The 57671-nt window shown below is 71.0% G+C and carries 51 protein-coding genes (2 of these 51 only partly in view); 21 read left to right on the top strand and 30 right to left on the bottom strand.

The annotated features are described in order from the left end of the window. Positions 1-844, top strand: the 3' portion of a protein-coding gene (locus tag F603_RS0125345; protein ID WP_019548747.1) for a 4-hydroxybenzoate 3-monooxygenase. The gene continues 416 nt to the left of window position 1, outside the view; 844 of the gene's 1260 nt are visible here — the last part of the coding sequence; the start codon falls outside the window, past its left edge; the stop codon is at positions 842-844. 110 nt (positions 845-954) lie between these two features. Further along, positions 955-1653 carry a GntR family transcriptional regulator gene (locus F603_RS0125340; RefSeq protein ID WP_019548746.1) on the top strand — a complete coding sequence of 233 codons (699 nt, stop codon included), beginning with the start codon at positions 955-957 and terminating at the stop codon, positions 1651-1653. Between the two features lie 170 nt (positions 1654-1823). On the opposite strand, the gene F603_RS0125335 is transcribed toward F603_RS0125340, so the two are convergent. After that, positions 1824-3428, bottom strand: coding sequence for a family 20 glycosylhydrolase (locus tag F603_RS0125335; RefSeq protein ID WP_019548745.1), 1605 nt, complete (start codon positions 3426-3428; stop codon positions 1824-1826). Positions 3429-3678: 250 nt separating this feature from the next. Between F603_RS0125335 and F603_RS0125330 the strand changes: the two genes are divergently transcribed. From F603_RS0125330 to F603_RS0125300, 6 genes are all read left to right on the top strand, one after another. Beyond that, positions 3679-4257 (top strand): 2-oxo-4-hydroxy-4-carboxy-5-ureidoimidazoline decarboxylase, encoded by a 579-nt coding sequence (locus tag F603_RS0125330; RefSeq protein WP_019548744.1) that lies wholly within the window; start codon positions 3679-3681, stop codon positions 4255-4257. A 241-nt stretch (positions 4258-4498) separates the two neighbouring features. Further along, on the top strand, positions 4499-4879 hold the full coding sequence (gene sdhC, locus F603_RS0125325) for a succinate dehydrogenase, cytochrome b556 subunit (RefSeq protein ID WP_037956919.1): 381 nt from the start codon (positions 4499-4501) through the stop codon (positions 4877-4879). A gap of 6 nt (positions 4880-4885) precedes the next feature. Further along, complete coding sequence (locus F603_RS0125320) at positions 4886-5362, top strand: succinate dehydrogenase hydrophobic membrane anchor subunit (protein ID WP_019548742.1); 477 nt, start codon at positions 4886-4888, stop codon at positions 5360-5362. 38 nt (positions 5363-5400) lie between these two features. Then, the gene (sdhA, locus tag F603_RS0125315) at positions 5401-7155 is read left to right on the top strand and encodes a succinate dehydrogenase flavoprotein subunit (protein WP_026328701.1); all 1755 of its coding nucleotides are present in this window, start codon (positions 5401-5403) and stop codon (positions 7153-7155) included. Beyond that, positions 7155-7919 carry a succinate dehydrogenase iron-sulfur subunit gene (locus tag F603_RS0125310; protein WP_019548740.1) on the top strand — a complete coding sequence of 255 codons (765 nt, stop codon included), beginning with the start codon at positions 7155-7157 and terminating at the stop codon, positions 7917-7919. Before sdhA ends, F603_RS0125310 begins: the two co-directional genes overlap by 1 nt. A 772-nt stretch (positions 7920-8691) precedes the next feature. After that, positions 8692-9987, top strand: a complete 1296-nt coding sequence (locus F603_RS0125300; protein ID WP_245600898.1) for an acyl-CoA thioesterase/bile acid-CoA:amino acid N-acyltransferase family protein — start codon at positions 8692-8694, stop codon at positions 9985-9987. Between the two features lie 319 nt (positions 9988-10306). On the opposite strand, the gene F603_RS0125295 is transcribed toward F603_RS0125300, so the two are convergent. The 13 genes from F603_RS0125295 to F603_RS36090 form a co-directional block, all read right to left on the bottom strand. Further along, the gene (locus tag F603_RS0125295) at positions 10307-11728 is read right to left on the bottom strand and encodes an aspartate ammonia-lyase (RefSeq protein ID WP_019548737.1); all 1422 of its coding nucleotides are present in this window, start codon (positions 11726-11728) and stop codon (positions 10307-10309) included. Then, entirely contained in the window at positions 11725-13041 is a 1317-nt protein-coding gene (locus F603_RS32895; RefSeq protein WP_037957003.1) for a dihydroorotase, read from the bottom strand. The genes F603_RS0125295 and F603_RS32895 overlap by 4 nt, the downstream gene beginning before the upstream one ends. Positions 13042-13082: 41 nt before the next feature. Beyond that, a complete protein-coding gene (locus F603_RS0125285; protein ID WP_019548735.1) occupies positions 13083-13943 on the bottom strand; it encodes an iron-sulfur cluster-binding protein in 861 nt (286 codons plus the stop codon). A gap of 38 nt (positions 13944-13981) precedes the next feature. After that, on the bottom strand, positions 13982-15274 hold the full coding sequence (locus F603_RS0125280; protein WP_019548734.1) for a Zn-dependent hydrolase: 1293 nt from the start codon (positions 15272-15274) through the stop codon (positions 13982-13984). Next, complete coding sequence (locus F603_RS0125275; RefSeq protein ID WP_019548733.1) at positions 15271-15741, bottom strand: hypothetical protein; 471 nt, start codon at positions 15739-15741, stop codon at positions 15271-15273. The genes F603_RS0125280 and F603_RS0125275 overlap by 4 nt, the downstream gene beginning before the upstream one ends. Positions 15742-15758: 17 nt before the next feature. Then, positions 15759-16328, bottom strand: a complete 570-nt coding sequence (locus tag F603_RS32890; RefSeq protein ID WP_019548732.1) for a hypothetical protein — start codon at positions 16326-16328, stop codon at positions 15759-15761. Further along, the gene (locus F603_RS32885) at positions 16325-17176 is read right to left on the bottom strand and encodes an IclR family transcriptional regulator (RefSeq protein ID WP_019548731.1); all 852 of its coding nucleotides are present in this window, start codon (positions 17174-17176) and stop codon (positions 16325-16327) included. The genes F603_RS32890 and F603_RS32885 overlap by 4 nt, the downstream gene beginning before the upstream one ends. A 38-nt stretch (positions 17177-17214) precedes the next feature. After that, entirely contained in the window at positions 17215-18492 is a 1278-nt protein-coding gene (locus tag F603_RS0125260) for an MFS transporter (protein WP_078503742.1), read from the bottom strand. Beyond that, on the bottom strand, positions 18465-19487 hold the full coding sequence (locus F603_RS32880; RefSeq protein WP_245600897.1) for a dihydroorotate dehydrogenase: 1023 nt from the start codon (positions 19485-19487) through the stop codon (positions 18465-18467). The genes F603_RS0125260 and F603_RS32880 overlap by 28 nt, the downstream gene beginning before the upstream one ends. A gap of 501 nt (positions 19488-19988) precedes the next feature. Further along, positions 19989-20285: a hypothetical protein gene (locus F603_RS35235; protein WP_158678688.1), complete on the bottom strand. Its 297-nt coding sequence runs from the start codon at positions 20283-20285 to the stop codon at positions 19989-19991. A gap of 75 nt (positions 20286-20360) precedes the next feature. Next, positions 20361-21851 carry a hypothetical protein gene (locus F603_RS0125250; RefSeq protein ID WP_019548728.1) on the bottom strand — a complete coding sequence of 497 codons (1491 nt, stop codon included), beginning with the start codon at positions 21849-21851 and terminating at the stop codon, positions 20361-20363. Positions 21852-22054: 203 nt separating this feature from the next. Then, the gene (locus tag F603_RS0125245; protein WP_019548727.1) at positions 22055-23356 is read right to left on the bottom strand and encodes a metallophosphoesterase; all 1302 of its coding nucleotides are present in this window, start codon (positions 23354-23356) and stop codon (positions 22055-22057) included. A gap of 378 nt (positions 23357-23734) precedes the next feature. Continuing rightward, positions 23735-23977, bottom strand: a complete 243-nt coding sequence (locus tag F603_RS36090) for an SCO4848 family membrane protein (RefSeq protein ID WP_016908834.1) — start codon at positions 23975-23977, stop codon at positions 23735-23737. Positions 23978-24144: 167 nt separating this feature from the next. On the opposite strand from F603_RS36090, the gene F603_RS0125235 reads away from it, so the two are divergent. Further along, the gene (locus tag F603_RS0125235) at positions 24145-25521 is read left to right on the top strand and encodes a D-alanyl-D-alanine carboxypeptidase family protein (protein WP_019548726.1); all 1377 of its coding nucleotides are present in this window, start codon (positions 24145-24147) and stop codon (positions 25519-25521) included. A 30-nt stretch (positions 25522-25551) separates the two neighbouring features. Here F603_RS0125235 and F603_RS0125230 read toward each other — a convergent pair whose 3' ends face one another. The 3 genes from F603_RS0125230 to trpS form a co-directional block, all read right to left on the bottom strand. Continuing rightward, on the bottom strand, positions 25552-26499 hold the full coding sequence (locus F603_RS0125230; protein ID WP_019548725.1) for a YihY/virulence factor BrkB family protein: 948 nt from the start codon (positions 26497-26499) through the stop codon (positions 25552-25554). A 126-nt stretch (positions 26500-26625) separates the two neighbouring features. Further along, positions 26626-27330, bottom strand: a complete 705-nt coding sequence (locus F603_RS32875) for a 2'-5' RNA ligase family protein (protein WP_019548724.1) — start codon at positions 27328-27330, stop codon at positions 26626-26628. A 52-nt stretch (positions 27331-27382) separates the two neighbouring features. Continuing rightward, positions 27383-28393 (bottom strand): tryptophan--tRNA ligase, encoded by a 1011-nt coding sequence (gene trpS, locus F603_RS0125220; RefSeq protein ID WP_019548723.1) that lies wholly within the window; start codon positions 28391-28393, stop codon positions 27383-27385. Between the two features lie 323 nt (positions 28394-28716). Here trpS and rocD point away from each other — a divergent pair, with 323 nt between their 5' ends. Beyond that, positions 28717-29934, top strand: a complete 1218-nt coding sequence (rocD, locus tag F603_RS0125215) for an ornithine--oxo-acid transaminase (RefSeq protein WP_019548722.1) — start codon at positions 28717-28719, stop codon at positions 29932-29934. Positions 29935-29992: 58 nt separating this feature from the next. On the opposite strand, the gene F603_RS0125210 is transcribed toward rocD, so the two are convergent. Next, a complete protein-coding gene (locus F603_RS0125210; RefSeq protein ID WP_245600895.1) occupies positions 29993-31474 on the bottom strand; it encodes a SulP family inorganic anion transporter in 1482 nt (493 codons plus the stop codon). A gap of 269 nt (positions 31475-31743) precedes the next feature. Here F603_RS0125210 and F603_RS0125205 point away from each other — a divergent pair, with 269 nt between their 5' ends. Continuing rightward, positions 31744-32178 (top strand): MerR family transcriptional regulator, encoded by a 435-nt coding sequence (locus F603_RS0125205; protein ID WP_019548720.1) that lies wholly within the window; start codon positions 31744-31746, stop codon positions 32176-32178. Between the two features lie 42 nt (positions 32179-32220). After that, on the top strand, positions 32221-32697 hold the full coding sequence (locus tag F603_RS0125200) for a carboxymuconolactone decarboxylase family protein (RefSeq protein WP_019548719.1): 477 nt from the start codon (positions 32221-32223) through the stop codon (positions 32695-32697). A gap of 137 nt (positions 32698-32834) precedes the next feature. Here F603_RS0125200 and F603_RS0125195 read toward each other — a convergent pair whose 3' ends face one another. The 5 genes from F603_RS0125195 to F603_RS0125175 all read right to left on the bottom strand — a co-directional run bounded on the left by F603_RS0125195 (position 32835) and on the right by F603_RS0125175 (position 40246). Beyond that, entirely contained in the window at positions 32835-33794 is a 960-nt protein-coding gene (locus F603_RS0125195; protein WP_019548718.1) for a glycine betaine ABC transporter substrate-binding protein, read from the bottom strand. Positions 33795-33909: 115 nt separating this feature from the next. After that, positions 33910-35961: an ABC transporter permease gene (locus F603_RS0125190; protein ID WP_019548717.1), complete on the bottom strand. Its 2052-nt coding sequence runs from the start codon at positions 35959-35961 to the stop codon at positions 33910-33912. After that, on the bottom strand, positions 35958-37049 hold the full coding sequence (locus F603_RS0125185; protein WP_019548716.1) for a quaternary amine ABC transporter ATP-binding protein: 1092 nt from the start codon (positions 37047-37049) through the stop codon (positions 35958-35960). Before F603_RS0125185 ends, F603_RS0125190 begins: the two co-directional genes overlap by 4 nt. Then, entirely contained in the window at positions 37049-38605 is a 1557-nt protein-coding gene (locus F603_RS0125180) for a GMC family oxidoreductase (RefSeq protein ID WP_019548715.1), read from the bottom strand. The genes F603_RS0125185 and F603_RS0125180 overlap by 1 nt, the downstream gene beginning before the upstream one ends. Before the next feature lie 138 nt (positions 38606-38743). Next, positions 38744-40246: an aldehyde dehydrogenase family protein gene (locus F603_RS0125175; RefSeq protein ID WP_026328697.1), complete on the bottom strand. Its 1503-nt coding sequence runs from the start codon at positions 40244-40246 to the stop codon at positions 38744-38746. Positions 40247-40662: 416 nt separating this feature from the next. On the opposite strand from F603_RS0125175, the gene F603_RS0125170 reads away from it, so the two are divergent. From F603_RS0125170 to F603_RS0125145, 6 genes are all read left to right on the top strand, one after another. Next, entirely contained in the window at positions 40663-41457 is a 795-nt protein-coding gene (locus F603_RS0125170) for a hypothetical protein (protein ID WP_019548713.1), read from the top strand. Between the two features lie 163 nt (positions 41458-41620). Continuing rightward, positions 41621-43033, top strand: coding sequence for a D-glucuronyl C5-epimerase family protein (locus F603_RS0125165; protein WP_037956914.1), 1413 nt, complete (start codon positions 41621-41623; stop codon positions 43031-43033). A gap of 276 nt (positions 43034-43309) precedes the next feature. After that, positions 43310-43948, top strand: coding sequence for a hypothetical protein (locus F603_RS0125160; protein ID WP_019548711.1), 639 nt, complete (start codon positions 43310-43312; stop codon positions 43946-43948). A 37-nt stretch (positions 43949-43985) separates the two neighbouring features. Then, positions 43986-44945: a transporter substrate-binding domain-containing protein gene (locus tag F603_RS0125155; protein WP_019548710.1), complete on the top strand. Its 960-nt coding sequence runs from the start codon at positions 43986-43988 to the stop codon at positions 44943-44945. A 378-nt stretch (positions 44946-45323) separates the two neighbouring features. Beyond that, the gene (locus F603_RS0125150) at positions 45324-46025 is read left to right on the top strand and encodes a hypothetical protein (protein ID WP_019548709.1); all 702 of its coding nucleotides are present in this window, start codon (positions 45324-45326) and stop codon (positions 46023-46025) included. Positions 46026-46063: 38 nt separating this feature from the next. Further along, complete coding sequence (locus F603_RS0125145) at positions 46064-47020, top strand: transporter substrate-binding domain-containing protein (RefSeq protein ID WP_019548708.1); 957 nt, start codon at positions 46064-46066, stop codon at positions 47018-47020. A 57-nt stretch (positions 47021-47077) separates the two neighbouring features. Here the strand turns inward: F603_RS0125145 and F603_RS0125140 are convergent, their stop codons facing one another. The 4 genes from F603_RS0125140 to F603_RS0125125 form a co-directional block, all read right to left on the bottom strand. Further along, entirely contained in the window at positions 47078-48067 is a 990-nt protein-coding gene (locus F603_RS0125140) for a malate dehydrogenase (RefSeq protein WP_019548707.1), read from the bottom strand. 381 nt (positions 48068-48448) lie between these two features. After that, on the bottom strand, positions 48449-49696 hold the full coding sequence (locus F603_RS0125135; protein ID WP_019548706.1) for a helix-turn-helix domain-containing protein: 1248 nt from the start codon (positions 49694-49696) through the stop codon (positions 48449-48451). Between the two features lie 478 nt (positions 49697-50174). Next, positions 50175-50696, bottom strand: coding sequence for a DUF3017 domain-containing protein (locus F603_RS0125130; protein WP_019548705.1), 522 nt, complete (start codon positions 50694-50696; stop codon positions 50175-50177). A gap of 30 nt (positions 50697-50726) precedes the next feature. Then, positions 50727-51581 (bottom strand): bifunctional methylenetetrahydrofolate dehydrogenase/methenyltetrahydrofolate cyclohydrolase, encoded by an 855-nt coding sequence (locus tag F603_RS0125125; RefSeq protein ID WP_019548704.1) that lies wholly within the window; start codon positions 51579-51581, stop codon positions 50727-50729. 349 nt (positions 51582-51930) lie between these two features. Here F603_RS0125125 and F603_RS0125120 point away from each other — a divergent pair, with 349 nt between their 5' ends. Continuing rightward, the gene (locus F603_RS0125120; protein ID WP_019548703.1) at positions 51931-52560 is read left to right on the top strand and encodes a hypothetical protein; all 630 of its coding nucleotides are present in this window, start codon (positions 51931-51933) and stop codon (positions 52558-52560) included. Between the two features lie 76 nt (positions 52561-52636). Here the strand turns inward: F603_RS0125120 and purH are convergent, their stop codons facing one another. Together purH and purN are read right to left on the bottom strand one after the other, a co-directional pair. Beyond that, on the bottom strand, positions 52637-54220 hold the full coding sequence (gene purH, locus F603_RS0125115) for a bifunctional phosphoribosylaminoimidazolecarboxamide formyltransferase/IMP cyclohydrolase (RefSeq protein ID WP_019548702.1): 1584 nt from the start codon (positions 54218-54220) through the stop codon (positions 52637-52639). 7 nt (positions 54221-54227) lie between these two features. Beyond that, the gene (gene purN / locus F603_RS0125110) at positions 54228-54839 is read right to left on the bottom strand and encodes a phosphoribosylglycinamide formyltransferase (protein ID WP_019548701.1); all 612 of its coding nucleotides are present in this window, start codon (positions 54837-54839) and stop codon (positions 54228-54230) included. Between the two features lie 299 nt (positions 54840-55138). Here purN and F603_RS0125105 point away from each other — a divergent pair, with 299 nt between their 5' ends. Then, positions 55139-55960 carry a hypothetical protein gene (locus tag F603_RS0125105; protein ID WP_019548700.1) on the top strand — a complete coding sequence of 274 codons (822 nt, stop codon included), beginning with the start codon at positions 55139-55141 and terminating at the stop codon, positions 55958-55960. 42 nt (positions 55961-56002) lie between these two features. On the opposite strand, the gene F603_RS32870 is transcribed toward F603_RS0125105, so the two are convergent. Continuing rightward, a complete protein-coding gene (locus F603_RS32870) occupies positions 56003-57496 on the bottom strand; it encodes a cell division protein PerM (RefSeq protein WP_245600894.1) in 1494 nt (497 codons plus the stop codon). A 148-nt stretch (positions 57497-57644) separates the two neighbouring features. Here F603_RS32870 and F603_RS0125095 point away from each other — a divergent pair, with 148 nt between their 5' ends. Then, a protein-coding gene (locus F603_RS0125095) for an RNA polymerase sigma factor (protein ID WP_019548698.1) crosses the window boundary here: on the top strand, positions 57645-57671 show its 5' portion. The gene runs 1152 nt beyond the window's last position; only the first 27 of its 1179 coding nucleotides appear in the window; its start codon is at positions 57645-57647; the stop codon falls past the right edge of the window.

Below are 57671 nucleotides of genomic sequence, written 5' to 3'. Positions count from 1 at the left end.
CCCGCGCGTGGAGTGCGAAAACGGCCTGGTGGTCACTGCCGACGCGGTGGCGGGTGCGGACGGTCAACACGGTGCCGCCCGCGCCTCGATCCCCGGAGAGGCGTTCACCGAGTACACCATGCAGCACGAGTTCCGCTGGCTCACCCTGCTCGCGCGCACCCGGCCGTCGGCGGAGTGGACCGTCTACGCACAGCATCCGCGGGGCTTCGCAGGGCACCTCCTCCGCTCGGACGACGTCACGCGCTTCCACCTCCAAGTCCCCTTCGAGGACAGCGTGGAGGACTGGCCCGACGAGCGGATCTGGCACGAGCTGCGGCACCGGCTGGCCAAACCGGGATGGACGCTGCACGAAGGTCCGGTCTTCAGCAAGAACATGCTGGAGATGAAGAGCAGCGTGCTGGAGCCGATGCAGTACGGGCGGCTCTTCCTGCTCGGCGACGCGGCGCACATCATCACCCCGTCCGGCGGCAAGGGTATGAATCTGGCCATCGCCGACGCGGCCGAACTCGACGGCGTACTCGCCGGGTTCCTGGACGGCGGGGAGGAGCAGGCGCTCGCCCGGTACTCCGCGAGGCGGCTGCCCGACATCTGGAAGGCGCAGGAGTTCAGCCACGCCCTGATACACATGATGCACACCTACCCCGCCGACGGACCCGACGCGGCGTTCCGCCAGCGCCTCCAGCAGTCCAGGCTCTGGCAGCTACGCCACTCGACGGCGTACGCACGCAACTTCGCCGAGAGCTACATCGGGCCGCCGCTGGGCTGGCCTTTCGAGCCCGGTGAGGAGCCGGGGACACCGCAGTCGGGCCGGCAGACGCGCGGCAGCGTCACCGCCGCCCCATGACGTCGGGGCGGTGCTGTCCGGCGGGTGCAACGCCCACCGGACAGCTCTGCCCCAAGCCGTGGCAAACTGTCGCCGACAGCACCAACACCATGCGGGAAAGTCACACGCCAGTGAAAGACGCCCAAACGACGGCCGGATTCGGCCCGCCGCACGGTACACTCACCGACTTTGCAGCGGACCAGCTCCGCCAGCGCATCGTGCTCGGCACTCTTTCTCCGGGCACAAGGCTTCGCGTCGAGGAGCTCTCCGCCGAACTCGGAATCAGCCGGGTGCCGTTGCGCGAAGCCTTCCGCGAACTCCTCTCCGAGGGCCTGCTGGAGATGTATCCGCGGCGCGGCGCCGTCGTCTCCGAGATACGGCGGCAGGACGTCGACGACTCCTACCGGATGCTGGAGCTGATGGAGGTGATGGCGACCGAACGAGCCGCCGCCACCTACCCCGAGGAGACGGCGACCGCCATGGAAGCGGCCCTGGAGCGCATGCGGCGCACGGAGGACGCCGACGACCCGGCTGCGATGCTCTTCGCGCACCGCGAGTTCCACGCCGCGGTCTTCGCGCGGCTGGGCCCCGGGGCGCTCCAACGGCACGTCCGAGTCCTGTGGTACTCCTGCGAGCGGTACATCAACGCCTCGCTCCGCGGCGAGCGCGCCCGGCAGGCGCACCGCGAACACGAGGAACTCGTCCGGTGCTTCTCCACCGGCGACGCCATCGGGGCGACCGCGGTCGCCCGGATGCACGTCCAGCACGGTCGCCTCGCCGCCCTGCAGGGCCTTGGCACGACCGACCGGACGACTCCCGCGGAGGAGTAGCACCCGCGGCGGCCGGCTCGCCGCTCGGCAACGTGCAGCCCGGCCCACCCCGCCGAGCGGCTGTACCTCCGCACGAGCTGCGTTCCTTGCCGGTCGTCGTACCTCCGGGCGGCCGTACCCGCCGCTTCGCCGACGGCTGCGCCGCCACGTCGCGCAGAGCCGGGAGCCGCTCACTGCTGCTCGGGCACCGCCTCGCTGAACTCCTTCCAGGAAAGCCGCGGTTCACGGGGGTCCCAGACCTTCTGCGCGGTGGCCGCGAGCGGGAGCCGGATGCCGTCCGCCACCTGCTGGGTGGTCTGCGCGTTGGAGATGTCGCCCCAGACGGCGAAACGGGCGCCGAGGATGCGGTCGCGGCCCGCCCACCTGTCGGGGACGGCCTTGTCGTGCCGCACGACGGCCGGTGTCCACTCGCGGTAGATGCGTTCGCCGGTCGGGTAGGTGAAGTCGTTCGGCTCGCCCAGGACGTAGTAGAGGAACTCGTCGTTGAGGTTGACGATCTTCCACTTCTCCTTGAAGTAGTCGGCCGGCTCGCGCGCACCCATCTCCTTGCCCGTCCAGTAGTTGACGGTGCGCGGACGGTTGGGCTTGACGACGCCGCCCGCGTGCATGCCGTCGTTCCACACCTGGGGCATCCGCTTGAGCTTGCGCACGGTGTCGGCCCGGTGGTTGATCCAGGCCGTGGCGAGATCCTGGATCTTCGCGCCGTCGCCGTAGCGGTCGCGGGCGACCGAGGCGAGCCCGGGGTAGGAGGACTCGGGGTCGTCGGAGAGCAGCGGCGGGTACTCGTCGCCGCCGAGGTGCCACTGCTTGGAGGGGAAGAGGTCGTCGATCTCGCGCAGCAGATCGTCGACGAGCTTGCCGGCCTTCGGCTTGCCGATGTCGATGGCGCCGCGCGCCACCTCGCCCGAGGCGCTGCGCACCGCGAGGTCCGGATGCTCGTCGATCACCGTTCCGAGGTGCCCCGGCGAGTCGATCTCGGGGACCACCTCGATGTGCCGCGAGGCCGCGACGTCGACGAGGTGGCGCACCTGCTTCTTCGTCAGGTGCGGGTCGGAGACGATCTCCGGGTGGCTGTCGCTGGCGATGCGGTACGCCTGGTCGTCGGAGAAGTGGAGCTGGAGCTGGTTGAGCTTGAGGTCGCCCATCTCCTTGATGCGGGACTCGATCCAGTCGGCGCTGTAGTCCTTGCGCGCGATGTCGAGGAGGAAGCCGCGCTGCGGCCGGTCCGGGCGGTCGCGGACCTCGCCGTCCGCGATGAGCTCCTGGTTCCGTACGGCCTGCAGAAGGGTACGGGTGCCGTAGAAGACGCCGGCCTGCTTGGCGCCCGTGATGCGCACGCGGCCGTCGGCGGTGCGCAGGCGGTAGCCCTCGGCTCCGGTCTTCGCCTTGGGTGTGAGCCGGAGTTCGACGTCGCCGGCGCGCGGCTTGCCGCCCGCGGTGTCCAGCTCCAACTCCTCGGCGAGCAGGTCCGCTTCGTCGGCGAGCGGCCCCTTGCGGTCGGTGACGACGCGAGCTCCGGGCTGCGGTTTCCATCCCGTGCCGCGCTGCGCTTTCCAGTCGCGTACGGCGGGCACCGTGCGCGGCTCGGGTCCCGTACGCTCGGGGCCTGCGGGTGGCGGGGTGCTGCCCGCGTCTGAGGGTTCGGATTGGGTGTTGTCGCTGCTCGTCCGCGAACTTCCGGTTCCTGGAAGGCCGTTGACGGCGAGCGTGGTCACGAGGCCGACCGCGATAACGGCGGCCGTTACGACAAGCGTCCAGCGCCACTTTCGTCCCATGGGAGTACGGTATTTTCCCTTTCGTCGCGTTCCGGGCACGTATGACCTTTCGAAGTGTCACGTGCGGGTGAATCACCCGAGGACGCCCGGAGCCTCTCCAGGCATGTCGCTAAGGTGGCGGCGTCGGACGGTAGGGGGCTGTATCCGATCTCACACCGGCCGGAATCCCTTGCTCGACGGCGTCGTTCGCCGCCCCGCGAGGGATCTCGGCGGGCCCTCGCCGCACTCAACCGAGGACCCAGAGGAGCCTATGCGCCCCAGCAGCCGGCGGACCGAGCAGCAGACGGCGCTCTGCCGACTCAACACCGCCTCCCGCGCCTCGGCCGAAGCCGCATTCCTGGAGAGCTGCGCCAGCCGCCGCTGGGCCGCACTCCTCACCACCCACCGCCCGTACCCCGACCTCGAAGCCCTCCTCGCCGCGGCCGACGAGGCCGCGTACGACCTTACGCCCGAGGACCTCGCCGAGGCGCTCGCGGGCGAGGCGGCCCGACACCCGCTCGACGCCGTCTACCAGCCGACGCACTCCGCCGACCGCCCCGGCGTCCTCGCCGCCCACACCGCGCTGCGCGCCGCCCTCGCCGCGTACGAGAGCCGGTTCGGCCACACCTTCCTGCTCTGCCTCGACGACCGCTCCCCCGCCGAGCGCCTCGACGCGACGCTCACCGCCCTCCACAGCCGCCTCGCCAACGAGCCCGAGGAGGAGCGCACGGTCACGGCCGAGGAGCTGCGCCGCATCGTCCGCGGCCGGCTCAGCCGCCACAGCTTCCAGGACGCGCTCGCCGTCCCGGTCCCCCGCAGCCAACAACCGCACCACAGCGGGCGGTTCTGAGCCGGACGGGCGCCGCAGCGGGCCGCCACGTCGGGCCTCGTCCCCGGTCGGCCCCTGTGTAGGGCCTCTCGGCGCTCCTGCGGTCCTCCGTACGTGGCTGATTGATCGGACCTGCACACCCGCCACCGGCGTCCCGACACCGCGTCGCTACGATGGCCCGCGGCCGGTGGACCGTACCCGGCCGGGCCCGACCGACACGAAGCCGGCTGGCCCCGATATCCGCTCCCGGAGGGTTTTTTCCGTGCCGGCTGGAACGCTGTACCGCGGCCGGGAAGGAATGTGGTCCTGGGTGGCTCACCGAGTCACCGGCGTCCTCATCTTCTTCTTCCTGTTCGTGCACGTCCTGGACACCGCGCTCGTCCGCGTCTCCCCCGAGGCGTACGACGACACCGTCGCGATCTACAAGACTCCGTTCGTCAACCTGATGGAGTACGGCCTCGTGGCCGCAGTCCTCTTCCACGCGCTCAACGGCCTGCGGGTCATCGCGGTGGACTTCTGGTCGAAGGGTGCCAGGTACCAGAAGCAGATGCTGTGGACGGCGATGGTCATCTGGCTCGTCCTGATGATCGGTGCCTTCTACCCGGTGCTTCAGCACACCCTGCGTTCGCTGTTCGGAGGCTGATAAGCGATGGCGACCGAAACCACGAAGCCGGCCGACGAGGCCGCGGGGGCGCGCGAGTTCGACGTGGACAACCCCGCGCCGGTCATCGAACCGCCCCGGACCCGCACCGCGAAGACCCCCCGGGCGACCAGGACCAACTTCGAGCTCTACGGCTGGCTGTTCATGCGGCTGTCGGGCATCGTCCTCGTCGTCCTCGTCCTCGGGCACCTGCTGATCCAGCTCGTGCTCGACGGGGGCGTGAGCAAGATCGGGTTCGCGTTCGTCGCGGGCCGCTGGGCCTCGCCGTTCTGGCAGACCTGGGACCTGCTGATGCTGTGGCTCGCCATGCTGCACGGCGCCAACGGCCTCCGCACCGTCATCAACGACTACGCGGAGCGGGCGAACACCCGCTTCTGGCTGAAGATGCTGCTCTACGCGGCCACTGTTTTCACGGTCCTGCTGGGAACGCTGGTGATCTTCACCTTCGACCCGAACATCCGCTGACGTACCGGGGCTGAGGCTGAGGTAACCCGATGAACAACGTGAAGTTCCACAAGTACGACACCGTGATCGTGGGCGCCGGCGGCGCCGGGATGCGCGCGGCGATCGAGTCGACGAAGCGCAGCCGCACCGCGGTGCTGACGAAGCTGTACCCCACCCGCTCCCACACCGGCGCGGCGCAGGGCGGCATGGCCGCCGCCCTCGCCAACGTCGAGGAGGACAACTGGGAGTGGCACACCTTCGACACGATCAAGGGCGGCGACTACCTCGTCGACCAGGACGCCGCCGAGATCCTGGCGAAGGAGGCGATCGACTCCGTCCTCGACCTGGAGAAGATGGGCCTCCCCTTCAACCGGACGCCGCAGGGGAAGATCGACCAGCGCCGCTTCGGCGGCCACTCGCGCAACCACGGCGAGGCCCCGGTCCGCCGCTCGTGCTACGCGGCCGACCGCACGGGCCACATGATCCTCCAGACGCTCTACCAGAACTGCGTCAAGGAGGGCGTGGAGTTCTTCAACGAGTTCTACGTCCTCGACCTGCTCCTCAACGAGGTCGAGGGAGTCACGCGGACGGCGGGCGTCGTCGCCTACGAGCTCGCCACCGGTGACGTCCACGTCTTCCAGGCGAAGGCCGTCGTCTTCGCGTCGGGCGGCAACGGCAAGTTCTTCAAGGTGACGTCGAACGCGCACACGCTCACCGGCGACGGCCAGGCGTCGGCGTTCCGGCGCGGACTGCCGCTGGAGGACATGGAGTTCTTCCAGTTCCACCCGACCGGCATCTGGAAGATGGGCATCCTCCTCACCGAGGGTGCCCGCGGTGAGGGCGGCATCCTCCGCAACAAGGACGGCGAGCGCTTCATGGAGAAGTACGCGCCCGTCATGAAGGACCTCGCCTCGCGCGACGTCGTCTCCCGCGCGATCTACACCGAGATCCGCGAGGGCCGCGGCTGCGGCCCCGAGGGCGACCACGTCTACCTCGACCTCACCCACCTCCCGCCGGAGCAGCTCGACGCGAAGCTCCCCGACATCACCGAGTTCGCGCGGACGTACCTCGGCATCGAGCCGTACACCGACCCGGTGCCGATCCAGCCGACGGCGCACTACGCGATGGGCGGCATCCCGACCAACGTCCGCGGCGAGGCGCTCGCCGACAACGACACCCCGGTCCCCGGGCTGTACGCGGCCGGAGAGGTCGCCTGCGTCTCTGTGCACGGCGCCAACCGTCTCGGCACCAACTCGCTGCTCGACATCAACGTCTTCGGCCGTCGCGCCGGCATCGCGGCCGCGGAGTACGCCGACACGGCGGAGTACGTCGAACTCCCCGACGAGCCGGCGAAGTTCGTGCTCGACGAGATCGAGAACCTCAGGGACGCCACGGGCAACGAGCGCGTGGTGGAGATTCGCAGGGCGCTCCAGGAGACGATGGACAAGAACGTCATGGTCTTCCGGACGGAGCAGACGCTCAAGGAGGCCGTCGAGGAGATCGGCCAACTCCGCAGGCGCTACCGGAACATCAGCGTCCAGGACAAGGGCAAGCGGTTCAACACCGACCTCCTGGAGGCCATCGAGCTCGGCAACCTGCTCGACCTGGCCGAGGTGACGGCGGTCTCCGCGCTCGCCCGCAAGGAGTCCCGCGGCGGCCACTACCGCGAGGACTTCCCCAACCGCGACGACGTCAACTTCATGCGTCACACGATGGCGTACCGCGAGGTGGGCGACGACGGGGCAGAGTCGATCCGGCTGGACTACAAGCCGGTCGTCCAGACCCGCTACCAGCCGATGGAGCGTAAGTACTGATGAGCACCGCAGTCATGGACAAGGCAGAGGCCGAGGCGAAGGGCCCCGCCTCGCACCTGATCACCGTCACCCTCCGCATCCGCCGCTACAACAGCGAGGTCTCGGACGAGCCGTGGTGGGACGACTTCCAGGTCGACGTCGACCCGAAGGACCGCGTGCTCGACGTGCTCCACACGATCAAGTGGGAGCACGACGGCACCCTCACCTTCCGACGCTCCTGCGCCCACGGCATCTGCGGCTCGGACGCGATGCGCATCAACGGCCGCAACCGGCTCGCCTGCAAGACCCTGATCAAGGACATCGGCCCGGAGAAGCCCATCTCCGTCGAGCCGATAAAGGGCCTCGCCGTGCTGAAGGACCTCGTCGTCGACATGGAGCCCTTCTTCCAGGCGTACCGCGACGTGATGCCGTTCCTCGTCACCTCGGGCAACGAGCCGACGCGTGAGCGGCTCCAGTCGGCCGAGGACCGCGAGCGGTTCGACGACACCACCAAGTGCATCCTGTGCGCCGCGTGCACCAGCTCGTGCCCGGTGTTCTGGAACGACGGGCAGTACTTCGGCCCGGCGGCGATCGTCAACGCGCACCGGTTCATCTTCGACAGCCGCGACGAGGCGGGCGAGCAGCGCCTGGAGATCCTCAACGACAAGGACGGCGTGTGGCGTTGCCGCACCGTCTTCAACTGCACGGACGCCTGCCCGCGCGGTATCCAGGTCACCAAGGCGATCCAGGAGGTCAAGCGCGCGCTGATCACCCGCCGCTTCTGAGGCTCCAACCTCCGCCTCGCGGGCCCCGCCCGGTACGTAGGTACCGGGCGGGGCCCGCTGTTGTGCGCGGGTGTGATGCATCTGTGCCGCATCCGTGCGGAGGCAGCGGTTTTCCCGCTCAACTCGCCCGGCAGACACGTGCGCTGGCACACGCATGGGCACGCTCTCCCGTACCCGCACCACTCGTCTGCGCGGGGCACGCCCCGCAACCCACCGCCCGCAGCCGCAGCCGCCTGCGGGGCAGGGTTGCTGCTCGCGGGCACGCCGTTCTGTCCCGCGGCACGCAGCCCGCGCTCCAGGGCGGGACCGTACGCACCGGGTCCGCCGTCAACACCCCCGCTTCGATGCCCCCTGTTGGACGAGTTCTGGACGGCCGAGCAGATGCGCGGCGCCGTCCCGCTCGACCTCGCCGCGGCCCGCTCGGACGACCGGTACGGGAAGCCCGTGCCCCAAGGCGAGCCGCGTACGGTCAGGCCCCACGCCGGGCCGGCCGAGTTCCCCGAGCCGGGCGGCGAGTGGACGGGCGAAGGCGCCGTCACCGAGACCACGGGCCGCAGGCGAGGGCCTGCTCTCCTCGGTGAACAGCTTCGTATACGTCTTCCTCCCGGAGACCATGTTCGGGCCGTACTTCGGCGCCGAGGCCGAGGCGCTCTACGACAAGGCGCAGGCGACCGAGGCCGGTTGACGCCGGCATGGCATGACGCTGCCCGGGGCGCGGAGTGGGGTGACGCACACCGGGCAGCGGTCCATGCCGACGTCGAGTCTGCGTATCGTGCCCAGCGTGATAGGCAAGCGGACAGCCCGAACAGCAGTGGCCGCACTCGCCCTGGTGCTGGCGGCCACCGGCTGCTCGGCGACGGACAGCGCGGGCTCCGGCGACAGCGGAGCCGGCGACGGCGGCCCGAGCGCGGAGATCCGAACCGACAGACCGTCCGCGCTCGCCGACCAGCAGGTGGGCATCGAGGCCACCGGACTGCCCGAGAACTCCCGGGTGCAGATCGTGGCCAAGGCCGAGGACTGGCTCCACCAACCGTGGTCGTCCGCCGGCACCTACACGACGGGGGACGACGGCGCCGTCGACCTCGCCGAGCAGGCGCCGCTGGGCGGCAAGCCGTACCCGAAGGCCGACAGCACCGGACTCCTCGGCGCGATGCTCCCCGAGAAGGGCACCAAGGGCGCCGAGACGATCGGCACGGGCAAGGCGTTCTCCTTCCACCCCGAGGCCCCCGAGGAGCAGCGCGCCTACAAGGTCCGCCTCTCCGTACGCAGCCAGGGCGGCAAGGAGTTGGCGCACCGGGAGCTGAAGCGGCAGTGGCTCGCGCCCGGCACCGGCCACCGCAGGCTGAGCGAGACCAAGGACGGCCTCAACGGTGAGCTGTACCTGCCGAAGCGGGGCGGCGGCGACAAGGCACCCGTCCTGCTCTTCGGCGGCTCCGAGGGCGGCAACGCGGGCACCTACGCGGCGGCGCTCCTCGCCTCGCACGGCCATCCGACGCTGGCGCTCTGCTACTTCCAGTGCGGCAAGGGCTCCGAGCGCCCCGACGGCATCGAAAAGATCGACCTCGCCTACTTCGAGCGGGCGGCGAAGCTCCTCGGCAGGCAGGAGGGCGCGGACGGTTCGAAGCTCGCCGTCGTCGGCAACTCGCGCGGCAGCGAGGTCGCCCAACTCCTCGGCCAGCGCAAACCGGAGCTCGTACGCGACGTCGTGGTCTATGCTCCCTCGGCCGTCGTCAACGGCCCCTTCCGCGGCCAGGGCGCCGCCTGGGCCGACGGCGGCAAGCCGATCCCGACGGGCCCGATCTCCCTCGACCGGGTACGCGGCCAGGTCCTCGCCGTCGGCGGCGGCAACGACAAGATGTGGGACTCCGACCGCGCCACCCGCGCCATCCGCAGCCAGAACCAGAACGGCATGGTCTTCCCCGGTGCCGGCCACCACGTCAACTGGTTCCCCTACGGCCAGCCCGGCCAGGAGGGCGGCCGGAACGGTCAGATCGTCTCCACCGCCGAGGCCGATCAGCAGGCGCGCGCCGAGAGTTGGCCGAAGGTGCTGAAGCTCCTGGACCGGTGAGCCGTTCGCCCTTTCACCGGTAGATCTGCCGCCGGCAGAACGTGCAGTACGTACCGTCCTCCTGCTTGACGAGACGTGGGTGGGGGCAGCGGGAGCTGTCAACCGGCTGCGTTTGCGGGCGCGTTGGCGGCGGCGATGCGCAGGGCGCGTACGGGCAGTCGCGGCACGGTGGCACGGTCACGGCTGCCCTCCGCGCTGCACGGCGGCCGCCGGCGCCCGCGCCACGGTGGGGGTGCAGCGGCCCAGGTCCATGAGCGGGCGGGGTGGTGGGTCGGCCGGTCGGGGCGACCTGACAGCCGGTCGCTGTCGGGTCAGGCTGCTACTGCGGGGTCGTGAGCCGGGCCGGCGAGAGCAGGTCGTCGATCTGGGCGGGGCTGAGGCGGTCGTTTTCGAGCAGGAGATCGCGCACGCTGCGACGGGTGGCCATGGCCCGGTGGGCGAGGGCGGTGGCGGCCTCGTAGCCGATGACGTTGTTGAGGGCGGTCACGACGCCCACCGATTCCTCGGCCTGCTGGATGAGGCGGGCGTCGTTGACGGTGATGCCGTTGACGCAGCGGCGGGCCAGCGTATGGCAGCCCGCGGTGAGCCGGTCGATGGACTTCAGCAGCGAGTGGGCGATGACGGGTTCGAAGGCGTTGAGTTGGAGCTGTCCGCCCTCGGCGGCCACGGTGACCGTGGCGTCGTTGCCGATGACCTCGAACGCGATCTGGTTGACGACTTCAGGGATGACCGGGTTGACCTTGCCCGGCATGATGCTGGAACCGGCTTGCATGCGGGGCAGGTTGAGCTCGCCGAAACCGGCCTGTGGACCGGAGGAGAGCAGGCGCAGGTCGTTGCAGATCTTGGAGAGCTTCACCGCGACGCTCTTCAGCGCGCCGGACAGTTGCACGAACGCGCCGGTGTCCGAGGAGGCCTCGATGAGGTCACGTGCTGTGGTCAGGGGCAGGCCGGTGAGGTGGCTGAGGTGTCGGCAGACGGTCTGAGGACAGGACGGGTCCGCGTTGAGGCCGGTACCGATAGCCGTGCCGCCCAGGTTGATCTCGTGCAGCCGTCGGGCGGTTTCGACCAGGCCGTTCTCGTCCTTGCCGAGGGTGGTCGCAAACGCGGCGAACTCCTGCCCGACGGTCATGGGCACGGCGTCCTGCAGCTGGGTGCGGCCGACCTTCAGGACGTCCGTGAATTCGCCGGCCTTGTCCGCGAATTCCGCACAGAGCTCGCTGAGGGCGCCTGCCAGTCTCTGAACGCCCGCGATCAGGGCGATCCTGATGGCGGTGGGGTAGACGTCGTTGGTGCTCTGACCACGGTTCACGTGCTCGATCGGATGGAGGTGTCGGTAGGAACCCTTGGTGTGGCCCAGGAACTCCAGGCCGCGGTTGGCGATGACCTCGTTGGCGTTCATGTTGGACGACGTTCCGGCGCCGCCCTGGATGACGTCGACGGTGAACTGCTCGTGCAGCTCGCCGGAGGCGATCTCCTCGCACGCGGCAGTGATGGCACTGGCCAGGTCGGGGTGGAGCAACTGGAGGTCGGCGTTGGCGAGGGCGGCGGCCTGCTTGACCCGGGCCAGCGCCACGACCAGGTCGGGGTGGTGGGACAGCGGTGTGCCGGTGATGGGGAAGTTCTCCATGGCCCGCAGGGTGTGGACGCCGAAGTAGGCGCCGTCCGGCAGGGTGCGCTCACCCAGGAGGTCGTGCTCCACGCGGTCGGACGCGGCCTTCTGAGGTGTGTCGGTGGAGGTCAACGGGGGGACTCCTCGTCGGTCGTGGTGCGCAGGAGGCCGGCGGCGTCGTGCGTGACGTGGCCGTCGACCACGGTGGCCTTCACCCGGTTGTGGAACACCCTGGCGGTGAAGGGGGTGTTGTGGGACAGGCTGTGCAGGTCGAGCGGATCGACCTGCCAGTCGGCCTGCGGGTCGACGAGAGTGAACGTGGCGGGTTCGTGCGCGGTCAGGGGGCGTCCTGCCGTGTCGAGCGAACCGATGCGCGCAGGTTGGTGGGACATCACCTGCGCGATGCGCGGCCAGTCGGGAGCCCCGTCGCGGCGGAGGACCTCGGCGACCACGGACAGGGCGGCCTCCAGACCGAGCATGCCGAACGGGGCGTGGCACCAGTCGGCGGCCTTGCTGCGAGAGGTGTGCGGGGCGTGGTCCGTGGCGACGGCGTCGATGGTGCCGTCCCGCAGAGCGCTGCGCAGGACCTTTACATCGGTGGCGGACCGCAGCGGTGGGTTGACCTTGTACAGGGGGTTGGCGTCGGAGGCGAGGTCGTCGGTGAGGAGCAGGTGGTGCGGGGCGACTTCCGCGGTGACGGGCCAGCCGTTGTTCTTCGCCCAGCGGACGATGCCGACGGTGCCGGCGGTGGAGACGTGGCAGACGTGCAGCCGTCCGCCGCTCTCGCCGGCGAGGATGACGTCGCGGGCGACGACGGTCTCCTCGGCGACATGGGGCCAGGGTGTCAGACCGGTGCGTTCGGCAGCGGGGCCGGCGTTGACCTGACCCTGGCCTGCGAGGTGGCGGCACTGGGCGTGCTGGGCGATGACCGTTCCGCTCGTCCGGGCGGCGAGCAAGGCGCGGCGCAGGATGTCGGCGTCGTCGACACACCTGCCGTCGTCCGAGAACATCCGGGCCCCTGTCTTGGCCATCGCGGCGAGCGGTGCGGGGCTTGTGCCTTCGAGGTTGGTGGTGATGGCGCCGACGGGATGGACGCGGGCTGCGCCGACTCGGGCGGCTGTCCTCGCGATCCAGGAGACACGGTCGGGGGTGTCGGTGACGGGCCGGGAGTTGGCCATGGCGAAGACGTCGGAGAAGCCGCCGGCAGCAGCCGCTCGTGTGCCGGAGGCGATCGTTTCGCTGTCTTCGCTGCCCGGTTCTCGCAGGTGGGTGTGGAGGTCGACGAAGGCAGGCAGGACCACCAGGCCGTCGATGTCGATGCACGGGACAGGGGCGGTGTCGGTGCCTGTGGGGCGGATCGCGGCTATCCGGCCCTCTGCGGTGAGCCGGATGTCGGCCGCCTCGTCCCCAAGAACGCGGCCACCGCGCAGTATCACGGCGCCCAGTGCTCCGAGGTTGCGGCCGACGGGAGAAGGGGCAGGGATGCTCATGCTCCGACTCCCGAGGTGTAGCGGAAGACGGGGCCGTCCTTGCAGATCAGCGGGGACTCTTCGGGGCCGCTGCGGGTTCCGGTGGCGCAGCCGTGGCAGTAGCCGATGCCGCACGCCATGTGCGCTTCCAGGGAAACCTGGACGTCGGCCTGCCAGCGGTCGCCGAGTTCGCGGCACAGGTGGGCGAGGCGTTCGGACCCGCAGGTCATGATCTGCTGGGGCGGGTCGCCGTCCAGGACCGAAGTGAGCAGCTTGCGCAAGCTGTCGACGTTGCTGCTGCCGTCGCTGTCGGTCACCTCGAAGACCGTGTGGGCACCGTAGCCGCGGTAGAGCGGGCCGCCGATGACGGACGTGGCGTCCCGGCCGCTGGCGACCGCGAGGACCTGGGTGGGCGTGTCGGCGAGGTCCTGGGCGATGGTGGTCAGCGAACAGGTGCCGATGCCGCGTCCGACGAGGAGGACCCGGCGTGCCTGGGCGTCGAGGGCGAAACCCTGCCCGAGCGGCCCGACGATCAGCATGCGCTCACCGGGGCGGAAGGTGGCGAGCTGGCCGGTGCCGTCGCCGACGACGCCGTAGACGACCTCGATGGTGCCGGCCTGTACGTTGCGGCGGTAGATGGCCATGGGGCGCGGCAGGACGGGAGCCTGCTGGTTGTCCCGGGCGACGGTCAGCATGACGAACTGGCCGGGCCGGGCCAGTGCGGCGATGGTCGGGGCTGCCAGGCACAGGTACTGATAGCGGTCGGCGACGGGGGCGTGTTCGAGGACGGTTCCGCGGTGCCAGGTGGGGGTGGGGCTGCTGCCGTGGACGGGGCGAATCGGGGTGACGGCCTCACGGACGGCGGTGGGGTGGGACATGGTCTGCTCCTTGCTGGGCGATGCCGCGCGGCTGACGGCTACGCCGTGGCGTGGGGGCGCATCTGCTGGTCGAGGGCGAGGAGGCCGGCGGCCAGGACGCTGGTGCCGGTGGCCAGTTCGTCGGCGCTGGTCCACTCCACTGGGCTGTGGCTGATGCCGTCCCGGCTGGGTACGAAGATCAACCCGGTAGGCACGACGTGGTTGATCATCTGACTGTCGTGGCTTGCTCCGCTGGGCAGGACGCGATAGTCGATCTGGAGGTCCGTGCAGGTAGAGGCGACTGTGTCGCGCAGCCGGCGCGGCAGGATGACGGGCGAGGCGTCGGCCAGAGCGGTGGCGGCGAAGGTGACGTTGCGGCGCTCGCAGAGGGACTTGGCGCGCTCGACGAGCTCGGCGACGGTCAGGCGCTGCCGGTCGCTGTCGATGTCACGGACGTCGACGTAGAGGCGGGTTCGGCCCGCGATGGTGGTGATGGAACCGGGCGAGGCTTCCATCTTTCCGACGCTGATGCGGGTGCCGCGGTGACGGGTGTCGTTGGCGAGCGACTCGGCCAGCAGGACGACTTCGGCGGCGGCCGTCATCGAGTCGGCCCGCAGGTGCATCGGTGTGCCGCCGGTGTGCGAGGCGCGTCCGGTGATCTCGATCATGATGCGGGTGCTGCCGGAGATCTGGTCGACGATGCCCACCGGGGTGCCGGTGGATTCGAGGACGCTGCCCTGCTCGATGTGGAGTTCGAGGAATGCTGCCCAGTCGGCGGACTGCCAGCGGGCCCGAGCGACCTCGTGAGGGGCGAAGCCGACGGAGCGCATGGCCTCGGCGAGGGTGACGCCTTGGGCGTCGCTCTTCGACTCCAGGTCGTCGGGACCTGTCAGCCCGGCCACGATGCGACTTCCGGTGCAGGCCTGTCCGAAGCGGGCGCCTTCTTCGGCGGCAAAAGCCACGAACCGGATCGGGAAAGCGTGCTCGATGTCGGCCTCGGCGAAGAGGCGGGCAGTCTCCATGGCGGCGACCACGCCGGCGATCCCGTCGTAGGCGCCGGCGTTGGGCACACTGTCCAGGTGCGAGCCCGCACCGAGGGCCGGCAGGTCAGGGTTCGTGCCGGAGCGTTCGGCCAGGGTGTTGCCTGCCGCATCCGTCCATACCCGCAGGCCGAGGTCCGTCATCCAACGGGTGAACACGGCGTGGGCCTGGCGCTCCAGGGCGGTGTAGGCGAGGCGGGTGACGCCGGGGCCGGAGTCCGGTTCGCTCAGCGCGGCGAAGGCGTCGATGTGGTCCTGAAGCCGGGCCGGGTCGGCAACGAGGGGGGCGGTACCGGTGGCGACGGGGTTCATGACGCATCTTCCTGCCGGGTGGCGGCGGTCAAATGGATGGTGGGCAGGGCGTCGTCGGTGTGCAGCGCGGGTGTGTCGATCACGGCGGCGGCCGCAACGACGTCCAGGTCGTGGGTCCGGGCGGCGAAGGCGTGCAGCGAGGCGAACCTCCGTGATGTCCACGAGGTCGCCAGCATCGCGACCCGCTGGCGCGGTCGGGGCCGCCGGCCGAAAGCCAGGATGCCTGCGACATCACTGGCGTACAGCAGGTCTGCGTGCAGTTCGCGGGCGACGATGTGGGCGAGGACCATCTCGTCGCCGCTGTTCCACACCGCCAGGGCCTCGGGCCGGTAGCGGTCGAGTTCCTCGGCCAGGGCGGTTCCGACGGTTTCGACGGCGGCGGTGTCGCGGGCGGTGTCCAGCGTCGGGCCGTAGCTGTCGGGGCTGGTACCGAGCGAGTCGATGGCCGCGTGTATCACGTTGTCCATGGGGCGCCTCCTGGCGTCTAGGCGGTTGCGTGCTCAGCGAACAGGGCCTGGGCGCTCGGCCCGGTGTCGGTGCTGTCCGCCGACGCGTTGGTGCTGTCGCCGTTCGGTGCGCCGTCGGCCAGGACGGTATGGGCGGAGACCACACGCGCACCGTGGGCGGTGGCAGCGACCGCGACGTGGCGGGCGGCCTCGCAGTCGGGTGCTCCGGGGTGGATGACGGCGAGGTTCTCCGCCCGGTGGATCTCCCCGTGCAGCAGGGGGGTGTCGGTGCCGGGACGGTGGATGGCGGCGAAAGGCAGCCCGGTGTGGAGCGAGACCGCGGCAGTCAGCGCGAGTCCGACGGGCGCTTCGGTGATCAGGCGGTCGCATCCCGTGGGCACTGCTGCGGCGAGATCGGCGGCCAGCCGGCGCAGGATGGTGGGCTGCGTCTGGTACGCGTACGGGTCGACCAGCGACTGCTGGCCGGCGGTGTCTGCGGAGACGGCTGCCGCGAGGATGTCAGCGTGTAGTTCACCGTGGCGGCGGTGGGGTGCGAGGAAGACGGCCGGCACGTCGGGTGCCGCGGCCAAGTCCTGGTCCAGGCTCATCGGGTGGTGCCTTTCTGGGACGGGGCGGAAGCATGCGGTGCGCCCTTGGGCTGGTGCGTGCTGGACGAGGCGGCGGCAGGGTCGAGGACCGGCCAGTCGCCGACGAAGCCGAGTTCGTCGGAGAGTTCGCGCGCGGTGGCCAGGACGGTCTCAACGGCCTGCGACCGCACCTGCGGGTCGCGCATGCGGCCGCCGGCCGCGGCGAGGGTGACGCTCGCGGCGACCGAGCCGGTCGATGTGAAGGTGGGAGCTGCCACCGCCCAGACGCCGCGGTCGAGTTCGTCGTCGCAGACGTCGTAGCCGCGGGCGCGGACGAGGGCGAGGTGTTCGTCGATGCTCTCGATGGTGGTGGGGGTGTCCTCGGTGAACGGGTCGAGGGGGCGAGCCTCAAGCAGGCCGTGTGCGACGTGTTGGGGCTGGTGGGCCAGCAAGGCGCGGGCGGAGGCGGCAGCGTTCCACGGCATCTCCTGACCGATGCGGACGAAGAGCCTCAAGGGGTGGCGGCCTTCGCGCAGGGCAACGCATACGGCACGGTCGCCGATGAGTTCGGTGAGGAAGACGGTCTCTCCGCTCGCCGCGGCGGCGTTGGTGATCGCGGAGTGGGGCGTGACCAGGAGGGTGGAGTGGCCGGAATTCTGCTCGGCCAGTTGGCGGGCGACGGGGCCGAGGAAGTAACGCCGGTTCCTGGGTGAGCGGGTGACGAACCCTTCGTCCGTCAGCGTGGCCAGTACCCGGTGCAGGCTGCCGACGGGAATGGCGAGTTCCTCGTGCAGTTCCTGCAGTGTGGCGCCTTTTGCTTTCGGGGCAAGGGCCCGAAGGACGGAGAGCGCGCGGACAACGACTTGCATGGAGTGCCTCCAGCGGGGCGGGACCTGACGCGGGATCGTCAGTCCAGTTGCTCGGCCTGCCGGTCGGGGATCAGGAGCATCGCGGCCATGTCGAGAACGTAGATGACGGCGAGCATGCCGATCGCGGTGCCCAGTCCGAGGGAAGAGGCCACCAGAGCCACCACCACAGGTGCCAGACCGCCGATGGCCCGGCCGACGTTGAAGAGGATGTTCTGTGCGGTGGAGCGCACGGCGGTGGGGTAGAGCTCAGCCATCAGGACGCCGTAGCCACCGATCATGCCGTTGGCGAAGGCGCCCATGATCGCCCCGCCGATCATCAGGGCCCAGGGCGAGACGAGTTGGCTGTAGGCCAGGACGGACACGGCAGCGCCGCATTGGAAGATCCAGAACGCCTTGCGTCGGCCCAGGCGATCAGCGAGCTGACCGAAGAGGAGGACTCCGATGGCCATCCCGACCACGGTGACCGCGGTCCAGGCGGAGGACTTCGTCAGGCTGTAGCCGAACCGGTCCTCCAGGTACGTCGGCAGCCAGATCATGATCCCGTAGTAGCCGAAGTTCTGCACGGTGGTCAGGACCAGGACGCCGATGGTCGCGCGGGTCGTCCTGGAGTCCGCCACGAGCAGCTTGAGCGGTACCTTCTGCGGCCTGCCCTGCTGCGCGTCCTTGAACTGGGTGAACGTATCCGGTTCGTGCAGACGGGAGCGGAAGACGATCGCGACGACGGCCGGCACCGCGCCGATCAGGAACAGTCCGCGCCAACCCCAGTGGGTCAGCACCGGAGCCGACACCAGGGCGGCGAGCAGGACACCGGCCTGCCAGCCCAGGCCGACCATCGCGGTGGCGCGCGCCCGTTTCCTGGCCGGCCACGACTCGGCGGCCAGCGTCATGCCGATGCCGAACTCGCCTCCGATTCCGACGCCTGCGAGAAAGCGGAAGACAGCGATCTCGGTGAAGCCGGTGGCCACCGCGGTCAGGCCGGTGAACACAGCGAAGAAGACGACCGAGTACGTGAGCATCTTCACGCGGCCGAACCGGTCGGCCAGCATTCCGAACACCACGCCGCCCAGGACCGCGCCGAACAGGGTGATCGTCGCCAGCGACCCCGCCTGGGTGTGCCCCAGGTGGAGTTCGGCCGAGATCGCCGACAGCGCGAAGCCGAGGATCAGCAGATCGAACCCGTCCATGGCGTAGCCGAGGGAGGAGGCGACGACGGCCTTCTTGCCGTAGCTGCTGACCTGGGCGGAATCGTCCGGAGGCTTCGGGCTCGCCTCGGCGCGGGTGCCGATGCTCACATCTTCATCTTCGAAGGCGGACATTGCGTCTCCAGGGAGGGCTCGGTCTGCAGGCCGGAAGTCAGTTTGTTGATGTGGGACACGTCGAGGTCGTCGGCGAGCGCGGCGAGGTCGCGGACGATCTGAGCCATGGCAAAGGGACGGGTGAAGCTGGCCGTTCCGATTTGCACGGCGCTCGCTCCGGCCAGCAGGAACTCCGCCACATCGCGGGCGCTGGCGATGCCGCCGCAGCCGATGACGGGAATCGTCACGGCGCTGGACGCCTCGTGGACGAGTCGCAGCGCCAGCGGCTTGATCGCCGGACCGGACAGTCCGCCGGTTCCATTGCCCAGGACCGCGCGGCGGCGGCGCACGTCGACGGCCATGGCGGGGAAGCTGTTGCAGACCGTCACCGCTGTGGCGCCCGCATCCTCGGCGGCGCGGGCGATCGCGCCGATCGAGGTCACGTTCGGGGTGAGCTTCACCCACAGAGGCACCGTCGTCCGGGCGGCGACGCCCCGGACGACCTTCTCCACGACCGCGGGGTCCGTGCCGATGGCCAGGCCGCCGTGCTCGAGGTTGGGGCAGGAGACGTTGATCTCCAAGGCGTCGACGTGGGCGCCCTCCAGATCGGACGTCACCTGCCAGTACTCCTCGACGGTGAGCCCGCCGGTACTGACGACGACGGGGATGCCGAAGGCCCGGTACTGCGGCAGCACTTCGGCCAGGAACTTCGAAGTCCCCGGGCTGGGAATGCCGACGCTGTTGAGCATGCCGTGGGAGGTCTCGGTCAACCGGTGCGAGGGATTACCGGACCGGCGTTCGTCGAACAGGGTCTTGGTGACAACGGCACCCAGGTCGCGCACCGGGAGCAGTCCGCCAAGCTCCGGGCCGAAGCATCCGGAAGCCGGCATCACGGGGTTCGCGAGCTCCAGGCCGCCCACCCGCACCGCGAGGCTCGCAGAGCCCGTCGGCGAGCAAGCGAACATGCGATCTCGGTCATCGAGGACAGCCCCTTGACCGACCAGGTCATCCGCCACGTGGAAGCACCTCCTTCGTCTCGTGGAGGCTTCGAGAATGCGCGCCACTTTTTCCACTGTCAATAGCCTGGATGTAAATGCCGAGCGAGAAATTCACGCGACCGAACATGCAGGTCAGGACGCGATTCGCACTAATTCCGCGCGGCGGGAACCAGCGGTTCCACAATTTCCGCGAGACAGAAGAGAGAGAGGGAAATTTCTTCACGGGGAGGAAATCCTGTGCGGCGCGGCGCCCAGGACGAGGGGCTCCGGACGCTGCACGTACCGTGATCCGGCTGCACCTGTTCTCGCCACGTCGCGGACCCGACTGGTGGGTTACGGGCCTCGCTGCCGCGCATGAGTCGGCTCCGGCCGCACGAGGCGGCGTGCTGGGCGGGCGGCCGCCGTAGCCGGGGGTCGCCCCCACAGGCCCGGTCGTCCGGCGCCCTCCGCTCCTCCCTGGCCTGCCCTTCGGGCAGCAGGGCCTCAAAAGGGAGTCTCTGCCGGGAGTTGGGCGGAGCCTCATCCGGTCGTGAAGGTCGGGGGGGCGCTGCCACATCCGGCAGGCTGTGGCCAGTGAGTCAAGTGGCCGGGGCGCGGAACAGGGTCGCCGATCCACTCGTGGCAGGCGTTCCCCGCCACGCGGGCGAGGGCCTGCCCGAGAGCCTCGCAGTGGCGGCCGCGGGTCTTGAGGCCGTGGCAGTGCGGGCAGAGCGCGATCACCTGCTGGAGGTGGTCGCCCGACGGCGCCCGCCTCGCCTTCCCCGCAGCCGTCCGGTCGGCCTTCGTGAACGAGTCCGCGTCTGCGCCTGAGGCCACGCACGAACGTCCCCACCCGGGGCCGGTCCGAGCGGAGACATCGTCAACAGGACTGCGTCCGGGGCAGGTTGCGTCTCACCGCTCGCCCGGCACCACGACCTTCCATCCCGTGTTGTACGTCCCCCGCACCGGGATGACCTTCCAGTCGGCCGCCCACCGCGGCCGGTGGGCATAGCGGATCACCAGCGCGTCCGGCCGCTTCGGGGTGCCGAGCCGGGCCCAGCAGCCCGCCGTGTGGGCGAGGGGGATCGCGCCGATGTTGCCGTCGATGGTGCACGGGGGGCGCACGCCCTCCGTGTGGAGGACGGACGCGATCGTCCGCCACTCGGCCCGCGACGCCTCCTGCCTCTCCACGTTGGTGTGCAAGTCGGCGCCCTGCTGGGCGAGATGGGCGGCGAGCAGCGCGACCCCGAGGAAGGTGCCGAACCGCCGCGATCCCGGTCGCGCCCGGCGCAGGCTGGCCGCGCACGCCGAGAGCCCAGCCGCCGCGGGGAGCGCGAGGAGCGCGTACGCCGGCAGCAGGAACCGCGGCGCCGCATAGCCGACGAGGAAGAGATACGTCGCCGAGACGGAGAGCGCGGTGAGCAACAGCAGCGCCAGTGCCTGCCCTTGCGCCCTCCGCATCCGCCCGGCGCCGACGGCGACGAGCACGAGCAGCACCGCCCACCAGGAGAGTGCGGGCCACCCGAAGACCTCCTCGACACGGCAGGGGCGACACAGCAGCGGCCCGCCGAGCGAGGCCGCGTGCTCCGGCACGGAGAACGTCCAGCCCATGCCGCCCTGGATCTCTGCCGAGGTGCGCAGCCTCTGCAGCACGCCCCCGTAGGCGAGTTGGGCCTCCACCACCCAGGGCAGCAGCCCGAGCACCGTCCCGCCGACGACGCCCCACCCCGCGGCGGCCCGCCTCCCCGGCATCAGGAGGACGGCGAGGAGCAGCGGAGCCGCCACGGCGACCCCGTCCTGCGGACGCATCAACGTGGCCACGGCGAGCGCGCAGACGAGTCCCGCCACGGCACTGCGGCGTACCACGGGCGCCGTGGCGGTGCGCCGCCCGACGAGTTGGAGCACCGCGCCGACCGCGCCGACGGTCCCCGTCGCGACGTAGTGGTTGGGCATCGCGGAGCCCGCGTAGAAGAGCGCGATCCACCCGGTCCCGTAGAAGGCCGCGGCCAGCGGCACCGTGTACGGCTGCGTACTCACCCGCAGCCAGGGTCGGAACCCGAGGTAGAGGGCGAGTCCCGCGACGGCGGCGAGGTAGGTGCGCAGGATCGGGACGGAGCCCGTGAACACCGCGACCGGGGCCACGAGCGCCGGCACCCCGCGAGTGCGCGGCGCGCTGAACTCCGTGACGGGCCCGAAGTGCGGGAACCGGCTCGCGTAGACGAGTTCGTCCCAGCCGAGCGGCAGCGAGGCCGGGACGGCGAGCAGCCCGGCGCCCGCGAACGCGAGGCAGGCTACGAGGAGGAGCCGGTGGGAGATGCGGGCCGAGGGGTGGGTGTTGAGGCGGTCGAGGATCGGGTCCCCGACGGGGCGGACGAGGGCGGTTGCGGTGGTCGTCGAGGACACGGCGTCAGCGGGCCCGGTCGGCTGCGTGTGCCGAACGGCGCTTCGTCGTGAAGGCGGGCGGTACGGGGGCGGTGCGGAACACGGCGACTCACTTCCGGCGGCGTGGCATCGGCCGCTCCTTCCGGCGGCCGTTCCGGAATCATGGCGCCCGGTTCGTCCGGGTTCTCGCTGCCACGCTGCCGACTGCCTTTTCCGTCACCGCGTCACGCCTGCTTCGAGGCGAGCTCCACGATCGTGACGTCCGACTCGGCGCCGACGCGGACCGGCGGCCCCCAGGCACCGGCGCCGCGCGTCACGTAGAGCTGGGTGTCCCCGTAGCGCTCCAGTCCGGCGAGGGTCGGGTTCTCCAGCGCCGCGAGGTAGTTGACGGGCCACATCTGCCCGCCGTGGGTGTGGCCGGAGAGCTGGAGGTCGACGCCGTGGTCGACGGCGTCGTGGATCATGACGGGCTGGTGGGCGAGGAGCACCGAGGCGCGCGAGGTGTCCCGGCCGCCCAGGGCCTTGTCGTAGTCGGGGCCCTCGTCCTGGTCCTCGCCTGCGAGGTCGTTGACGCCTGCGAGGTCGAACCAGGGCAGCTCCTTGCGGACGTTCTCCATGGGGTGGACGCCGAGTTCGCGGACGTGGTCGATCCACTCGCGGGCGTCGCCGAAGTACTCGTGGTTGCCGGTGACGAAGTACGAGCCGTGCCGGGCGCGGAGCGTGCTGAGCGGCTCGGCGGCGGCGCCGAGGTTCTCCACCGAGCCGTCGACGAGGTCGCCGACGATCGCGACGAGGTCCGGCTGCGCCCCGTTGATCCGGTCCACGATCCGCTGGGTGTGCGCACGTCCGAGGACCGGCCCCAGGTGGATGTCGCTCACCACCGCGATGCGGTAGCCGTGCCCCCGCCGCGGGAGCTTGGCCAGCGGGACGGTGACGTGCTTGAGCGTCGGCCCGTTGAGGACACCCCATGCCCCGGTGCCCACGGTCGCCCCTGCGGCCACGGCGGCGCCGACGCCGACGGCGCGCGCGACGAAGAGGCGGCGCGAGGGCGCCGGCGCATGCTCGGCTTCCGGCACGACGGACGCCGGCCCTGCCGAGCCCGGCTCGGCGGCGGGCGGCTCCCCTTCGGTCCGTGCGCCGGTCAGGGCGGGCTCGCGGTCGGCCGTCCCGTGCTCCGCGGGACCCGCGCCGACGGCTCGTGCGTCCCTGCGGCGGAGCGCGACACGCAGGAGCGGGCGCACCAACTCGCCCACGGCGAGCGCGATCAGCAGGTAGAGGAGGCAGGCGAGCCAGAGGTAGCCGGGCCAGGCGACGAGCTGCTGGACGGTGAAGGGCGCACCGGAACGCGCGGTCGCCTGCGCTCCCACGGCGCAGAGCGGGAACACGTAGATCAGCACCGTGCCCGTACGGCGCCACACGCTCTTCGGCCGGGAGACGTCCCGTACCAGCCTTCGCCACACGTACCAGTGCGCGGCAACCATGACGGCCACCACGACCACGGCGAACAGCACTACGAGCACGACCACTCCCGCCCCCTCAGCTCGGCCTCTGGAACCCCCTCCGACACAGACGCCACCCGGCCCCATCCACCTGCCTGACGGACACCTGTTCTCCGGAACCTCAATCTACCTGCCGCTCTGCGACGCCCGGAGCCAAGGCCCGCCAGGTCAGCGAGGCGACGAGCGACCGGCGCAACCCCTGTGGACAGCGGCCCCGCACGCACCCTGTGGACGAGAAGCCTGTGGATACGTGGCCTGTGGACGGCCGTTGCCCGGACGCCGGGTTGTGTACGAACGAGTCAGGCTGTGTACGGCCGTGTCGGGGCCTGTGTACAACGACGTCAAGGCGCTGTGTACAACCGCGTCAAGGTCAGCCCGCCGCCCTGTGGAGAAGCGCGCGCGGCTTCAGGACTCCCGGCGCAGCGCCCGCAGCCCGCGGTAGCCGATCACGCCGATCGCCGTGCCGAGGAGGAAGGATACGACCGCGAGGAGAAGGTGCACCCAGAAGTAGCCGGTGGGATCGCCGGCGGCGTCGAAAGCGAGACCCCCGCTGTCCTTCCACAGGTTCTTGACGAAGGTGATCCAGATGAACCAGGACCACACCCCGAAGACGAGCAGGAACCAGGAGACGGGGCGGCTGAGCTTCATGGCCCCAGTATCGGCAGCGCCTCGCGCGGACGGGCCAGCGGGGTCGCCCCCGCGAGCGAATTCCACAGGCGTCGGGCGCTCCACCGCAACGGAACGAGGCCGAACTCCCGGTCCCACAAGGGGCGATCACACTGTACGTTCGATGCGTGCCCCAAGAATCGCATTCCGTGCGCTCGCACCGCGCCCTCCGGACGAGCACCCGCACCGCCGCGCTCCTCGCCGCCGGCCTTCCGCTGCTCCTCTCCCCCGCCCTGAGCCCGGCCGCCTCGGCGGCACCCGCCGACGACCCCAAGGGCGAGTCGGCGGAACGACCCCCCAAACCGCCGACGAGCATGTCGACGATAGGCGGCACCCGGCTGGGGGCGCCGGGAACACAGGTGCAGCTCAAGGACGGGGCGCCGAAGCTCCCCAAGGGCGTCTCGGCGCGCTCCTGGATAGTGACCGACGCCGAGTCGGGCGCCGTGCTCGCCTCCCACAACTCGCACTGGCGGCTCGCCCCTGCAAGCACCCTGAAGATGCTCTTCGCCGACACCGTGCTGCCGAAGCTCCCGAAGGACCGGAAGCACAAGGTCACCCCCGCCGACCTCGCGGGCATGGGGGACGGCAGCAGCCTCGTCGGCGTGAAGGAGGGCGAGGAGTACGCGGTCCACGACCTGTGGCTCGGCGTCTTCCTCCGCTCCGGCAACGACGCCGTCCACGTCCTCTCCGCGATGAACGGCGGCAAGGCGAGCACCGTGGCGCAGATGAACGCGCGCGCCCGCGAGCTGCGCGCCCGTGACACCACCGTCGTCAGCCCCGACGGCTACGACCACCAGGGACAGGTCTCCTCCGCCTACGACCTGACGCTCTTCGCCCGCGCCGGGCTCCAGAACCCGGAGTTCCGCGAGTACGCCGCCACGGCGAGCGCGAAGTTCCCCGGTGAGAAGAAGAAGGGGAAGAAGCGGGACAGCTTCGAGATCCGGAACACCAACCGCCTCCTGACGGGCGACCTCGGCATGGAGCCTTACCCGGGGATCGCCGGGGTGAAGAACGGCACGACGAGCAAGGCCGGCAGCACCTTCACCGGCGTCGCGCAGCGCGGTGACCGCGTCCTGCTCGTCACCGTGATGCACCCGGAGAAGGACGGCCCCAACCGCGTCTACGAGGAGACGTCGAAGCTCCTCGACTGGGGGTTCAAGGTCGCCGGCGCACCGGCGGCACCCGGCACCGGAAGCACGGGAGGCACCGGGAACACCGACAAGGGCACCGCCTCGGACCCGTCGGCCGACGGCAAGGGCGGGGCGGCGAAGAGCAAGGCGGAGTACCGCGTCCAGCCGGTGGGCCGCCTCGTCGCGCCGGAGGGCGAGGGCGGCGCGGGCGACGGCAAGCGGGCGGAGCGGCCCGGATCCGGTGACGCGCAGCACGCGGCGCAGAGCGAGAAGCCGGCGGGCGGCGCGGGGGTCGCGCTCGGCGTCATCCTCGGCTGCCTGGTGGTGCTCGGCGGTGTGGCGTACGCGGTGCACCGCAGGTGGCCGCTGCCCGAGCTGGTACGCCGCAGGCGATGAGCCGCGGGGGCCGCCGACCCGGGCGGCCCTTCAGCCGCGCTCTGCGGCCCCTCCCGAACTTCCGCCGCCTGGCGCGACATTGGTGTCGTCCTGCCCGTCGGGCCCGGCGCCGATGGCGTCGCGGACGGGCGCGTCCTCCTCCGTCGCTGTCCAGGCGGCGCAGTACATCAGCAGCTTGGCCATGAAGTTGATCCAGAGCAGCAGCGCGATCGGCACGCCGAAGGCGCCGTAGACCGACTTCGCCGCGACGCCGGCGAGGTACCCGCCGAGGAGCAGCTTGAGCAACTCGAAGCCCACGGCGCCCTGGAGCGCGGCGAGGAGTACGCCCTTGCGCGGCGGGCGCACGCCGGGCAGCAGCGTCAGCACATAGATGAGCAGGACGAAGTCGGCGCCGATCGCCGCCGCGTAGGCGGCCGTTCGCAGCAGCACCGTGCCGATGCCGCCCTCGACGAGGCCGAGGTGCTCGGCAACCCAGTGGACAGCCGTGAGCGAGAACGTCGAGGCGCCGATGGAGACGAGCCCGAGCAGGCCGAGCCCGAGCAGGATCGCGAGGTCGACCGCCTTGCGGACGAGGAAGTTGCCCGGGCTCTCCGTGAGGTCCCAGGAGGCGCGGAGCGACTCGCGCAGCGTGCCCACCCAGCCGACGCCGGTGAAGAGGAGCGCCGCCCCCGCGACGAGCCCCACCGTCCCCGCGTGCGCGGCGAAGGAGTTCAGGTCCAACTGCTGGGAGATGCCCGGCACCTGCTTGGCGACGAAGTGCTCGACCCGCCCCATCTGCTCGTCGCCGAGGAGCGCCGCACCGAGCGCGGCGCCGACGGCGAGCATCGGGAAGAGCGCCGTGAAGCTGGTGAAGGTGACGGCCGCCGCGAGCCTCGTCCAGTGGCGCGCCTCCATGTACGTGTAGACCTGCCAGACCCTCGTACGGAAGAACCATGCGAGGACGGGGCCGATGACCGGGAGCGCGGTGAGCTTCTCCATGGCGGGCGCCTACCCGCGGTCCCGCGGGTACACGGGGCCTTCCATCGTGTCGATCATGCCGGGGAGCGTAGGCAGCGGCGGGGCGCGGCGTACACCCGACGCGCCCCCGTCGGTCGCCCGGCGGCGTCAGTTGGCGGGCGAGGAGTGCGCGGGACGCCGCTGGGCCGGCGGACGGCAGGGAACGGCACCGTCGACGGCGCCGTGGACCGCACTGACCACGTGCTTCTGCGAGCCGATCGGCGCGGCCCCGGAGAGCGGCGCGCTCTGCGGTTCGGCGCCGAGGGCGCCGGGGCCGTGTACGCCGCCGAAGGTGAACTCCCTGTGGAACCGCCAGACTTGGTCCTCGCCCTGCTCGTAGAGGGCGAAGCCGTTCGCCTGCCAGGCGGCCTCGAAGTCGGCGAGGCCGGAGTACGCGGTGTCCATCGCCTCCTCCGCGATGCCGTGCGCCACGGTGACGTGCGGGTGGTACGGGAACTGCAACTCCCTGGCGAGCGGCCCGTCCGCGGCGCGGAGCCGCGTCTGGAGCTCGTCGCACTCGTGGCCGCCCTCGGCCACCTTGACGAAGACGACGGGAGACACGGGGCGGAAGGTGCCCGTCCCGCTGAGCCGCACCCGGAACGCCTGGCCGGCGAGGGCGACGCGCGCCAGGTGCGCCTCGATCTCGGCGCGCGCCGCCGCCTCGACCTGTGTCGGCGGGAGGAGGGTGATGTGCGTCGGGATGCCGTACGCGGCGGCGTCTCCGTATCCGGCGCGCAGCCTCTGGAGCATGCTGCCGTGCGGTTCGGGGACCGCGAGCGATACGCCGAGCGTGACGGTGGCAGTCGTGGCCATGTGCGCGCTCCCTCCTTCGTCTTCTTCGTTCTCTTCGCGCCGGCGGGCGCGCTCAGCGAGCCGTCAGGAAGCCGACCTTTTCGTAGACCCGGGCGAGAGTATCGGCCGCGACGACCCGGGCCTTGCCGGCACCCCTGGCGAGGAGTGCGTCGAGTTCGGCAGGGTCGTCCAGGTATTCCTGCGTACGTGAACGGAACGGTGTCACCCACTCGGTGACGATCTCGGCTAGCTCCGTCTTGAGCGCGCCGTACCCCTTGCCGGCGAAGTGCTCTTCCAACTGCGGGATCGGGGTGCCGCTGAGGGTGGAGTGGATGGTGAGGAGGTTGCTGACGCCCGGCTTCTTGTCGGCGTCGAAGCGGACGACGGTGTCGGTGTCGGTGACGGCGCTCTTGATCTTCTTCGCCGTGGCCTTCGGTTCGTCGAGGAGTTCGACGATGCCCTTGGGGCTCGACGCCGACTTGCTCATCTTGACCGTCGGCTCCTGGAGGTCGTAGATCCGGCCCGTCTCCTTGAGGATGTGGGGCTCGGGAACGACGAAGGTCGGGCCGTACCGGTGGTTGAAGCGCTCGGCGAGGTTCCGGCTCAGCTCCAGGTGCTGGCGCTGGTCCTCGCCGACGGGGACCTCGTCGGCCTGGTAGAGGAGGATGTCGGCGACCATCAGCATCGGGTAGGTGAAGAGGCCGACGGAGGTGCTGTCGGCGCCCTGCTTCGCCGACTTGTCCTTGAACTGGGTCATCCGCGCGGCCTCACCGAAGCCGGTGAGGCACTCGACGACCCAGGCGAGCTGCGCGTGTTCGGCGACCTGGCTCTGCACGAAGAGGGTGGCGCGCTCCGGGTCGACGCCGGCGGCGAGGAGTTGGGCCGCGGCGTAGCGGGTGTTGCTGCGAAGCTCGGCCGGGTCCTTCGGGATGGTGAGGGCGTGCTGGTCGACGACGCAGTAGAAGGTGTCGTGCGTCTCCTGAAGGCCCACCCACTGGCGTACGGCGCCGAGGTAGTTGCCGAGGTGGAACGACCCGGAGGTGGGCTGGATACCGGAGAGCACACGAGGGCGAGCGTTGACCATGCGCCCATTCTCTCAGGTCGTCCTTCCCGCGGGTGCGGGGATTCCCGTGACGTCGGGCACCGTGCCACCCGCGCGGGTGGCACGGTGGCGGCGCCCCCGTTTTTCACAGTATGCGGTCGCGTGCGTACGGAGTGGAGGCGACGCGGGCGCGCGGAACTCCCGCGCCCGCGCCCGCTGTTGCGCCGGTGCCGACGGGCGGCTGATGTGCCCCCTGTCGGCAAGGTTTCTTTTGCGTGCCGGTGGCGGACGATAGAAAGAGGCCCGCGATCCGGGCCAGGCAGGAAAGACGCCGCACGCCCTTGCGAGACGAACGGAGACCCCGGATGTCCACCTCTCAGCGGCTGCTCGCCGAGGCAGACGCGCACAGCGCGCACAACTACCACCCGCTCCCCGTCGTCATCGCCTCCGCGGAGGGGGCATGGATGACCGACGTGGAAGGACGCAGGTACCTCGACCTGCTTGCCGGCTACTCGGCGCTGAACTTCGGCCATCGCCACCCCCGGTTGATCGAGGCGGCCAAGCGCCAGCTCGACCGCTCCACGCTCACTTCGCGCGCCTTCCAGCACGACCTCTTCCCCGCCTTCTGCGCCGAGCTCGCCGCGCTCTGCGGCATGGAACGGGTCCTCCCGATGAACACCGGCGCCGAGGCGGTCGAGACGGCGGTGAAGACGGCCCGCAAGTGGGGCTACCGCGTGAAGGGCGTCGCGCACGACCGCGCCAAGATCGTGGTCGCCGAGAACAACTTCCACGGCCGCACCACCACGGTGGTCAGCTTCTCCACCGACGAGGAGGCCCGCGCCGACTACGGTCCGTACACGCCGGGCTTCGAGATCGTCCCGTACGGGGACCTGGCGGCCCTGGAGGCGGCCGTCGACGAGGACACCGTCGCGGTCCTCCTCGAGCCCATCCAGGGCGAGGCGGGCGTCTACGTCCCGCCGCCCGGATACCTCACAGGCGTACGGGAGTTGACGCGCGCCCGGGGCGTGCTCTTCATCGCCGACGAGATCCAGTCGGGGCTCGGCCGCACCGGCGCCACCTTCGCCTGCGAGCAGGAGGGGCCCTCGGGCGTGCAGCCCGACATGTACGTACTCGGCAAGGCGCTCGGCGGGGGCGTCGTGCCGGTCTCCGCGGTCGTCTCCACCGACGAGGTCCTCGGCGTCCACCGCCCCGGCGAGCACGGTTCCACCTTCGGCGGCAACCCGCTCGCCTGTGCCGTCGCGCTGGAGGTACTGGCGATGCTGCGCACGGGCGAGTTCCAGGAGCGGGCACGGGAGTTGGGCGACCACCTCCACCACGAGCTGGACCTCCTCACCGGCGGCGCCGTCCGCGAGGTCCGCGGCCGGGGCCTGTGGGCCGGCATCGACGTGGCGCCGGAGTACGGCACGGGCCGCGAGCTCTCGGAGCGGCTCATGGCCCGTGGCGTCCTCGTCAAGGACACCCACGGCTCGACGATCCGGGTGGCGCCGCCGCTCGTCGTCTCCAAGGAAGATCTGGACTGGGGAGTCGAGCAGCTCGGGGCCGTACTCGCCGAGTCGGCCTGACCCGAGGCGGCAACCCCCGGCGTACGCCCGGGGGTTGCCGTCCGTCGTCAGCGCCGGGTCATCCGGCCGCCGGCTCCCGCACCCGCTCCCGCAACCGCTTGCTCGCCTCGTCGAGGCCGCTGAGTTCGAGGCGCTTGCCGCGTTCCGCGTACTTGGCCTCGACGGCGTCGAGCGCGGCCGAGGAGGTGGCGTCCCAGACGCGCGCCTCGGAGAGGTCGAGGACGACATGGTCCGGGTCGCCGACGTAGTCGAACCGCGCGAGGAACTCGTCGGCGGAGGCGAAGAAGAGCTCGCCCCTGACGGTGTAGACGACGCGGCCCTCGGGAGCGGCGACCGCCTCGACGTGTGCACGCTCCGCCACGCGGCGGGCGAAGACCACAAGAGCGACGAGCGAGCCGACGACGACACCGATGGCGAGGTTCTCCGTGACCACGACGCAGACGACCGTCACCAGCATCACCACCGTCTCCCCCACGGGCATCCGGCGCAGCGTGCGCGGGGCGACGGAACGCCAGTCGAAGGTCGCGACGGAGACCATCACCATCACGGCGACGAGTGCGGCCATCGGCATCTGCGAGACCACGGGAGCGCACAGGAGACACAGCCCCAGGAGGAACACGCCTGCGAGGAAGGTGGAGAGTCTGGTCCGTGCGCCGGAGACCCGCACGTTGATCATCGTCTGACCGATCATGGCGCAGCCGCCCATGCCGCCGAAGAAGCCCGTCACGATATTGGCGATGCCCTGCCCGATGGACTCCCGGGTCTTGGAGGAGGGGGTGTCCGTGAGGTCGTCGACGAGCTTCGCCGTCATCAGCGACTCCATGAGGCCGACGAGCGCCATGCCGAGCGCGTACGGCGCCACGGTCGTCAACGTCTCCCAGGTGAAGGGGACTTCGGGAAGCGCGGGGACGGGGAGCGAGGCGGGCAGCTCGCCCTTGTCCCCCACGGTGGGGACGGCGATGCCGGCCCCCACGGTCAGCGCCGTGAGCACGACGATGGAGACGAGCGGGGCCGGGACGACGCGGGTGATACGAGGGAAGAACACCATCACGGCCAGCCCGCCGGCGAAGAGCGGATAGACGGGCCAGGGCACGTCGAGGAGCTCCGGCACCTGCGCAAGGAAGATCAGAATGGCGAGCGAGTTGACGAACCCGACCGTCACCGGCCGCGGCACGTAGCGCATCAGCTTCGCCACGCCCAGGGCGCCGAGCGCCACCTGGAAGACGCCGGCCAGGATCACCGCAGCGAAGAGGTGGCCCAGACCGTGCTCGCGGGCGAGCGGCGCGACCACGAGGGCGATGGCACCGGTCGCGGCCGAGATCATGGCGGACCGCCCGCCGACGAACGCGATCACCACGGCCATGGTGCAGGAGGCGAAGAGCCCGACGGCGGGATCGACCCCGGCGATGAGGGAGAACGAGATCGCCTCGGGGATCAGCGCCAGGGCCACGACGAGACCGGCGAGCACCTCGGTCCGCAGCACCTTCGGCGTGAGAGCGGTGAACAGGGGTGTCCCGGAGGCAGTTGATGTGTCGGTCAAGAGGGAAGAACCTGTGTTCTCTGGGCATGCCGCGCCGAGAGAGCCGACGGCATGCGGGAGCTGGCTGGGGGCGGCGGGCGGCGCTGACCGCCGGCCGCGGTGGGGCTACGGTGACCGTTCGACGGTGCGCGTCGGAGCCCCCGCGGACGACCGCGGTCGACCGGAAGTGAACTCTACCCTGACGTTAGGGTAGGGATGCGGCCCGGGGTTTCCGCCCGCCGGCAGGCGGAGAGCCGCCGAGCCGTACGGCCCGAAAGCCGAGGAGAACAGTGGGCAGCAAGCACATGCAGATCGGCGAGGTGGCATCCCGCACCGAGCTGTCGCTGCGCACGATCCGCCACTACGAGGAGACGGGGCTCGTCGTCCCGTCGGCCCGCTCCCGCGGCGGGTTCCGCCTCTACACCGAAGGCGACGTCGCGCGGCTGATGGTGATCCGCAGGATGAAGCCGCTCGGCTTCACCCTCGACGAGATGCGCGACCTCCTCGCCGCCACCGACCTGCTCGATGCGGAGGCCGAACTCACGGAGAGTGAACGCACGTCGGCGCTCGACCGCGTCGCCGGGTTCGAGGAGGCCGCCAGGGACCGCGTCGCCAGTCTTCGTCAGCAGCTCGCCAGGGCCGAAGAGTTCGCCGGGACGCTCAGCGCCCGGCTCGGGCACGAAGCCCGGCGGTCGGCCGACACCCCCCGCTCCGCAGGAGGTTGAAAAGACAGCCGGCTGTCGGCCCCGTCCGCTAGCGTCCCGCACATGACAGAAGCACAGAAGACGACGGCGCACGGCCCGCGGCTGCGGATCTGGAAGGCCGCTCCCGCGCTCTACAAGGGCATGTCCGCCTTCCAGCAGGCGACGGCCGAAGGTCTGGAGCACAGTCTGGCCGAGCTGGTGAAGATCCGCGCCTCACAGCTCAACAAGTGCGCCTTCTGCCTGGACATGCACTTCGCCGACGCACGCAAGGCGGGCGAGTCGCAGCTTCGGCTCGATCTCATCGGCGCCTGGGAGGAGGCGGGCGACCTCTTCAGCGAGCGGGAGCAGGCCGCGCTCGCCCTCACCGAGTCGGTGACGCTCCTCACCGAGGGCTTCGTCCCCGACCCCGTCTGGGAGCGGGCCGCCGCCCACTTCGACGAGGCCGAACTCGCCCAGCTCCTCGGGCAGATCGTCGTGATCAACTCGTGGAACAGGTTCATGGTGGCGACGCGTGCGGTGCCGAGGAGCCTGGAGCAGTAGGGCACCTCCGCCGAACAGGCGTACGCCCGGCGGGAGTTCCGGCCGGGCGTACGCCTGTGGTCGCGGCGGACGGGAGCGGCGCTCTCCCGTCCGCCGCCGCTCAGCTCGCCGTGCGGCGAGCGAGACGGGTGCGGAGATCACGCGTCCTCGGGAATCCACTTCTCCCAGGTCGACTTGTTCTCCTTGATCCACTTCTCGGCCGCCTTCTCGGGCTTCATCTTGTCGCCCGCGATCATCTGCGCGACCTCGTTCTGGTCCTCCGTCGACCACTTGAAGTTCTTGAGGAACTCGGCAGCGGGACCGCCGTTCTTCGAGAAGTCCTTGTTGAGGAACTTCTCAAGCTGGTTGGTCTCGTAGCCGCACTTCGCCTTCTCCTCGGGGACCTCGCATCCCGGGGTGTACTTCGGCAGCTTGACCTCGACCATCTCGATGTCGTTGTTCATCCACTGCGGCTCCCACCAGTAGGCGAGGAACGGCTTCTTCGCCTTGTAGAGCCGCTGCATCTCCTTGAGCTGCGCCGCCTCGGTGCCCGAGGGGATGTGCTTGAACTTGAGGCCGAAGTTCTTGATGAGGCCCTTGTCGTGCTGCGAGTACGAGGGCGCGGCGCCCATGAAGTGGCCGAGCTCGCCGCTCTCGGAGGTCTTGAAGTCCTTGTAGTACTTGTTGAGGTTCTTGTAGTCGGTGACGTCCGGGTGCTTGTCCGCGTAGTACTTCGGGACGAACCAGCCGATGTGACCGACGACGCCGAGGTCACCGCCGGAGACGACGGTCTTCTTGTCCTCGACGTACTTCTTCTGCTTCTTCGGGACGCCGTGCCAGTCCTCGAGGATGGCGTCGGCCTTGCCGCTGTCGAGCGCGTCGAAGGCGACGGGCTCGTCCATCTGCTGGACGTCGACCTTCACGTCCATCTCGTCGGCCATCAGCTTGGAGACGACGGCGGCGTTGGCCGAGGCGCCGACCCACGACGGCTCGGCGAGGACGACCTTGTCGGTGCCGCTGGACTGCGTCTCAGCCGCACCGCACCCGGCGGTGAGGGCCAGCGCGCCGAGCACGCCGACGCCGGCTATGGCGGTATTGCGAATGCGCTTGCTGTTCATGAGAGTTCTGTCTTCTCTTCTCGGGGTGGAGCGCCGGCCCCGCGGCCTGCGCTCTGCGTGGAGGGCGCGGAGGGGGGTCCGCGCCGCTGGGGATTGCGGTCTGGGTACGGCCGGTTCAGGAACCCTTACGGCTCCGCACGGCCGGTTGCGAGATGCGGTCGAGCATGATGCCGAGGCAGACGATGGCGATGCCGGACGGCAGCCCCTGCGCGAGGTTGCCCTTGGAGAGGCCCTGCACCACGTCGTAGCCGAGCGCACCGCCACCGATCAGGCCGGCGATGACGACCATCGACAGCACCAGCACGACGCCCTGGTTGACGCCGACGAGCAGCGCCTTGCGCGCGAGCGGCAACTGCACCTGGAAGAGCTGCTGTTTGCCCGTCGCACCCAGGGACTTCGACGCTTCCATCGCGGCCGGGTCGACCCCGCGCAGCGCTTGGGTGGTGATGCGGATGACGGCGGGCGCCGCGTAGATCACCGCCGCGATGATGCCGGCCGTCCTGCCCAGGCCGACGAGCGCGATCACGGGGATGAGGTACACGAACTGCGGCATCGTCTGCATGGTGTCGAGCACCGGCCGCAGCATCCTCTCCGCCCGCTCCACGCGAGCCGAGACGATGCCGATGATCAGCCCCACGATCACCGTGAGCACCAGTGCGCCGAGCACCTGCGACAGCGTGTCCATCGAGCGGTCCCACAGGCCCATCGCACCGATGAGAGCGAGTCCGACGCAGCCGGCGAGCGCAGCGCGCCAGGTGCCGACGAACCAGCCGACCACCGCCACGAGCAGCAGCAGCGCCCACCACGGCGTCGCGAGCAGTCCGCTCCGCAGCGGGTTGAGGATGAATTCGGTGAAGCCCTCGGCCCACGTGACCGTGCCGCCGACGACGGGGATGCCCGAACCGAGGTGGTCGGTGAACCAGTTGACGGCATCGTTGACCGGCTGTCCCCAGGAAACGGTCCAGCTCTCGGGCCACTCGCTCTCCCACACGGCCGAGCCGACGGCTGCGAAGACGGCGAGCAGCACCACGATCCCGCCCCACACCGCGGCCCGCACCTTGGCCATGCCTGCGGGCTCGGTCGCGGTCTGCGAGGCGTCGAGGCGCTCACCGGCCGCGGAGGTCGTCCGGTCGAGGAGCACGGCGACGAGGACGACGGCGACGCCCGCGGTGAGCGCGGTGCCGATGTCCAACTTGCCGAGCGCCTGGTAGATCTCGTCACCGAGACCACCGCCGCCGATCAACGAGGCGAGGACGACCATGGACAGGCACATCATGATCGTCTGATTGAGTCCGAGCATCATCTGCTTGCGCGCCAGCGGCAGTTTGGCCGTGTACAACCGCTGCCAGGGGCTGGCGCCGAGCGAACGCGCCGCCTCCAAGGCCACCGGGTCCGCGCCCCGCAGCCCGAGCGAGGTAAGCCGGGCCATCGGCGGAGCCGCGTAGATCACGGTGGCGATCAGCGCGGAGGGGATGCCGACACCGAAGATCAGCAGCAGCGGCAGCAGATAAGCGAACGCCGGCATCACCTGCATCGTGTCGAAGACCGGCCGCAGCAGCTTCTCGAAGCGGTCCGAGAGCCCCGACGCGAGTCCGAGCAGGAGCCCCAGCAGCGCCGCGATGATCACCGCCACGACCATCAGCGCGAGCGTCTCCATCGTGGGCGCCCACATCTCGAGGATGCCGCAGACGGCGAAGACGGCGAGCGCCGTGACTCCGGTCCGCACGGCACGCCGTGAGCGGTCGGCACCGCCGGCCGCCCAGGCGATGAGCGTGCCGATGACGGTCACACCGACCCAGCCGAGCGAGTCGAAGAGGCTGACGATCGCGTCGACGCCGCTCTCGGCCGCGTTGCTGATGTGCAGCAGGAAGTAGAGGAAGAGCCAGTGCGAGTCGCGGTTGTCGACGAGCCAATTGTCGAGGTCCTCAAGCGGCGTGCGGATGTCCGCAGTCCAGCCGCCGGGCCAGGCGCCGTCACCCGTGACGACGGCGCTCACCAGGACGACGAGCGCCGCGAAGCCGATCACCAGCCACTTGGGGTTGGCGGCGAGCCGTGCGGCGAGTCCGTCCTGCGCGGTGTCGGCCGAGCGACGGTCCGGATCGGGCGCGGGCCCCTGCGCGCCGCCCGCGGGTTCCTTGTCGAGCGTCGGGGTCGTGGCGGTGCTCATACCGCCGCCACCTTCCCCTCGTCGGCGGCGGCTCCCGTGGCGTCGTCTTCGCCGAGCCGGGCGACGACGGAGAGCAGCCGGTCGTGGTCGATGACGCCGAGGAGCTTGCCGTCCTTCATGACGCGCGCCGGCTTCCCGCTCCGCGCGACGGCCTCGATCGCGTCGGAGACGAGGGTGTCGGGCGTGAGCGCGACACCGTCTTCGGCCTCGCCCGCGTCGGCGGGGCGCATCGCGCGGCGGACGGAGATGACCTGCTCGCGCGGGACGTCCCGGACGAAGTCGCGGACGTAGTCGTCCGCCGGGTTGGCGACGATCTCCTCGGGGCTGCCGAGCTGGACGATCTCGCCGTCGCGCATCAGCGCGATGCGGTCGCCGAGCCGCAGGGCCTCGGAGAGGTCGTGGGTGATGAAGACCATGGTGCGGCCTTCTTCGTTGTGGAGGCGGACGACCTCCTCCTGCATGTCCCGGCGGATCAGCGGGTCGAGGGCGCTGAACGGCTCGTCGAAGAGGAGCACCTCGGGGTCGACGGCGAGTGCGCGGGCGAGCCCGACGCGCTGCTGCTGGCCGCCGGAGAGCTGGGCGGGCCTGCGGTGCCCGAGCCCCTCCAGGCCGACCTTGTCGACCATCTCGCCTGCGCGCTCACGGCGTTCGGCCTTGCCCACGCCCTGGATCTCCAGGCCGTACGCGACGTTGTCGAGGACCGTGCGGTGGGGCAGCAGGCCGAAATTCTGGAAGACCATCGAGGCCCGGTGCCTGCGCAGCGTGCGCAGGCTCTCGGTGTCCATGCCGCGTACGTCGTCGCCGTCGAACTCCAGCGTGCCGGCGGTGGGTTCGATGAGGCGGGTCAGGCAGCGGACGAGCGTCGACTTGCCGGAGCCGGAGAGCCCCATGACGACGAAGACCTCGCCCTTGTTGACGTCGAAGGAGACGTCGCGGACCGCCGCGGTGCAGCCGGTCGACTCACGGACCTCGGCGGCGGAAAGTCCCTTGAGGGCGGAGTTCTCGGGGACGTTCTCCGCTTTGGGGCCGAAGACCTTCCACAGGTTGCGGACGGAGATGACCGGCGTATGTTCGGCGCTCTCGGACATCAGGCAACACCTCCCGGTATCGGGGCTGAGTGGGGACGGATGAGATCGACCGCCTTCTCCCCGACCATCAGGACCCCGATCATCGGGTTGACGGTGGGCATCGTCGGGAAGACGGAGGCGTCCGCTATGCGGATTCCCTCCAGCCCCCGGACGCGCAACTCGGGGTCGACGACGGCGAGTTCGTCGTCGACCGCGCCCATACGGCAGGTGCCGGCGGGGTGGTAGACGGTGTGCGCGACCTTCCGCGCGTACTCGCTGAGCTCCTCGTCGGTGGTGACCTCGGGGCCGGGTGCCACCTCGCGCTTCAGCCACTTGGCGAAGGGCTCGGAGGCGGCGACCCTGCGGGCGATCCTGATGCCGTCGACGAGGGTGCGGCCGTCGTAGTCGTCGCCGTTCTCGTCGTACGCGAAGTACCTGAAGTCGAGAGCGGGCTTCACCTCGGGGTCCGCCGAGGTGAGGTAGAGCCGGCCGCGCGCACGGGACTTGGGGATGTTGGGTGTCATCGAGACGCCGTGCTCGGGACGTTGGTAACCGAGCCGCTCCGGGTTGTCCGTGAACGGGATCTGGTAGAAGTGGAACATCAGGTCGGGACCGGGGGATTCGGGGTCCCGGCGGACGAAGAGCCCGGCGTCCGAGTCCATCGCCGAGTTGCCGGGGAGGGGGCCCTCGGTCTCCCAGACGATCACCGACTCGGGGTGGTCGATGAGGTTCTCACCGACGCCCGGAAGGTCCTGCACCACCGGAATCCCCAGCGCCGTCAGGTCCTTCGCCGGGCCGATCCCCGAGTGCATCAGCAGCCGCGGGGTGTCGACGGCGCCGGCGCAGACGAGCACCTCGCGGGCGGCGGTGAGGAGCTGCTCGGTGCCGTCCTTCGACCGGACGTGCACGCCCGTCGCCCGCTTCCCTTCGAGCTCCAGCCGGAACGCCCAGGTCTCCAGGAAGAGATGGAGGTTGGGGCGGTCGCCCGCGTCCATGTGCGGGTGGAGGTAGGCGACGGAGGCGCTGGAGCGCTTGTTGGTCTCCGGGTGGTAGGAGAGGTCGAAGAAGCCGACGCCCTCGGTGAACGGCTCCTTGTTGAAGCCGTCGATCTCCGGGACGCCGAGCGCCTCCTTGGAGGCGGCGATCCAGTCCTTCGCGATGGCGTTCCGGTCCGCGTCGCCCACCGGGACGACGTTGTTGCGGAGCTTCCCGAAGTACGGGTCCATCGCGGCGGCGTTCCAGCCGGCAGCGCCGTTCGCCTCCCACTCGTCCCAGTCGGCGGGGAGCGGCTTGAAGGCGATCAGCGTGTTGTGGGAGGAGCAGCCGCCGAGCACCTTGGCGCGGCTGTGCCTGATGTGGCTGTTGCCGCGCGGCTGTTCGGTGGTCGGGTAGTCGTAGTCGAGCTCGCCGCCGAGCAGACCGAGCCAGCGGCGCAGGGTCAGCACCTCGGGCCGGTCGCGGTCGTCGGGTCCGCCCTCGATCAATGCGACGGTGACGTCCGGGTCCTCGGTGAGCCGTGAGGCGATCACCGAGCCCGCCGTACCGCCACCGACGATCACGTAGTCATAGGTGGACATGGGGTGTTGCTCCTTGAGGGATGCTCGCGCGGTCTTTCTCTCGGGGTGTGCGCGAGACGTGGGGTACTGCTGAGTACTGCTGGTGCTGCCGGGTACCGCTGAATGCCGGTCACGTCGACGAGCCGCCGGCCTCGAAGTTCAGCCGGCGAACCAACGCACGGGGGACGGGCGCAGGTTCTCGTAGACGTGCTTGGTCTCGCGGTACTCGTCGAGACCGGACGGGCCGAGCTCGCGGCCGACTCCGGACTTGCCGAATCCGCCCCACTCCGCCTGCGGCAGGTACGGGTGGAAGTCGTTGATCCAGATCGTGCCGTGGCGCAGCCGTGCCGCGACGCGGCGCGCCCTCGCGGTGTCGCCGGAGAAGACCGCGCCGGCGAGGCCGTACTCGGTGTCGTTGGCCAGGCTTACAGCTTCGTCCTCGGTGGTGAAGCCTTCGACCGTCACGATTGGGCCAAAGGTTTCCTCGCGAACGACCTTCATTTCGCGGTGACAGCCGTCGAGGACCGTCGGCGAGTAGAAGTACCCGCTCTCCGGCCGCACTTCCGACGGCTCGGGCCGCGCACCGCCGGCGCGGACCACGGCGCCCTCGGCGCGCGCGCTCGCCACGTACGCCTCGGTCTTCTCCAACTGCTGCTGCGAGACGAGCGGCCCGCACTCGACGCCGTCCTCCGTGCCCCGGCCGAGCCGGATCTGCCCTGCGCGACGCGCGAGTTCGGCGACGAACCGCTCCCGTACCGGCTCCTCGACGATCAGCCGCGCGCCGGCCGAGCAGACCTGCCCGCTGTGGATGAAGGCCGCGTTGAGCGCCTGGTCGACGGCGGTGTCGAAGCCCTCCTCCGTCGCGCACGCGTCGGCGAAGACGACGTTCGGGTTCTTGCCGCCCAGCTCCAGCGCGACCTTCTTCACCGAAGCGGCCGCCGCCTGCGCCACCTTGGTGCCGCTGACGAGCCCGCCCGTGAAGGAGACCAGGTCGACGTCCGGGTGCTCGCTCAGACGGGCGCCCACCGTCGCGCCTGCGCCGGTGACGATGTTGGCGACGCCGGCCGGGACCCCCGCCTCGTGGGCGAGCTTCACCAGGTGCACCGTGCTCATCGGGGTGAGCTCACTGGGCTTGATGACGAAGGTGTCGCCGGCGGCGAGCGCCGGCGCGACCTTCCAACTCGCCTGGAGCAGCGGGTAGTTCCACGGCGTGATCATCGCGCAGACGCCGACCGGCTCGTGCACCACGATGCTGTGCACGTCCGGGTCGCCCGCGTCGACGACCCGGCCGCCCGACTCGTTCATCACCAGGTCGGCGAAGTAGCGGAAGGCGCTGGTGACGTCGTCGACGTCGACCCGGCCCTCCTCCAGCGTCTTGCCGGTGTCGCAGGACTCCAACTCCGCGATCTCCTCCCTGTCGCGCTGGAGGAGATCAGCGATCCGGCGGAGCACGGCGGCGCGTTCGGCGGTCGCGGTGCGGGGCCACGGCCCCTCGTCGAACGCCTGGCGTGCAGCGGCCACCGCGGCGTCGGTGTCCTCCGCATCGCCCTCGGCGACGACGGCGAGGGTCCAGGCGTCTGCGGGGTCCAGAATCGCCCGCGTCCCCCCTGCCGCGGCGGCTCGCCACCGACCACCAACGGAAATCGTCTCTCTTACGGACACCTTGGGTACTGCCTTCCAATTACCGAAATGTTCCTTGCCATACACCTGGGCGCATGGCCAAATACGAGCCCTGCCCGGTTCCTTGAATGTCATGTCTGTAAGCCAGCGATAAGTGGTCTTCCTCACTGGCCGGCGTGCGGGGGCTGGTATGCCCACGTACGGTTTGTTGGGACATTCCTCGGCAAAGAGCACATCAGCGCGGAAACGGTGCAGGTCACGCTCGTGATCCGGCCCTTTGGAACGCCGCACCAGACAGCTCTCTCCACTCCGTTTCCGCAGGTCAGCGCAGCACGGGAGACACCGGACCGCGAACCGGTGCACCTCCCCCGTGATCCGCGGCAACCCACCCACACGCCACGGCGCCGCACCGCTGCCGGAACCGAGGCACCCGCGGCCTCCAGACCACAGGGACGCCCATGCAGAAGCACTACGGAAAGCCGCTCGCGTACATCTGCACCGCCGCGGTCGCCGGCGGCCTCCTCCTCCCGACGACCGCGACCGCGGCCCCGGGCGCCGACAGCCGCGGCGAACTCGACGGCCTCTCCGGGCGCGAGGTCGCCGGCAGGGCCCTGAAGGAGCTCGGCGACGTCGACTCCCTCCACATGCGCCTCGACGCCAGCGAGGTCAAGGCCGACCTCGCCCTGGACGGCACGGGGAACTGCGCGGGCCACGTCAGACTGGCGGCACAGGGCGCGGTGGACGTCGTCAAGCGGGGCGGCACCGTGTGGCTCAAGCCGGACGCGAAGTTCTGGAAGCAGCAGATCGGCGGCGAGAAGGGCGCCGAGGCGGCCGAGGCGTTCAAGGACCGCTACATCAAGGGCGGCGCGAGCGACGCCATGCTCGGCGGCCTCAGCACCGCCTGCGACCTCGACGCGCTCCGCGCCACCGCGGGCACCAACGAGTCGGGCCGCGACGCGGCCGGCTGGAAGCGCGGCAGGGGCGCCGACCACGACGGCAAGGACACCGTCACGGTTGCGCGCAGCAAGGGCGGGGCCAAGGTCACCATGCTCGTCTCCGCCGAGGGCACCCCCTACCCCGTCCGGCTGCTCCGCGAGGCGGGCGGGAGCGCGCCCGGCGCCTCGGACCAGGAGGATCTCCGGTTCGACGCGTTCGACCGTCCGGTCCCGAAGAAGACGCCGGGCAAGCGGGAGACCGTCACCGTCGACGAGGTACGCGACCAGCTCAACGCACCGCCGGCCACGGAGGTTTGACGGCCGAGCGCCGCCCCGCGGCCACGGGTCCTCGCCCGGCGGGCGCGTGACGTACGGCGCCGCGTCGCGTGTCTGCGCGCGCTCGGCTCCGGTTCCGAGAAAGATGCTGCCCGGCCGCCGAGCGGCCGCCCGATCCCGGAATCGGCCTGGGGAGCTGGGAGACGTGACGTACGCAAGGGCCCTTGCCGTGACGCTGGCTGCCGCGCTCACGCTCACCGCCTGCGCCCGGCAGCCGGACGCCCACGACGAGTCCCCCGGCGGCGACCCGCCCCGGTCCCGCGAGCGGGCGGCGGGGATGCCGGCCTTCTCCGAGAAGCTCGCGCCCATGGCGAAGGGCTTCTACGACATGGCCTGGACCGCCGACGGCTACCCGGGCCGCAACAACCACGACGGCACGGTATACGAACACCCCATCTACCCCACCTACGTGCTCCACGACTACCTGGAGCAGTACGCGAAGCACCCGTCGCCGAAGCTGAAGGCCGCGGTCCGCACCGTCGCGCACGCCACCGTCCGGCGCCTGAAACCGTTCCACGGCGCGCTCGTCGCCTGGTACGCGCCGAAGCCGGGGACCCGCCACACCGAGCGCCGCTACTCCGCGCTCACCCAGTCCTACTACGCCCACCGACTCAGGAACGCCGCGGACCTCCTGCACGACCGGTCCCTCCGCACCGCCGCACGGCGCGCCTTCCATGCGTTGACCGTGCCGGCCGACAAGGGCGGCGTCCGCTACCGCGACCGGCACGGCACCTCGATCGCGGAGCTCCCCCAGCGCCCCAACGGCTATGTGCTCAACGGCTGGCAGAGCGCGCTCGTCTCGGCGTGGAAGTACGGGGAGGCGTCGGGAGACCGCCGTGCGAAGCGGCTGGTCCGCGCCTCGGCGCGGACGATGGCCAGGATGCTGCCGCTGTACGACGCACCGGAGGTCGCCAACTCCCGCTACGGGCTGACGGGTTACACCTACGTGCGCACCGTCGGCGCCGACCTGCGCGACGCGCGCGTGTCCGTCCCGGGCGAGGGCAGCCAGGGCCTCGTGCGGGGCAAGGGCACGGAGCTGTGGACCAACCACCGGGTGGGCCCGCGCCAGGTGAACCTCGTCCTCTCCAGGGCCTCCCTCCCCGAGCCGAACGTGCTCCGCCTCGACGTCTCGGGGCCGGCCCGCGTCCAGGTGCAGGTCGGGGAGTACGACCCGCTGGTCTCGCAGCCGCCGAGGGCGCGGTGGGTGACCGTCGGCAAGGTCGACAAGGGCCGTCCGCGGGTGGAGGTGGGCCGCGACGTCCTCGACAAGCTCGCCTACCCCACCAACTTCGTGAAGAAGATCGACGGCAGGCAGACCAACGTCTACCACGCCATCCACATCCGCAACCTGCGCGAACTCGGCCGCATCACGGGCGACGAGCGCTTCGCGAAGTGGGCCGACCGCTGGTCGCGCGCGACGTGCCGGTGGAAGGAGATGCCCGTCTACGAGGGCATGTACGTCCGCAGCAACGAGCCGGGAGCCCGGAGCGTCGCCGTCTCCGACCTCTGCACGCGCACCCAGGGCGGCACCGGCTGGCAGAAGTTCGTCGGAGAGTGAGCGCCGACTGCCCTACCAGGCAAGAGTTCCCGCCGACCGGCGGACCGGTGCGAAGAGCCCCCGCGTGACACATCCGCACAGCAGCCAGCACGGGTAATATCCGTACCACGCTGGGTAATTGGGCCCTGCGGCGTCCTGCTCGGGCTCCGGCCCCGCGACGCCGCCGTCTCGCCTCCCGCCCCAGGGGAACCGCACAGCCCCTGCCGGCCCGAGGCATCAGCACGGGGAGGTAACTATGGCGGGCACCTTTGGCGCGCACGCCGACCGGCGGGCGCCATGACCACGCCCTCCACCTCGCCGGCGCCCGCCTCCGATGGCGAACAGGACGCCGGCTGGTGGCGGTTCGCGCTCCTCGCGGTGCTGCTGGTGGCGACCGCCGGCCTGATCGTCCTCGGCGGGACCAGCAGCGAGGCGTTCATCGGAGCCGCGCTCTCCGCGGCAGGCGCCGTCTACCAGGCGCAGCGGGCGCCGGAGCGCCGGCAGGTGCTCGCGCTCCTCGGCGCCGTCGCGCTGGCGGTCGCCGTCGGCCTCGCCGTCCTCGTCTACCGGCAGCACAGCCCGGAGCAGGTCTTCGCGGAGACGACGCTCAACGGCGAACACCGCGTCGTCGCCGAGCGGTACGAACCGATACGGGTACGGGTCGACGCCGACGCGTCCGGCGGCCAACTCCGCCTCGTGCTCGACGCGCAGGACGTCGACACCAGCTCCGCCTCGTGCGTCGCGGTCGGAACCCTGAGGTTCACCGGGAGCGACCTCGCCGCGGAAGAGACGACCGCGGCGTTGGCGGGGCCGGGACCCACGACCGTCACGCTCGACCTCGCCACCTCCTCGCACGTGCGCCTGGAGGCCCAACTTGACGGAATCGACAGTGCTTGCAGGGTCTCACTGGAGGTGAAGGGGGCTCAGTTCCAGTGAACGCCCTGGCCCACAACCGAACACCGGGGAGAACACAATGATCCGCTCACGGTACGGCGCGGCCGCCGCCGCTCTCGTCCTCGCTTCGGCGGTTCTCGCGGGGTGCACGAGCAGCCCCGACGACAGCAAGGAGAGCCCGCGTCCCGACTCGTCCTCGGCGCCCACGCTCTTCGACGGGAAGATCATCGGCGTCGGCGTCAAGAAGGGCCAGCCCGGCTTCAGCCAGAAGCCCAACGACGGCTACCGCTTCAAGGGGTTCGAGCAGAGCCTCCTCGCCGACCTCGAATCCCGACTCCACTTCCGCACGCGCGCGTTCGACATCTCCTCGGCGGAGCGCGAGTCGCTCCTCGAGGACGAGGTCGTGAAGCTCGTGGTGGCGACGTACTCGATCAACCCCGAGCGCGAGAAGCACGTCGACTTCACGGCGCCCTACCTCCAGACACCGCAGGGCGTGCTCGTACGCGACGGCGACACCTCGGTCGAGCACCAACGGGACCTGGCGTCGAAGAACATCTGCACCGCGGAGGGCTCGGTCGCCGACCCGGAGAGCGTCACCTCCCCGCGGGCCAAGAAGGAGATCAGAGACCGCGTGGGCGCGGCGAGCATAGACACGGAGCAGGACTACAAGACCTGCGTCCGGCATCTCCACGAGGAGAAGTACGACGCGGTGGTGACAGACAAGATCATCCTTGCGGGGTTCGAGGAGCACGCCCGGCGCACGGCGGCGCCCGACGAGCAGGTCAAGGTCGTCGAGGGGATAGAACTCCGCGGCCCCAAGCAGCTCTACGGCATCGCCCTGCCCAAGGGCCACGAGGCGGACTGCCGGAAGATCAACAAGGCCCTGAGGAAGCTGCTCTACTCGGGCGCCGGCTGGGACGCGATGTTCAAGACCGCCTTCGACAAGCTCGGCCGCAGCGGCGCGGCGTTCGAGTACAAGCCGGACCGGGCGGAGTTCCCCAAGCGCGAGGCCGACTCGTGCGGGGGGCGGACGAGCTAGCCCTCGGCCCGTGCGCTGCGGCGACGCACGTCTCACGGAGCGTGGCAACCGCCCGACCGTCAATCCCGATCCCGATCCAAGGGGGTCGCCCACGTCCATGCCCACTCGGTCCGTCGCCATTCGTCAACACGGCGGTGACGAGAGGGCGTTGCCGTCCCACCGAGTAGCCGGCCATTCCCCCGGGCTCGCTGAATCACTCCTCCCCCACACCGCCCGCGGGTACTATCGTGCCCACGGTGGGTAACCGCCGGCGCCGGGCGCCGGCGATGGCCACGGCCGGGCGCACGGGGCAAATCCCCGTCTCCGGCGCCGAGTTGCCGGGCCGCCACCGCGGTGCGGCAGCGCAGCAGCATGCCGTACACACGGGGAGGTGCCTGGATGCCCAGCACCTGGCGGACCGGAGGACCCCTGCGGTCCGCGGACGGACGGCGGGACGGGCCCGCGGGGGACGACACCTCGGCGGACGAGCCCGGAGGCAGCGGGCTCCTGCGCTGGTTCTGGCCCGGCGTCTTCGTCCTCGCCACCGTGATCATCGGCGTGATGGTGGGACGTGAGGGCTTCGGCGTCGTCTCCGGCGCCCTGTCGGCCGGTGTCCTCGCCCTCGCGGGGGCGGCGTGGCGGCAGGACCAACTCCCGCGCAGACAGCAGTTGCTCACCCTCGGCATCGCCCTGCCCGCCGCCGTCCTCGCCGCGTTCACGGCCCACCTGGCGGAGTCGTCGCAGCAGGTCGACGTCTTCGCGCACACCACGCTGGACGGTGCGCGGACCGCCGTACTCGCTCCGAACGCACCGGCCCCCTTGAAGGTCGGGAGCCGGCCGACCAAAGACCACCTGGAAGTTCAGGTGTACGCCACGGACACCAGGACCGACATCGCCTCCTGCGTCGACGTCGGCGAACTGGAATTCAGCGGCCCGGGTCTGAAGCAGCGCACCAACACCGTCGACCTGAATCCGGACGGCGTCACCAGGATCGTCCTCGGCCTTGCGCCTTCCTCCGAGGTCAGCCTCGACGTACGCCTCGTCAAGGTCGACGCCGCTTGCGGTGTCGAACTGCAACTGGCGGGCGCCCGCTTCGTATGACGGCCCGCCCGACGAACCGCGCGAACAAGGGAGCTTGCATGCCACGACGAGGCACCCGCTACGGCGCCGGACTCGGTGCCCTTTTCCTCTCTTCGGCGCTGCTGGCCGGATGTACCGGCAGCAGCGGGACGGACGAGAAGCCCGAGCAGCCGAAGGCGCCGAAAGAGCTCTTCGAGGGCAAGCGGGTCGGGGTGGGCGTGAAGAAGGGGCAACCCGGTCTCAGCGAGAAGCCCAAGGGCGGCTACCGCTTCCACGGCTTCGAGGAGAACCTCCTCGCCTTCCTGAGGAAAGAACTGAAGCTGCGCACCTGGTCGTTCGACATCCCCTCGAACATGCGGGAGGACCTTTTGCGGAACGAGGTCGTCAAGATGGTCGTCGCCTCGTACTCGATCAACCCCGATCGGGCGAGCGACGTCATCTTCACAGCGCCCTACCTGGAGACTCCGCAAGGCGTGCTGGCACGCGACGACGACACTCTCGACAAGTTCGACAAAGCCAAGGGCATGCGCCTCTGCACCAGCGAGGGCTCGGTCAACGACCCCGCCGAGATCGAACCCGGTGACAAAGAGGCGGACTTGACGGTGAAGATCGATGCCAAGCTCGTCTCGACGGAGAAGGACTACAAAACCTGCGTGCGGAAAATGCAGGACACGAAGATGTACGACGGCGTCGTCAGCGACATGCTCATTCTGCGGGGGTTCGAGCACCAGCTCAAGGCGGGGCCGCCCGACCGGCACCTTAAGGTGGCCGAGTTCACGATCCCCAATTCAACTCAGTTGTACGGCATCGGCCTTCCGAAGAACTACCGGAGCGAGTGCCGCCGGATCAACGGCGCCCTGGACGAACTGCTCTTCGGCGAAGGGAAGTGGGAAAGCTTCTTCGAGCACGCTTTCCCCGATGTCGCGAAGCACGATTCAAGCCCTGAGCTCACCTACCGCCCCAATCAGGACGACTTCGAGAAGCGACGGAAGACCTCGTGCCGCATCGGCAAGTGAGGAACACCCGCCGGGGCCGGTGCGATCCGCCGCACCGACCCCGTCGAAGGCGCGGGCTCAGAGCAGCCCGAGACCGCGGACGGCCTCGCGCTCCTCGCTCAGCTCCTGCACGGAGGCGTCGATCCGGGGGCGCGAGAACTCGTTGATCTCCAGGCCCTGAACGATCTCGTAGGCGCCGTCCATGGTGGTGACGGGGAACGAGGAGATGAGGCCCTCGGGGACGCCGTAGGAGCCGTCCGAGGGGATGCCCATCGAGGTCCAGTCGCCCTCGGGGGTGCCGTTGACCCAGGTGTGGACGTGGTCGATGGCGGCGTTGGCCGCCGAGGCCGCCGAGGAGGCGCCGCGTGCGTCGATGATCGCGGCGCCGCGCTTGGCGACCGTCGGGATGAAGTCGTCGGCGAGCCACTTCTCGTCGGAGACGACCTCCGCGGCGTTCCGGCCGTCGACCTCCGCGTGGAAGATGTCCGGGTACTGCGTCGCCGAGTGGTTGCCCCAGATCGTGAGCTTCTTGATCCGGTCGACGTCGCTGCCGGTCTTCTTGGCGAGCTGGGTGAGCGCGCGGTTGTGGTCGAGACGGGTCATGGCGGTGAACCGCTCGCCGGGTACGTCGGGCGCAGCGGCCTGGGCGATGAGCGCGTTGGTGTTGGCCGGGTTGCCGACGACCAGCACCTTCACGTCGTCCGCCGCGTGGTCGTTGATCGCCTTGCCCTGCGGCTTGAAGATGCCGCCGTTCGCCTCCAGCAGGTCGCCGCGCTCCATGCCCTTGGTGCGGGGGCGCGCGCCGACGAGGAGGCCGACGTTGGTGCCGTCGAAGGCGACGTTCGGGTCGTCGCTGATGTCGATCCCCTTGAGGAGCGGGAAGGCGCAGTCGTCGAGCTCCATGGCGGTGCCCTCGGCGGCCTTGAGCGCGGGGGTGATCTCCAGCAGGCGGAGCTTGACCGGCACGTCCGCGCCGAGCAACTGGCCGGAGGCGATGCGGAACAGCAGGGCGTAACCGATCTGCCCGGCGGCGCCGGTGACGGTGACATTGACGGGAGTGCGGGGCATGGCGATCTCCGTAGAACCTGACGTTGGGGCAACCCCAGGACAGGGCGGACCCGGATCGCGGGGACCTTCCGCTGCGGTGCGGCCGCTGCGGGAAGCCTCCCTGCCCTGGTGCGGTAAGTCTCTCTACATCAAGAGACCAGGTGTCAGGCTATCCGACGTGCCGGACACCGCAGCAGCCGCCCGCTCCAGGCCGGTGGAGGGGCGGCTGCCAGGTGCGATGACACACCCGTGGGGGGTTGAGGAACCTCTTCCCTCACTTTTCCGTGGCATGCCTTCCGCAGCCGTGAACGTGTTGTGCGCGTCCGGTGCCCGCGACGTGACGTCCGCCCGGCGCAGAGGGCGAACTCCCCTTCGCGCCGGTGCACTTCCGTGCTCTCCGCCTCACTCGGCGCCGGTGCAACCGCGGCCGCCGGCCGCGAGCGTCGCGCAGGCGCGGGCCGGGCTGTTCGCGGTCGTCGCGACCATCGGCGTGTAGGCGTCGTTGGTCGCCTCCACCTCGTCCTGCTCGGTGTGGCCGCCGGCGCTGATCTTCAGGCTGTCGCCTGTGGTGGCGCTCGTGATGCGCGCCCAGGACGCCTTGCAGACGGTGCTGTGCCGGACCTCGACGTAGCTGGAGCCGACCCAGGCCGTGCCCGTGGTCTTGGCGTACTGTCCTCCGCAGCCCATCGTCTCGGGGTCCTTGCCCGTGCACTCGGCGCCCGAGCACTGCACACCCGACGGCAGCGCGTCCTGCTCGCCCTTGTGCGACGAGGAGGGCGCGGGGGCCGCCTCTCCTTTGCCTCCCGACAGGTTGGAGACGAACACGGCAGCCGCGACGACCACGAGGGCACTCACCGTGCCGGCGAGGAACATCGTCGTCCGGCGGCGGCCCGGATGCGCGGGCTGCTGGGCTTTGTCGGGCGCGGGCGCGGGCGCGGCCGAACCGGCCGGCGCGGGGCCGCTGTTGACCGGAGGCGCCGCCGAACCGACGGGCGCGGGGCCGCTGTTGGCCGGAGGTGCGGTTGGGCCCGGCTTGGGGGCCGCGCCCCAGGAGGCCGGGTCTATGCGCTGCACTCCCAGGGGCGGCGCCACGGCGGCATGGGTGCGTGGGGGCTGTCGGCCCGCTTCGGCACGGATGTTGCTGCGCCTGAGCACCGTCGTCTGGTCGTCGCCGGCGCCGACGCCGGCGGCCGGCGGCGCGACGGGGCCGGCGGTCGACGCCGACTGCGGCGGCTCGGCGGCGCCCTGCTGCGGCGCGCTCGACCCCGCGCCTTTGCGGCGGCGCCTGCGGCCGTGTCCTGCCTCGCCCTCGCCTTCGCCGAGAGCGGCTCGCGCCTGCGCCACCTGTATCGCTTCCATGGTGACGTCGTGCCGCATCTCGCTGCGGCTCCAAGCCCGTTCGGCCAGCTCCCACATGGTGCCGAGGTGGCGCACGTCGGTTCCGGTGACCTCGGCGAGCGCCTGGGTGGCGCCACGCGGCGGCAGCAACCTGCCATTGAGGTACCGCTCCCAGGACGACTTGCTGTAGCCCGTCCGGTCCGCGATGGTGGCGACGCTCATTCCGCTGCGATCTATGAGCCTCCTGAGCTGGCCGGTGAACTCGGCGATCTGCGGGTCGAGTTCGTCCGGTAGCGCCCTCCAACGAGGCATTGCCCTCCCCCTTGTCCCCCCGGTAGTGCGGTCTCCCCCGACTGCGCCCCTCCGGGCTGCGTACTGGCTACCCAGGGGGATGCAGGCAGCCAGGATGGCAGTTCCGACGACGGGAGCGCACGGGAGCAGTTCGGGTCGCATCCGCGATCCCGCGCACGCCCGAGTTCGTTATGCGCTCCTTAGTTTGCCAGCCCCAGCGCGCCGCCCGTCGGGCCGGTCGACCCGTACGCGGCAGGTGCGCGAGGGGCGTACCGTCCGCCCCGCTTTCGACGAGACGGCCGGAAACGCGCCCTTCGCGGCGCCCGCAGCACCGGCTTCGCACGGAGCCCTGGCGACCCGCCGCCGATCTCCACGTCCGACCGCCCGGCTTCCGTTCCCCACCGGACCGTCTCCGCTCAGGGGCCACGCTGCTCGGCGCCGCGCACGCGCCGAACTCACGTGCAGAAAGGCGGGGACAGAGCCTTCGCCTTGCGCCGGCTCACCTGATCGAGAAGTGCACCACGTCCTCCAGGAACGGGATGGTGATCCAGGGGTCGGGCTGCGCCATCATCGCGAGCATCGCGATCGCCACCCCGAGGACGCCGTACGTCACCAGGTCGGTGAAGCGGGAGCGCACCGCGAGCATCCCGACCGAAGGGAGCAGCCACCGCAGCGCCGCGCCCCCCAGCAGCGAGAGGCCGATCAGCAGGCAGCCGGTCCTGAACTCCCCGATCGTCACGAGGAGTCCGACGAGCACGCCCGCGCACACCGCCAGCAGCGGCCACTGCCGGTACGGCGCCGCGTGCTCGGCGCCGAGCACCCGTCCGCCGCCCTCCGGCCGCGCGGTGTCCCGGGTGAAGCGCGGGAAGCGACGCGAGACCGGCCGGCGCCGCGCGCCCTCACCGCCCGTCGACTCCCCCTCGGCAGCGGGCGGTTCGGACGTCGCGGCCGCCCCGCCGGTCTCCTGCGCCGCACCGCCTGCGGGTCTCGCCTCGGGCGTATCGCCGCCGTCTCGCCCCATGCAGGGTCCCCTTCCGTTTCCGAACCGCTCTCAGCCGGCCGCCCGCTCGGCCGACTCCACCACGTTGACGAGAAGCTGCGCCCTCGTCATGGGGCCGACGCCGCCGGGGTTGGGCGAGACCCAGCCGGCCACCTCGCGCACGCCGGGGTGCACGTCCCCGACGATCTTGCCGTGCTCGTCCCTGCTGACGCCGACGTCGAGCACCGCGGCGCCCGGCTTGACGTCCTCGGGCTTGACGAGGTGCGGCACGCCCGCGGCCGCGACGACGATGTCGGCCTGGCTCAGCAGCGCGGGCAGGTCGCGGGTACCGGTGTGGCACTGGGTCACGGTGGCGTTCTCGCTGCGGCGGGTGAGGAGGAGCGGCAGCGGCCTGCCGATCGTCACGCCGCGCCCCACGACGACGACGTGCGCACCGGCGATCTCCACGTCGTACTGGCGCAGGAGCCGGATCACGCCCTGCGGGGTGCAGGGGAGCGGCGCCGGCTCGTTGAGGACGAGCCGGCCGAGGTTGGTCGGGTGGAGCCCGTCGGCGTCCTTGTCCGGGTCCATCAGCTCCAGGACGCGGTTGGTGTCGATGCCCTTGGGGAGCGGAAGTTGGACGAGGTAGCCGGTGCACTCCGGGTCCTCGTTCAGCTCCCGTACGACCGCCTCGATCTCCTCCTGGCCCGCCGCCGCGGGGAGTTCGCGGCGGATCGACGCGATACCGATCTGCGCGCTGTCCCGGTGCTTGCCCGCTACGTACTTCTGGCTTCCCGGGTCCTCACCGACGAGGACGGTGCCGAGGCCGGGGACGATCCCCTTCTCCTTGAGCGCCGAGACGCGTGCGGTGAGGTCGGACTTGATGGCGGCGGCCGTGGCCTTGCCGTCGAGAATCTGGGCGGTCATGGGGCCATCCTCGCGGATAGCCAGGGGTGGTCTCCACTCCGCGCCCGAGGTGCGGCTGCCGGGCGGGCAGGCCAACGCAGCGTGCACGCCGGTGCACGCACCGGACGCACGCGGAGGGTGCGCGGACCGTTGCGGTTCCGCCACATTCCCGGATGATCGCTGGACACCGGGCAGGCATGCCCACGACCATGGGCGACGGTGTCCCCCTGCGCGTGGGACAGGGGGGCGCCGTGAGTTCGGGGGGAAACCACACCCGGCACCGCGTGCGCAGCGCGCACGCGGCGCAGGCGCGTGCGCACGAAGGCCTCCCGGGCCGGCAGACATCCGTCCCCATTCCAGGAGCCCACCCGTGAGCTATCCGCCTCCGCCCCCGCAGGGCCCCGGCAACCCGTACGGCCAGCCCGGCCAACCGCCGCAGGGCGCCCCCGGTTACGGCTACCCCCAACAGGCCCCGGGCCAGCCCCAGTACGGCTACCCGCAGCAGGGCTACCCGCAGTACCCTCCGGGCTCCGGCGGCCCGGGCGGCATGCCGCAGCGCATGCCGGGCCAGGTGGTGGCCGCGAGAGTGCTGCTCTTCATAGCCGGCTCCATGTGGGGGCTGGGCGCGGTCCTCTTCCTCATCGTCGCCCTCGTGGCCCGCGACTCGTTCAACGACATCCCCGGCCTCGACACCGGTGCGAACGTGGCGATGGGCGTCATGCTCATCTTCTTCGTCCTCTTCGGCGGAATGGCGACGCTCCAGATCGTCCCGGCCTCGCTCATGGGCAAGGGCCGCGGCGGCACGCGCGTCACCGCGATCATCGCGGCCGCCGTCAACGCGATCCTGCCGGTGATCGGCCTCTTCACGGTGCCGGGGAGCAACGAGAGCAACGCGGGCGGCGCCTTCATCTACATCCTCTGGGCGGGCACGGCGATCCTCACGATCGTCTTCTGCTCGATGCAGCAGGCGTCGCAGTGGTTCAACCGACCCGGTATCTGAGGGAGTTCGACGCGGCGGCGGCCCGGACGGAACATTCCGTCCGGGCCGCCGCACGCTTGCCGGGTCGCGCGCCGGGTCAGTGGAAGAAGTGCCGCGTCCCCGTGAGGTACATCGTGACGCCCGCCGCCTTCGCGGCCTCGACCACCTGCTCGTCGCGGACCGAACCGCCGGGCTGCGCGACGGCCTTGACGCCGGCCTCGGCGAGCACCTCGAAGCCGTCGGGGAACGGGAAGAAGGCGTCGGACGCGGCGTAGGAACCCCGCGCCCGCTCCTCCCCCGCCCGCTGCACCGCGAGACGGGCCGAGTCGACCCGGTTCACCTGGCCCATGCCGACACCGACCGTCGCACGGTCCTTCCCGAGCAGGATCGCGTTGGACTTCACGGCGCGGCTCGCCCGCCAGGCGAAGGCGAGCTCCGCGAGCTCCGCCTCGTCGAGCGGATCGCCCGCTGCGAGGGTCCAGTTGGCCGGGTCGTCGCCCGCCGCCTGGAGGAGGTCCTTCTCCTGGACGAGCGTCCCGCCCTCGAGGGGCTTGTGCTCGGTACGCGCCGCGGGCGCCTCGGCGCACCGCAGGATGCGGATGTTCTTCTTCCGCGAGAGCACCTCGACGGCACCCTCCTCGTACGCGGGCGCCACGATCACCTCGGTGAAGACCTCGGCCACCTGCTCCGCCATCGCCACGGAGACCGGCCGGTTGACGGCGATCACGCCGCCGAACGCGGAGAGCGGGTCGCAGGCGTGCGCCTTGCCGTGCGCCTCCGCCACGTCCGAACCGACTGCGATACCGCACGGGTTGGCGTGCTTGATGATCGCGACGCACGGGTCCTCGTGGTCGTGGGCTGCCCTGCGCGCCGCCTCGGTGTCGACGTAGTTGTTGTACGACATCTCCTTGCCGTGGAGCTGCTCGGCGGCGGGCAGTCCGGTGCCGCTGCCGTCGGCGTAGAGCGCGGCCGGCTGGTGCGGGTTCTCCCCGTACCGCAGCCGGTTGGTCCGCGTCAGCGCAGTGCCGGTGAACGCGGGCAGCGCGACGCCGCCCTCGGCGTGCTCGCTCTCGTCGGCCGCGTACCCCTCGGCGAACCAGCCCGCTACGGCGACGTCGTAGGCGGCGGTGTGCGCGAACGCCTCGGCGGCGAGCCGCTTCCGCGCCGCGAGGTCGAAGCCGCCGGCGGAGGCGGCGCTCAACACGTCGCCGTACCGCTCGGGGTTGACGACGACCGCCACCGAGGGGTGGTTCTTCGCCGCGGCGCGCACCATCGAGGGCCCGCCGATGTCGATCTTCTCGATGCACTCGTCGGGTGAGGCCCCCGAGGCAACGGTCTCCCGGAACGGGTAGAGGTTGACGACGACCAACTCGAAGGGTTGCACCCCCAGTTCGACGAGCTGTTCCCGGTGCTCGGCGAGCCGCTGGTCGGCGAGGATGCCGGCGTGGACCCGCGGGTGGAGCGTCTTGACGCGCCCGTCGAGGCACTCGGGGAAGCCCGTCAGCTCCTCGACAGCCGTCACCGGGACGTCCGCCGCCGCGATCGTCTTCGCCGTCGAACCGGTGGAGACGAGCTCGACCCCGGCCGCGTGCAGGCCCCGCGCCAACTCGTCGAGCCCGGTCTTGTCGTAGACGCTCACCAGCGCGCGACGGATCGGCCGCCTGGTCTCTCCGGCACTCATACCGCCCTCACTCCTCACGCAGTCGTACCCTTCTTCCTCCCGGGCCCTCGATGCGGTATCCGCCGCGTGCCAGCCGGCCCACGACCTCAACGAGCAACCCTCGTTCTACTTCCTTGATCCGCTCGTGCAGCGCGGCGCCCTCGTCGAGGTGGTCCTCGTCCCGGATCTCGACGGCCCGCTGCGCGATGACGGGGCCCGTGTCGACGCCGTCGTCGACGAGGTGGACGGTGCAGCCGGTGACCTTGGCGCCGTACGCGAGCGCGTCGCGGACGCCGTCGGCACCGGGGAAGCTGGGGAGCAGCGCGGGGTGGGTGTTGACCAGCCGCCCGCCGTACCGTGCGAGGAACTCCCGCCCCAGCACCTTCATGAACCCGGCGGAGACGACCAGATCGGGACGGTGCTCCGCCGTCGCCGCGGTGAGCGCCGCGTCCCACTCGGCCCTGGTCGCATGGTCCTTGAGCCGGCGTACGAAGTACGGCACTCCGGCGCGCTCGGCTCTCGCCAGCCCCTCGATACCCGTGCGGTCGGCGCCGACGGCGACGATCCGCGCGCCGTACGCCGGCTGCGAAGCGGCGTCGAGCAGCGCCTGGAGGTTGCTGCCGGACCCGGAGACCAGCACGACGACTCGGGCCTCACGCCCGGATTCGCCGAGCGGAGGAAAAGGTGGCTGATCCGCGGCCACGGGGCGGCTCACTCTCGCTGGGTCCCGGCGCACCGGGGAAGACAGACTTGTGCGATCGAACCAGAGCCCGCCCGAAATGCACCCGGGGAACTCTACGAAGCGTCCGACCGTCGGCAACGATACCGGCACTCGCCTCCGCCCCCGCGGGACGGGTGCACCAGCGGAAGGTAGCGTCAGTGGCACGGATTCGTACTCGCCTATCTGCCGCGAAAGCGACAAGGGAAGACACACACCTGATGACCGACCGACGCCGCCGCGCGGCCCCCTCCGACAACCCCTCCGGCGAGGACAACCCCTTCGCGCCCCCGCCCGAGGACAGGCCGGACCAGCCGTGGCAGCCCCGCCGCCCGCAACGCGACGGCGAGCAGGGCGAGAGCGACGGCGAGGGGAACGGCCGAGGAAGCGGGGACGAGGGCCGTTCGGACTCGGAGAACGGACAGTCCCCCTGGAGCAGCCAGTGGAGCAGCCGCCAACCCGGCCGCGGGAGCGGCGGGTTCGGGTCGCCCACGGGCGGCGGCTCCGACGGCGACGGACGCGGCGGGCAGCAGCGCGGACTCCGCTGGGACCCGACCGACCGCTACCAGCGCCACGCCAGGTACTCCCTGCACACCGGCATCTGGGCGCTCTTCTTCGCGCTCTTCAGCCTGTGGCAGGTCGCGCTGCTGCTCGGCGCCCTCTCCCTCTACTGGGGCGTGAGTGCGCTCCGGCACCGCCCGGGCGACGGGGAGAAGGGGAAGCGCGAGGGGGGCGCCCCGCAGGCGTCGGCCGAGGACGTCGCCGGCACCGACCGCAAGAGCACGGAGGAGGGCGGCTCGCGCGAACTGCCCGTCCCCGTCTCGGTCACCCCGGCGCAGGCGGCGAAGGCGAAGACGACGGCGGCGGTGAGCGGGCTCGTCACCGCCGGGCTCGCGCTCTGCGTCGTCGCGGCGACCTTCACCTTCCAGGCCGTCTACCAGGACTACTTCGACTGCCGGCAGGACGCTCTCACGCAGTCCTCGCGCGACGACTGCGACCGCCTCGTCCCCGACAACCTCCGCCCGTTCCTCGAGGATCGCTGAGGCCGCCCGCCCAACACGGCGACGCCGAGCGGTAGTTGCGGGTCATCCGTCGCCTTCGCGCCTGGCCGGGAAGTCGGCCATCAGGCCGCCTGAGGCCCGGCGCATCGCGGACCAGCGGCTGCGTCGTGCGGTGTGCCACTCCTCGTTGTGGACCTCTGCCTCGGCGGCGACGACCTCGGCCGCCGCTCGCTCCTGCGTACGCCGCACCCTGCGCAGCCGCCAGCCGCGCACGGCGAGCGCCGTCGGCAGCGCCGAGAGGGTCCAGCCGGCCGCGGCGAGGCCGGTGAGCACACCGCTCGGCCCGAACTCGGCGAGGGCGCCCGTGCCCATGGCACCGCCGGCGAGCGCCGCGAGCAGCCCCGTCACCGCGCCGCAGAGGACGGCTGCGAGGAGCGAGGCGAGCGCCGTGCCGCCCGCGGTCTCCGGGGCCGCGGCGAGCGAGGCCCGGCGCCCCGGGTATCCCACGCGCTCTTCGTACTCCACCGGCGCGGCGCTCCGCGCGACGTACCAGCCGCAGAGCAGCCCGGCAGCCGCCGGCACGGCGAGCACCGCCCACGCCGCCCGCCCCAGCCCGCCCTCGGGAGCCGCCGCCAGCAGCGGGAAGTCGGGCAGCCGGGGAGCCGCCCCGACGGCGAAGACGGACACGGCGTTGCCGGTGCCGAGCGCGAACCCGGGCCCCAGCGCGTAAGCCGTCGCCCACAGGACGAGGTTGGGCAGCAGCACGAGGCAGAGCAGCAGAAGCCCGAGCCTGCCGGAGAACGACTCGGTGAGCTCCCCGAACGCGCCCTGCGCGACACCGCCGTGCCAGAAGAGCCCGACGCCTGCGAGGAGCGCACCGCCGCCGAGGAGCACGGCGCCGGAGACCGCGGCGCCCCGCATCGCCGTCTCGACCCGCCACGACGTGAGCGCCCCGAGGACGCGCTCCGGCGGACGGCACCGCGGCAACGCCGCGACGAACGTGCGGAGTCCCTCGCTCAGGGGTGGTCGGCCGTCGCGGTTCCAGACGGCGAGCAGGGCGACGCCCGCGGCGAAGAGGGGCAGGTGCAGCAGCGCGCTGGGCACGTCGACGCGGAGCGGCCCCGTCGCCGCGTACCCGGTGGCGGCCAGACCGACCAGGGCGTATCCGCAGGCCACGGGCGCCGCGAGCGCGACCACGCCGGCGTGGGGCCGTCCGGAGGCGGCTGCCTCGTCGCGGACGTGGCCCGCGGCCCGGCCGAGCAGCGCCAGCGGCAGGGCGCAGAGGAGAACCGGCGTGATGTCGACGGGCGAGGGGCCGCCCTGGAGCGTCCCGGTTCGGAGGAGCTGCGCACCGTGGGCGAGCAGCCAGAGGTCGGCGGCGACGTGGAGCGCGCCGCCGGGCCCGCTGTCCGGGTACGGCGAGACCGTCCAGAGCAGCAGGACGACGGCGGCGAGCACGCCGAGTCCGAGGACCGCGGCCAATGCGCCGACGAGCAGTCGGGTTCCGGTGCCGGGCGGGAGCCGGCGGCTGGTGCCGTAGTGGGAGAGCACCGAGGCGGTTCGGGTCGCTTGACTCACGCGGTCATGCTGCCAAGAAGAGCGGATATGCCCCGGTAGGGAGCGGACCGTCGTGGTGTCGAGGAAGCTCGCAATTTTGATGATTTTATGCAGAATGACTCTTGTCCTGCGATCGATCCCTTCCACACACCGGTGAGGACGGATGGGCATGACGGACGAGCCACAGAGCGCTGAA

It is taken from the genome of Streptomyces sulphureus DSM 40104 (genome assembly GCF_000381025.1).
Classification (GTDB): Bacteria; Actinomycetota; Actinomycetes; order Streptomycetales; family Streptomycetaceae; genus Streptomyces; species Streptomyces sulphureus.
This window is presented reverse-complemented; position numbering and strand designations above follow the sequence as displayed.

Excerpts from the sequence above, each read along its gene's own strand:
- F603_RS0125195 (WP_019548718.1), bottom strand. The coding sequence starts at position 33,794 with ATGAACAGCAAGCGCATTCGCAATACCGCCATAGCCGGCGTCGGCGTG.
- F603_RS0125275 (WP_019548733.1), bottom strand. The coding sequence starts at position 15,741 with ATGGACAACGTGATACACGCGGCCATCGACTCGCTCGGTACCAGCCCC.
- F603_RS0125125 (WP_019548704.1), bottom strand. The coding sequence starts at position 51,581 with ATGACCGCCCAGATTCTCGACGGCAAGGCCACGGCCGCCGCCATCAAG.
- F603_RS0125230 (WP_019548725.1), bottom strand. The coding sequence starts at position 26,499 with ATGGAGAAGCTCACCGCGCTCCCGGTCATCGGCCCCGTCCTCGCATGG.
- F603_RS36090 (WP_016908834.1), bottom strand. The coding sequence starts at position 23,977 with ATGAAGCTCAGCCGCCCCGTCTCCTGGTTCCTGCTCGTCTTCGGGGTG.
- trpS (WP_019548723.1), bottom strand. The coding sequence starts at position 28,393 with ATGGTCAACGCTCGCCCTCGTGTGCTCTCCGGTATCCAGCCCACCTCC.
- rocD (WP_019548722.1), top strand. The coding sequence starts at position 28,717 with ATGTCCACCTCTCAGCGGCTGCTCGCCGAGGCAGACGCGCACAGCGCG.
- F603_RS0125285 (WP_019548735.1), bottom strand. The coding sequence starts at position 13,943 with ATGTCCCACCCCACCGCCGTCCGTGAGGCCGTCACCCCGATTCGCCCC.
- F603_RS0125140 (WP_019548707.1), bottom strand. The coding sequence starts at position 48,067 with ATGCCCCGCACTCCCGTCAATGTCACCGTCACCGGCGCCGCCGGGCAG.
- purH (WP_019548702.1), bottom strand. The coding sequence starts at position 54,220 with ATGAGTGCCGGAGAGACCAGGCGGCCGATCCGTCGCGCGCTGGTGAGC.
- F603_RS32890 (WP_019548732.1), bottom strand. The coding sequence starts at position 16,328 with ATGAGCCTGGACCAGGACTTGGCCGCGGCACCCGACGTGCCGGCCGTC.
- F603_RS0125200 (WP_019548719.1), top strand. The coding sequence starts at position 32,221 with ATGACAGAAGCACAGAAGACGACGGCGCACGGCCCGCGGCTGCGGATC.
- F603_RS0125150 (WP_019548709.1), top strand. The coding sequence starts at position 45,324 with ATGCCCAGCACCTGGCGGACCGGAGGACCCCTGCGGTCCGCGGACGGA.
- F603_RS0125180 (WP_019548715.1), bottom strand. The coding sequence starts at position 38,605 with ATGTCCACCTATGACTACGTGATCGTCGGTGGCGGTACGGCGGGCTCG.
- F603_RS32885 (WP_019548731.1), bottom strand. The coding sequence starts at position 17,176 with ATGCAAGTCGTTGTCCGCGCGCTCTCCGTCCTTCGGGCCCTTGCCCCG.
- F603_RS0125280 (WP_019548734.1), bottom strand. The coding sequence starts at position 15,274 with ATGAACCCCGTCGCCACCGGTACCGCCCCCCTCGTTGCCGACCCGGCC.
- F603_RS0125130 (WP_019548705.1), bottom strand. The coding sequence starts at position 50,696 with ATGGGGCGAGACGGCGGCGATACGCCCGAGGCGAGACCCGCAGGCGGT.
- F603_RS0125190 (WP_019548717.1), bottom strand. The coding sequence starts at position 35,961 with ATGAGCACCGCCACGACCCCGACGCTCGACAAGGAACCCGCGGGCGGC.
- F603_RS0125330 (WP_019548744.1), top strand. The coding sequence starts at position 3,679 with ATGCGCCCCAGCAGCCGGCGGACCGAGCAGCAGACGGCGCTCTGCCGA.
- F603_RS0125160 (WP_019548711.1), top strand. The coding sequence starts at position 43,310 with ATGACCACGCCCTCCACCTCGCCGGCGCCCGCCTCCGATGGCGAACAG.
- F603_RS0125260 (WP_078503742.1), bottom strand. The coding sequence starts at position 18,492 with ATGTCCGCCTTCGAAGATGAAGATGTGAGCATCGGCACCCGCGCCGAG.
- F603_RS0125185 (WP_019548716.1), bottom strand. The coding sequence starts at position 37,049 with ATGTCCGAGAGCGCCGAACATACGCCGGTCATCTCCGTCCGCAACCTG.
- F603_RS0125310 (WP_019548740.1), top strand. The coding sequence starts at position 7,155 with ATGAGCACCGCAGTCATGGACAAGGCAGAGGCCGAGGCGAAGGGCCCC.
- F603_RS0125155 (WP_019548710.1), top strand. The coding sequence starts at position 43,986 with ATGATCCGCTCACGGTACGGCGCGGCCGCCGCCGCTCTCGTCCTCGCT.
- F603_RS0125170 (WP_019548713.1), top strand. The coding sequence starts at position 40,663 with ATGCAGAAGCACTACGGAAAGCCGCTCGCGTACATCTGCACCGCCGCG.
- F603_RS0125135 (WP_019548706.1), bottom strand. The coding sequence starts at position 49,696 with ATGCCTCGTTGGAGGGCGCTACCGGACGAACTCGACCCGCAGATCGCC.
- F603_RS0125320 (WP_019548742.1), top strand. The coding sequence starts at position 4,886 with ATGGCGACCGAAACCACGAAGCCGGCCGACGAGGCCGCGGGGGCGCGC.
- F603_RS0125335 (WP_019548745.1), bottom strand. The coding sequence starts at position 3,428 with ATGGGACGAAAGTGGCGCTGGACGCTTGTCGTAACGGCCGCCGTTATC.
- F603_RS32875 (WP_019548724.1), bottom strand. The coding sequence starts at position 27,330 with ATGGCCACGACTGCCACCGTCACGCTCGGCGTATCGCTCGCGGTCCCC.
- F603_RS0125145 (WP_019548708.1), top strand. The coding sequence starts at position 46,064 with ATGCCACGACGAGGCACCCGCTACGGCGCCGGACTCGGTGCCCTTTTC.
- F603_RS0125105 (WP_019548700.1), top strand. The coding sequence starts at position 55,139 with ATGACCGACCGACGCCGCCGCGCGGCCCCCTCCGACAACCCCTCCGGC.